Raw genomic sequence first — 56,686 nt, forward strand, 5'->3', positions numbered from 1 at the left:
AAGAGGCCGCCGCCGTCCACTACGCCGCCCGGCTCACCGCCGCCCATCTGCACCACGCCGTCGAACACCACCGGCTGCGCACCACCGCCCTGAACCTGCAACAGGTCCTGCTCACCGAACCCAGCCGCCCCCACCCCAACGTCGAGATGGCCACCCGCTACCTCCCCGCGGGCACCGGCACCCTCGTCGGCGGCGACTGGTTCGAGGCCGTACGACTGCACTACGGCCGCACCCTCCTCGTCATCGGCGACGTCATGGGCCACGGCCTGGACGCGGCCGTCGACATGAACGCCTACCGCTCGATGCTGCGCTACGTCGCCTCCACCGACCTCCCGCCCCACCGCATCCTGCGCCAGATGGACACGGCCATGTCCGAGGAGCACAACCGCCGCCCCGCCACCTGCCTGCTCGCCCTCCTCGACCCGGACCGCGGCACGGCCGCCTTCGCCGGCGCGGGCCATCTGCCACCCGCCGTCTTCCACCGCGACGGCGTCGGCGAACTGATCCCCGTCCCCGTCGGCCCACCCCTCGGCACGGGCCTCGCCGACTACGAGATGACCACGCTCGCCCTCACCCCCGAGGACACCCTGGTCATGTTCACCGACGGGTTGGTCGAGCGTCGCGGCGAGGACATCGACGTCTCCCTCGCCCGCCTGGCCCGACTCCGCCTCCACCCCGGCCAGGGCGTCTCCCGCCTCCTCGACGACATCGTGCTGCGCCTGCACGTCCAGGAGGCGGAGGACGACGTGGCCGCGATCGCCGCCCGGCTGCGCCCGAGAAACCCCGCCTAGGAACTTCGCGAACGGGAAACAGCTACGGCACCGGTGTCCCCGGCCGGGCCGGCTCATGTGTCCGCCAGCCGTCCCCCAAGGTTTGGCAACACCTCGGCAACGCCCGGCTGGTGACGGTCACGGCTTGGCCAACCCCTTTCCGCACGTTGGCCGCAAATTCATCGCACGCCCCTGACACCCCATACCGAGACGGGCGGAGAGTGGTCCGAGGTCTGGTCCACGAGATCCTTCGAAGGTCCTCAAGAAGGGGCAATCATGGCCGAGTTGACACGTCGCAGACTTCTGGGTTCCGCCGCGGGCGCGGTGGGCGGCGCCGCGGCACTCTCCCTCCTCCCGCCGAGCGTCCAGAAAGCCGTCGCCGCCGAACCGCCGAAGAACGGCTCGCTGCGCGACATCGAACACGTCGTCATGCTGATGCAGGAGAACCGGTCGTTCGACCACTACTTCGGCACGCTGTCCGGCGTTCGCGGATTCGCCGATCCGCACGCCAGCAAACTCGACACCGGGCGCAGCGTCTTCTACCAGCCGGACGCGGTGAACCCGAAGGGCTACCTCCTCCCGTTCCACCTCGACACCCACACCTCCAGCGCGCAGGCCATCCCGTCCACCAGTCACGCCTGGTCGGTGCAGCACCAGGCCTGGAACAACGGCAAGATGGACCAGTGGCTGCCGGCCCACCGCGCGGCCGACGGCGTCAACGGCCCCTATGTGATGGGCTATTACACGCGCGAGGACATCCCGTTCCAGTTCGCGCTCGCCGAGACCTTCACCATCTGCGACAACTACTTCTGTTCGGTGTTCGGGCCGACCTGGCCCAACCGGCTGATGTGGATGACCGGTTCGATCGACCCGGGCGGTACGCAGGGTGGCCCGATCATCAGCAACGTCGCGCCGACGCCGTACCGTTGGACGACGTACGCGGAGCGCCTCCAGAACGCCGGTGTCAGCTGGAAGGTGTACCAGGAGGAGGACGACTACGGCACCAACATGCTGGAGCAGTTCGCCTCGTTCAAGAACGCCCAGCCCGGCTCCGACCTGTACGAGCGGGGCGTACGCCCGCAGCCCCACGGCACGTTCGAGGACGACGCCCGCAACGACCGGCTGCCGACGGTGTCGTGGATCTGCCCCACGAGCTACCAGTCGGAGCACCCGGACTACCTCCCGGCCGCCGGTGCCGACTACGTCGCGTCGAAGATCGAGGCGATCGCGTCGAACCCGAAGGTGTGGCGCAAGACCGCGTTCATCCTCAACTACGACGAGAACGACGGCCTGTTCGACCACGTCGTCCCGCCGACCCCGCCCGCGGGTACGGCGAACGAGTTCATCCAAGGCCTGCCCATAGGCGGTGGCTTCCGCGTCCCCGCCATCATCATCTCGCCCTGGACCGTGGGAGGTTGGGTCGCCTCGGAGGCCTTCGACCACACCTCGGCGCTGCAGTTCCTGGAGCGGTTCACCGGCGTCGAGGAACCGAACGTCACCGACTGGCGCCGTGACACCTTCGGCGACTTCACCTCCGCCTTCCGCTTCCGCGACGCCCGCCCGCGCTCACCCCGGCTGCCCGACGACACGGCGGAACAGCTGGAGAAGGCGAAGGAGGAAGTGGCGACACTGCCGAAGCCCACGCTCCCGGGCGCGGACCAGAAGTTCCCCCACCAGGAACGGGGCCGCCGCCCGCACGTCTGACCAGCCTCACGCGGTGAGCGGCCCTGGCCAGTGTCATTCGGTCAGGGCCGCTCGCGTGGCTGAGGTGGTGCGCTCGGCCTGGCTGCGGCGAACAGTACGACGTGCACCAGCAGTGTCCGACCCGGACCCCGTGACGGACGGCCCCGGCCGGTGTCATCCCGCCAGGGCCGCGCGCGCCGCCGACAGCGCCTGCTCGGCGTAGCCGCGGCCGAACAGGACCACGTGGACGAGCAGCGGGAACAGCTGGTGCAGGCCGATGCGGTCGGTCCAGCCGGGGGCGAGGGGTGCTGTTTCCTGGTAGCCGTCGAGCACCTCGGGCAGGTGCGGGCAGCCGAAGAGGTGCAGCATCGCCAGGTCGGTCTCCCGGTGGCCGCCGTGTGCGGCCGGGTCGATCAGCCGGACGTGTCCGTCGGCGCCCCACAGCACGTTCCCGTTCCAGAGGTCGCCGTGGAGTCGCGCGGGCGGCTCGGCGGGACCGGCGAGTCGGGGCAGCCGCTCGCAGACGCGCTCCACGACCGTCGCCTCGGTGTGCCGTAGGGTGCCCGCGTCCACCGCGCGCCGCAGATAGGGCAACACCCGTTGCTCGGCATACCAGTTGGGCCACTCGGCGGCCGGGACGTTGCGCATCGGGGCGAGCCCGATGTACGCGTCCGCGGGGCCGCCGGGCGGTGGCGCGCCGAACGCGGGTGCGCCGGAGGCGTGCAGGGCGGCCAGGTCACGGCCGAACCGGACGGCGGCTCGCGCGCTCGGCGGGCCGGTGCGGACGTGGTCGGTGACCAACCAGTGCTCGTCCACTCCGTGCACGGCGGGCACGCGAACCGTACCGGCGTCCGCCAGCCAGCGCAGCCCCGCCGCCTCGGCCCGCACCGCGCCGGGAGCCGTATCGCCCTTGACGATCACCAACTGCCCACCGTCGAGCGCGACTTCGGCGACAGTCCCGGACAGTGGACGCTCACCGGTCACCGCGACCCCGGTGAGCCGGGCCGCCGCCGTACCTGGAGTCTCGCGATCGATCACGGGGTCGGCGTACGGCGGGCGTCCAACGGGTCCCCGGCCGACAGGCCGGACTCGCGCAGCACCCGGTCGGCCGTCTCCTCCAGCGAGCTCGTCGCCGGGATCACCGTCTCGACGCCGCCCGGCAGTAGATCCAACGGCTGGTACCACTCCCGGAGTTGGTGCTCGGTGACCTCGTCGGCGATGGGCTTCGTAGCGTGCCGGGCCAGGGTCTCCTCGAACGGCACGTCGAGGTAGTAGCAGTGCGTGCGGTCGGGGAAGTCTGCGAGCAGGCCGGCCAGCATCTCGCCGTAATGGGGGAAGTAGAGGATGCCTTCCAGCACCGTGTGGAAGCCGTGTGCCAGAGCGTGCCGGACGGTGAGGTCGATCAGGCCGATGTTCGCGCCGCCGGGGATGTCGCGCTCGCGCAGTACCTCGCGTCGGAGAGTGTCCTGGCGGACCAGGGCGATACCGCGGCCGTACCGCTCGCGCAGACCGGTGGCCACCGAGCTCTTGCCGGAGGCGCTGTTGCCGCGCAGCACGATCAGGTGGGTGGGGGAGGAGGGCGTTGTCACCGGGGCACCCTATCCATCAGGTGGCACTGAGTGATCGGCTGTGCGCAAAGTGCCCCCGGGGGCCCGCCCAGTCTGCTTATATCGTGGGAAAATGGTGTGATAGCGGCGATTGGTGGCAGGGCCATGACGGACGCGGAGATCGACTACGCGGCGGTGTTCAAGGGGCTGCCCGGCATGGTGGCCCTGCTGACACCCGACCTGGTGTACGCGGACGCCAATGAAGAGTTCCTGCGTATGTCCGGCCGCACCCGCGAGCAGGTCGTCGGCCGCTTCCTCTTCGACGTCTTCCCCGACAACCCGAACGACCCGGCTGCCACCGGCATGCGCAACCTGGAGACCTCGCTGCGCCGCGTCACAGCCACCGGCGAACGCGACACCATGGCCCTCCAGCGCTACGACGTCGAGTCGACGACGTGCCCCGGAAAGTGGGAGCAGCGCTACTGGAGCCCGGTCAACGCCCCCGTGCTCGACCCGGACGGCAAGGTCGTCCTCCTCGTCCACCGGGTGGAGGAGGTCACCGAGTTGATCCGGGCCCGCGGCAGCTCCGGCGGCAGCCGTACCCGCGTCCTGGAGGCCGAGCTGTACACCCGCGCCCGCGAACTCCAGGAGGTCAACGAACGCCTGCGCAGCGCCCACGCCCGTGAACGCGAGGTCGCCCTGGCGCTGCAAGAGGCGATGCTGCCCACCCGCCGCCAGGGCGCCGGTCATCAGATCGCCGTGCGCTATCGGCCCGCGGTCGGCTCCCTGAACGTCTGCGGCGACTGGTACGACGTGGTCGACCTGGTCGGCGGCGACCGTATCGGCGTCTCCGTCGGGGACATCGTCGGCCACGGCCTGGCCGCCGCCGGTGTCATGGGCCAGCTGCGCAGCGCCCTGAGCGCCACCTCCCGCGTCGCGGACGGCCCCGCCGAGGCCCTGGACGTCCTGGGGCGCTACGCCAACGTGGTCGACGGCGCCGAGTCCGCCACCGTGGTCACGACCTTCGTCGACTTCGACCGGCACACCATCACCTACAGCAGGGCCGGGCACCCGCCACCCGCGCTGGTCCATCCCGACGGCCGCGTGGAGTTCCTGGACCGGGCCACCGACCCGCCGCTCGACGCCCGTCCCGACCCGATACCCCGACCGCAGGCCAGCACCGCCTTCGTCCGCGGCTCCACCCTGGTCCTCTACACCGACGGCCTGATCGAACGCCGCCACGAGGACATCGACAAGGGCCTGGCCCGCCTCGCCGACTCCCTGGTCCGCCACCGGGACATCGACCCCGAAGCGCTCGCCGACGCCGTACTCCTCGAACTGCTCCCGCACGGCGGCGCCACCGACGACACGGCCCTGATCATCGTGCGGCTCTGACCGGTCGTAGGCCGCTTTGGGTCATACGACGATGCAGGTCAGCGCCGCCCACAGCAGTGGTGAGTGCTCGATACGGCCGTCCGCGCGCCAGCGGTCGAGCTGCTCGCGCTGCCAGCCGCCGAGGCTCCGCACGGGGTCCTCGTCCTCGTGAGCCGTGTCGACGGCGACGATCGCCTCCGACAACGGTCGTACGGAATCCGGCAGTTGGGCCAGTCGGTGGAAGGCGAGGCTGGTCGGCAGCACCCAGCGAGTGGCGGTGACCAGTTCGGCGCCGTTGCACAGCATCGCCGCCGCCAGGCCGAAGGACTCGGCGAACCGCAGATCGCCGCCGCTCTCGCAGCCGATGAGGGCGACCCGGGGCGGCGCCGGCCAGATCCGCGCCCCCGGTTCGCCGTCCGCGCGCAGGGGGAGCGAGCCCAGGAGCAAGTCCTTGGCGGAGAGCGGGCGGTGGGTGCGGAGCGGCTCGGCGAGGCCGGAAGCCCCCGCGTCGCAGCACAGATGCAGGGTGCTGTCCTCGCTCTGTCCGCCCTCGACCGGCGCACCGCTCACATGCCCGACGTACAGCAGCCTGCGGGCGCCCTTGCGGAGTACCTCGCTCAGCCAGTCCCGGTCCAGGTCCGTGCGGCGGAAGGCTTCCGCGGGGGTGGTGACGGACGGTACGACGGCGCCCGCGTCGAGGCGGCGCCGGACCAGGGAGGACAGCTCCGGGTCGGAGCCGGGCGGTCCCAGGACCGAGCCGAGCGGGGAATCGGCGCGGAAGCCGGGGACACGGGGGTCGAGGACGAGAACGACCGGGCCGGTGGCGGTGGCCTGTGCTGTCGCGGGCGCCGGCTTGCGTGGCCGCAGTGATGCCGGTGCCGTGGTCACGACGTCCGCCAGGTCGATGAGCCGTACGTCGGTCCCGTCGTCGACGGCGAGCAGTTCCCAGGGGACTTGGGCGACCCGGGGTGAAGGCTGGATCCGTACGAGGGGACGGCCCGCCTGTTCCGTCACCTGGCGTATCTGCGCTGTCAGTTGCTCCGGCCACAGGGACTCGGCAAGGGTTCGCGCGAGTCGGCGCTCGCGTCCGGGCTCGGCCAGCGCGCCTTCGTCGAACGCTCGCCGCATGCCCTCCGCACCGTCGCCCGCTCCCGGCAGCGCGTCGGCCAACTCCCTTACCGCCTGGTCGACTTCGGCAGCGGGGCCGTGTCCGGTACCGAAGCCCCGGGCCCCGCCCGCCCACGTCCAGGTCATGAACAGGTCGCCGGCGTCGGCCAGTCGGACCTGGACGACCGGGCGGCTCGTCAGGTCGTCGGTGATCCAGAACGGCACCGCTTCCTCGTGCGCGATCCGCCGGTGATAGCGGAACTCGGCCGCCGCGATGTACTCCTGCAGCGCGACGCGGCCCGGCCCCGACTGCGCCGACATCCGCACCTTCGGCGGCGGCGCGACCCGCAGGCCGACCGAGGCGGCGGCCTCCGCCGCGACACTGCCGAGCGCCATCGTGCCCTCGGCGTGCTCGGGGTGCGCGTACGACTTCATGGCCGCACTCGGGAAGACCGACGCGGGGTCTTCGACCGGCTCGGCGGCGGGCGGTGTGCGGTCCAGGGCCAACGAGGCACCCGCGCAACGGTGTTCGGCCAGTTCGAAGAGCAGGCCCTGGTCTTGTCTGCGGATCGCTAGGTGGAACACCAACTGCATTGCCTCGTCGGCGAGTTGGAGCCACTGGCTGCGTGCGTGGGCGGTCGCGAAGTCGTAGCGTGCCGCCTCCAGGGCCAGTGCGGCGGGCAGGGCGAGGGAGAGCGCGGTGTCGATCGACTCCCGCGCGTGATCGCCGTGATCGGTTCGGTTGAGGTTGTCCTCAAGAGTGCGGGCGAGCATGAGATCGACCTGCGCGCACCGCTCGTACACATCCCGCTCCTGGTACACGTCCCGCGCCGTCTGGGCCAGCCGCTTCATCTCGTCGATGTCGCCCTGGTCGTAGGCGTGTTGGGCACCCAGCAGCATGGTGTCGGCGGCGGCGAGCGAGGCACCGAGCCGCTCGAACCGGGCCAGGCTCGCCGCCAGCAGCTCCTCCGCGCCGATGGCGTCGCCACGCCGACCGGCGAGAAAGGCGCGGGCCTGCTCGCAGACCGCCAGGTCACCGAACCACCGCTGCTGCTCGAAGAACGCGGACGCCTCCGCGAACAGCCGCTCCGCGAGGCCGAGTTCACCCCGATGCATCGCCGCGTACGCCCGGTGCGCGAGCAGGGTGTGCTGCCCGCCGGTGTCCCCGATCGCCCGGAAGCGCTCTTCCGCGCGGGCGAAGTGGTCCTCGGCCGGGTCGAACCGCCCGGTCGAGGAGCAGATCAGTCCGAGGGCGACCAGGAGCCGCGGGATCGTCTCCACCGCGGTCGTGGGCGTGGTCGACAGCAGCGCCGTCGCCTGGTCCTCGGCGGCTCCCCACTCGCTTCGGTCCATCAGCAAGTGCACGCGGTTCAGGCCGAGTTCGGAGGCGCGCAGTCCGTCGGGGTCGTCGAACTCGGGCAGCCTGACCGCCGCCTCGTCGAGACAGGCCAGCGCCTCGTCCAGCCGCCCGGTCCTGCGCAGGAGGTCGACTCCGGAGATCAGTGTCCGCAGCAGCATCTCCAGCCACAGTTGACGGCCGCGCGGCCCCATCGGTGCCGACGCGATGTCGTCGAGCAGCGCACGGGACCGCTTGTTGGCGTCCTCCGCCCCGGCCAGGTCCGTGGCGCTGAGCCGGACACTCGCGATGTTCTGGAGCAGATGCGCCCGCAGGAACCGGACGTCGGGCGAGTCGTCGAGGGACTCGGCCAGGGTGAGCAGCTCCTCGTGGACGGCGACCGAGGAGGCGAGATCGGCGGCCAGTTGATGTTCCTCGGCCAGGGCGAGACCGCTGTCGAAGGGCTCTCCGTACAGCGGTGTCACCACGCCGCTCTCATCCGGTATCCGTCCCTCATCCGGCATCCGTCAGTAGTCCTCATCGGTCGTAGCGGCGGCGATCTCGGCGAGGAACGGTCCCGAAGACCCTTCGAGCGCCGCTGTGTTGGACGCGGACGGCTGTGCCGCCGTCGCGAGCCGTCGTCGGGCCAACGCGCGGATCGCGTCGCGGTCGGCGCCACCCTCGGGCCCCGGACCCGGGTCGAACCCGGGCAGCAGCACACCGATCTCGATACGCGGCCGCGTCTCCCCGGCCGACAGATCCAGGTCCGCCCGGCCACTCCACACGTCGTCCCGCCGGGCGAGAGGCACGCGACTCGCACGGACGCCGTCGACCCCGACCTCCGCGACCAGCAGCGGCCCGCTGGTGCCGGGCGCCGCGATGTGCGCGACGACCTCGACCTCGATCTGCCGTCGGGCGCCGAGCGCGCGGGCGGTCCAGGACACGGCGGTCTCGGCGGAGTCGACGAAGCCGGGCGGGTATCGGCGCCAGTCGTTGGTCCCCGCGCCCCGCGCGATCACCCGGCCGCCCGCGACGAGCGGTTCGCCCGCGGCGAGGGCGTAGTCGTCGTGTCGTACGAACAGCGCGACGGGATCGATCGCGATCGGAGCGCTGTCCGGACGGGGCTGGGCCAGGGACGACCGAAGGCGGCGCAGCGCCTCGCCGTCCGACCCGGTGCTGTCCGCCGCGTCGTCGACCGTCCGCAGCACGCTCTCCAGACGGCGTGCCGTGTCCGTCGACGGCGGTGTGGCGTGCCACCACTGGAGCAGTAGGTCGAGGGCGGCTTGGTGATCCCCGATCAACTCGCCCACGCAGTCGTCGGGTTGATCCTCTTCGTCGTCGAACAGCTGCTGGCACTCGTGCGTGAGCGCGGCCAACTCCAGCCCGAGCACGTCCGGTTGGAGCGCGGGGATCCCGTCCAGGTACGACGCCGGCCACCACCGCGCCGCCCAGTGCCCGAAGCCGAGCCGGGCGGCGCCGCCCGCGAGCGGGGTCATGTCCGCGGGCACCCGTACATCGCTCAACTCGCCTGCCGCACAGGCCTGGACGGCGGCGGCGACGCGCTCGCCGTAGACCGCCCACAGCCACTGCTGCGCCCGCGCCACGTCATGTATCTCCGCCGACGGCTGCACCGGGTCCCCGAGGACGGGCCAGGTCAGAACGGCGCCCGCGACGTCGAGAACCGCACGGGTGAAGTCGAGACCGACACCAGGACCGGCGACTCGGACTGTGCCGTCGTCGCCGCGCACGACCTGGACATCCATGGAAGCCCGCGCCATCACGCGCTCCTCGACTCGGCCACTTCGGCTGCTTCGGCTACGACTTCGGGTACGGCAGTCGGTGCCGCCGATGCCGTCAACGTCCGCAGCGCCGACCGGACCCGGGCCCGATGGTCCATCATCACGGAGCGGGCGACGCCGTCGAGCACCGCCCAGGCCGACGCGGCATCCGCGAGCGGCGCGTCCCGCACGTCCCGTCCGTGCAACCGCACCCAGAGCCGCCGCATGTAGGCGGTCCAGGGCGTACGGAGATCCTGGGCGAGGGCGTCCAGCACCCCGCCGTCCGGATCAGGGCGGGGCGAGACGGTCATCCGGCGGGCACGGAGGACCGAAGCCTCCCTGCGCCAACGGCTGTTGACGGCCCGGTGTGCCGCGGTGTGCCCCGGCGCGGGCTCCTCGATGCCCAACGGGTCGAGCCCGACAGCGAGTTGACCGCCGAGCAGGACGGCGACGCGCAGCGTCTCGTCGTACATCCCGAGCGGAGCGCAACTCCGGCCGACCTCCCGCCCGACGAGTTCCGGCACCGTGGGCAGCTCCTCGCGCCGCGCCGAGGACTGGAGCACGACGAAGAGCCGCTCGAAGAGCGTGCGGTCCAGCGGCGCGGGCAGTGTGGCCGTCGAGGCACCCCGGCCGACCTCCGGGCGCGGCGGCAACTGCCGCTCCGTCAGCCCGAGATGGGCGGGCAGATCGCCCCGCCCCCAGACCCCGCTGGCGTGTGCCCACAGGGCTCGGCCGAGCAGCCCGCCGTGTCCCGCCTCGACCATGGACATGTACGACGGTGAGTTCCGCGGCCCCTCCGCCCCACCGCAAGCCTCCAGAACCTCACCCGCCAGCGCGACCGCAGTATCCGTATCGGCGGCCGGAACCGACAGCCGCCCTTCCCACGCGACGGCCAACTCGCCCTCCAGCCGCGCCTGTTGGGCGGCATCGGCCAGATATCGCTTCAGCGCGTCGACCGTACGGCCGCCGTCCGCGTCCGCGACCTCCTCGACGACCGCCCTGGCCAACGCGCCCGCACCGGAAGCGGGTTCGCCATGTTCGGCGGCCAACTCGAAGCACCGCTGGAAGTACAGATCCTGGGGATGGCCCGCCACGACGCCCAGCGCCCGGCGGGTCCGTTTGAGCAGGGTGAACCACTGTGCCGTGGCGACGAGCCGCGTACCGGACTCCCGTATCAGCGCGTCGAGGCGTGCGGCTGCCTCCGGTGAGAGGAAGTCCGCCGCGAGTTCGGGGTGCAGGGCCGGCCTGAGAATCAACGGCAGGACGATCAGCTTGACCGTCCGGGTCAGCGGGGCGCCACCGGGGCCGCTCAGCGATTCCAGGCCCGGCCCGAGGGCACGCCACGCGCCGTCGATGACCAAGGCGCGCGGTCGGCGCGCGTCGGTCGGCTGGCTGGGAAGCGGCATGTCAGGAGCGTACGTCGTCCGAGATCGGGCGGGCGAACCTGGGATCGGTAGGCGACCCGAGCCGCCTAGCGTCCACAGGGACAGCGGGAACCACGGGAATCCACCCCGACCAGAAGGAGCAGCCGTCATGGGAATCTTCGGGCGTCGCAAGAGTCGCGAGGAGCGGGCCGCCGAGATCGCGGGCCAGGTGGCGAGCGGGAAGGGCTTCTACGGCCGAACCACCCGCGCGTTCCTCGGCAACGAGGACTTCGCCAGGGTCCAGCAGTCGATCGGCGCCTACAACTCGGGCCTTGGAGTACAGCAGTTGCTCGCGGCGGGAGCGCCGACCACGACCGCCGTCGTCGTGTCGATCGCCGACACCGGCCAACTGGTCAACCACGACCCGGTAGTCGACCTGGTCGTGCAGCCGACCGGGAGCACCGACCGGATCACCCTCCACACCATCGTCTCCAAGCTGCGGATACCCCGCGCCGGCGACCAGGTCCTGCTGGTGGCCGACCCCGCGCAGCCCGGCGGTTACCTCTACGCGGGCGACGGCGTGACCCCGTGACACGGACACGGTTGGAACGGTCCCGAGGGCGGAGGAGGGGCGATGCGCAGTCGTACGAGCGTCTTCGTGGGCAATCTGCTGTTCATCGGGGTCTGCCTTTCGGCGGCCCCGTTCTTCCTCCTCGTGGGGTACTCCGCCCGGAGCGAGTATCCCGGCTGGGACTGGCCGGCGATGCTGTTCGCCTTCGGGCTGGTCGGCACGGTCATGATCCCCGTCCTGGCGCTCACCACCACACGCCAGGAATTTCCCCGGATCGCGCGCAGGAACCGCGTGAACATGAAGGGGGTGAAGGACGTGAACCTCCGATACCCGGACGACACCTTTGTGATGTGGGCACCCCGGTCCGAACACCGCGCGGCACAGGCGCAGTTGGTACGTGCTGACGTACTGGAGGCGTCATTGACCCGCTACCACCCCGACGGCGAGTCGACCTTCACCACCCACTACGGCAACTACACCCCCGACGAGTTCACACCGCTGGTCCGGCTGAGGCTGCGGGTGCACGACGCCGAAGAGACCGACGGGATCGGGGAGTTCGAGGTGACGGGGGAGTGGCGGGTGCCGTCCCTGTGCCTCTCGGCGATCACGGCGGGACGCCTGGTCGTCCTTGTCGACGAGCCGGCCGCTCCAGGGGATCGGCGAACGGTCACTCCCGACTGGCCGCGCAGCGCTCTGCTCGCGGGCACGCGAACCTGCCGGGTGATCGACCTCGAAGGCCGAACGACCGATGTGACAAGGCGAGTTGGCCGCCAGCTCCAGCAGATGCGGATCTCACGGGAGGTCGGAGGCGTCGTGATGAACGGCGACACGATCGACCTCCGACGCCTGGACCCGCACACGGCCGCACGATATGCGGCCCTGGCCGAACAGGACCGCTCCTTCCCTGAGGAGCGGGCACCGGTGAGCGAGCCGGGCGAGGAAGCCCGCCGGTTCGCGGACCAACTCCCGGGCGAGAGGCCCGCGTTCGGCTCGGTCGGCCGACGGTGGTCGCGCCGCGGTGGGGTACTGGCGCGTGGCCGCTTCCTGGAGATGCGCGGCAGGACCACCTTCCAGGACCACGGTCCCGTCCTCGACACGGTCCTGCGCATCCAACCGGCGGACGGCACACCCCCGTTCGACGCCGCCCGACGACTGACGGTGCCGATGGACTACCTGACGGTCCTCCACCGCACCAAGGAGATCGTCCTCGTGGTCAGCCCGAGCGGTGTCTCGTACGACGTCGACTGGGCCCGCAGCAGCCTCCTCGCGGGTGTCACCGCGGCCACGGTCATCGCCCCGGACGGTGAGGAGATCCCGGTGACGGGACGCCCCGACCTCATCTGGGCGCTGATGAACCTGCTGGCGTCCCAGGGCATTTCGATCACGTCGCCGGTTCTGGACCTGCGTAAGCGGCGGCTGGGCGCGGTGGCCGGTATGGCGATGCGCGTGGTGGGCCGCTAGCGGAGACCACGGGAGCCGACGACGCGGAACGTGGGATGGTCGGCGGGGTCCGGGAGCTGGCGGAAGGTCTCGGCGACGGTGGGGAAGCGGCCGAACTGTTCGAGATAGGCGGCGATCAGCGGCGGACGCTCGTCGGCCCAGATGGGTGTCCACCGCGCGCTCATCGACCTCGTACGACGACGAGTCCTGGCCCACGAGTCGCCCGACCGGCTCGCCGCCGACGTCCGTGTGTACGGGGCGGAGGCCTTCGCTCTGCTCGCGCAGGGCGTCGCCAACTATGGTGTACAGCCGCCGAGTTGACCGTAGCGTCGGTCGATGCTACGGGCAGGACTCCCCGAACTTCACCGCCGAGAACTCCACCGGCTGCCCGGTCAGCTTCGTCCCGGCCGACGGCTTCTGTGAGCACACCTGCCAGTTCGACTCCACCAGGACGTAACGCCCCTTACCGGATGCGTCCTTGACCGTGATCGACGTACCGGAGTCGAGAGCGTCGCGAGCGGTGTTCGCCGACTTTCCCTTGAAGTCCGGCATCGTTCTGCCGGCCTGTGCGGGTGCGGACTGGTCCTTCGCCGGGCAGGTCTCGTCGAGCTTCGCCGCGCCGAAGTCGAGTTGGGTGTCCGTGGACGTGGACGTGCCTGCCTTCACGTTCTGGGAGCAGACCTTCCAGTCCCGGTCGAGGATCTGGTGGCGGTCCCGGCCGAGTGCGTCGTGGGACTTGAGACTGTAGAAGCCCTGCTTCTGGGCGGCGTCCTGCGCGGACTGAAGACCCATGCCGACGAATTCGGGAACGGTCTTGGTGGAGCCCCCGGTCTTGGCGTTGCCGCTCGCGTCGGTGGCCGTGGCGGTCGAACTTCCGTTTCCGCCAGTGGTGTTGGGGTTGCAGGCGGAGGCGAGGCCGCCGATGACGAGAACGCCTGCGGTGACTGTTCCGATGAGCCTCCAGTCGCGCTTCTTCCTCGGCGGTGGTCCGGCGGCCCATGACGGCTGACCTGGTGGCGTAAATACGGAGTTGGACACGGTACGCCCCTGATGTGTGGATGAAGGGCCACTGTGTCAGACACGGAGACCCGGCCGCACACTGAGTGACGAACCGTGACAGGTTTCGGGGCGGTGTTCAACGGCAGACCGGGCGGATGGACGCCGTACTCGACGTGCTGCGCGGATCCTTTACCGGGAAGTCAAGGCCAGCCGGATCGCGGCTCGTGGTGTCGTCGGCAACGCCGCCTGATTCCTGGCTACTTGAGGTGCTGTCCCAGGAAGTCGACGATGTGCCCCATCGTCTCCTGCGTGGACCAGGGCAGGGCGGCCGAGGTGTCGCCGGTGAAGGACAGGTCGCCGTGGCCGGCGCCGGTCAGTACGTAGCGGGTGCTGTCGATTCCCTTGGCGCGCAGCGCGGTGTGCAGGGTGAGGGTCTCGCTGGGGGAGACCAGGTTGTCGGCGCTGCCGTGGAACAGGACGAAGGGTGCCGTCCTGGAGCTGATGTGCGTGCTGGGATCGGCGGCCGCGACCTCGCTGGTGCGGTCCGCGACCGACTTCTTGGTGCCGGGGCCGTAGACCCATTGGGCGGCGCTGTTGCCCGCCGCGTAGTTGGCCTTCTGTGCCGCCGTGTCGTAGTCGGCCGCCAGCTCGGACAGGTCGGCCGGGCCGAACTCGTCGACGACGCCCTGCACTTCACTGCTCTGGGTGAGGTTGTCACCGACGTCGAAGGACTTCTCCCCGTTGGTGGCGCCGGTCATCGCGGCCAGGTAACCGCCCGCGGACTGCCCCCACACGGCGACCTGGTCGGCGTCGATGGAGTACTTGTCGGCGTTGGCGCGGAGGTAGCGGATCGCGGACTTCACATCGGCGACGGCGTCCTTGTACGTGGCGCCGTCCTTGGTGGTGCGGTACTGGACGCCGGCCACGACATAGCCCTGGTCGGCCACGTAGGTGCGCTGACTCAGGTTGGCGGTGCGGTCCGCCATGACGAAGCCGCCGCCGGTCAGATAGATGACCAGTGGCTTCTTGCCCGACGTGGACGTGGGCACCTGGATGTCCAGCTTCAGGTCGCTCTTCCGGCCGTCGGTGGTCGGCGAGGAGTACGTGATGTCGTGCGTGGTGGTGATCCCCGAGGTGGCGCACCGGATCTGCGCACCGGTGGGGTCGATCACGGTGCTGGTGCTGGTGTCCGACTTCTTGATGGTCTTGGCCACGGCGATGCCGCCCGCGTTGCCCGACGGCATCGCGGTGGGTGCGCCGGTGGGTGTTCCGGCACCGGCGGCGGTCGTGCCCGTAGGACAGGCGGCCGTCTTGGCGCTGGGGCTGGATGAGCCGCCGGCCGAGCTGGTGCCGCCCGAGGAGCAGGCGACCAGGGCCAGCCCCGCGGTGAGGGTGACCGTGATGACGGCGCCGCCCCGCCGCCAACCTGTCCGCGCCTTCGTCTGGGGCGTTGCGTTCTCTCCGTGCATGTCCATGTCTTCTTCTCCCGCTGACGCGAAGCAGCAAACGGAGATTGAATCTCCGTTTCGTCCTGCCACCGTAACATCAAACGGAGAAGCTATCTCCGTTTAGGTTTCATGGGCAGCGCACCGGCACCGAAGCTGATCAAGGGGCGCCCAGCTCGCGCCGGTACGATGAGTCGGACGATTCGACGGCATCCGGAAGGCGTGACGACTGGCATGGCGGAGCCCGCTGGACCCGGTAGGCCGCCGCTGCGGCGCGACGCCGAGCTGAACCGCCGTCGTCTGATGGTCGCCGCCCGCGAGGTCTTCCGTGACCGGGGTCTCGCCGCGACCCTCGACAACGTCGCCCGGCACGCGGGGCTCGGTGTGGGGACGGCCTACCGGCACTTCGCCAACAAGGAAGAGCTGGTCGACGCGGTCTTCGAGGACATGATCGACCAGGTCGAGGCGTCCGCGCGGGAGGCCGCCGCCGATCCCGACCCGTGGCACGGGCTGGCGTCCAGCCTGGAGAAGGTGTGCGAACTCCAGGCGCACGACCGGGGGTTGCGCGAGGTCATGCTCGGCACCGGCAAGGCCGCCCAGCGACACGCCCTCGTCGCCCGGCGGATCAAGCCCCTGGTCGATCCGCTGATCGCGCGCGCCAAGGAGCAGGGGGCGCTGCGTCCCGATGTCGAGCAGCTGGATCTCCCGATGATCCAGCTGATGGTGTCCGCGGTCACCGACCGGACCGGCGAGCCCGACCTGTGGCGGCGCTACCTGCGACTGCTGCTGGACGGCATGCGCACCCAGCCGGACGGTACGGAGCCGCTGCCCCCGGGGTTCGAGTTCCGCGGCTTCGGGCCGGGCGCGTAGCGCAACACGCGCTTTTTCCAAGACGTCAGAAATCCGCAATAAATGTGAAGCGTTTCTTACGTCCCCCCGGTAACCGGTGATCTTCCCGTTTTCCGTAGGTAGGTTGTTCTTGCTCGGCGGCCCGTTTCTGTTGCCGCCGATTCCAGTGGAATCAAGAAGAGGAAGAATGGCATGCGGAAAATCGGGTTTGCCGGCGTGGCTCTCATTGCGGTTTCCTTCACGCTCACGGCGTGCGGCGGGTCCGACAGCGGCGACTCCACCCCGAAGGCGGCGGCATCCATGTCGGCCTCACAGCCGGCGATGAAGGCGGCGGACAAGGCGGGCATGTTCGCGGGGCTCAACGGCAAGAAGGTGTCCGGTACCGCGCAGGTCAGCGGATCGGGTGTCATGCTGTCGGGCTTCTCCTCCGACGAGGGCCCGGACCTGCATGTCTACCTCACGAACGGTACGGACGAAGCGGCTGTGTCGGCGGGCAAGCAGCTCGGAGCCGTCAAGTACGACCAGAAGTCACAGACGTTCTCGCTCAACGGCGTCGACACGTCCGCCTACAGCACCGTGGTCATCCACTGCGACAAGGCGAAGGCGGTATTCGGCGCCGCGAAACTGTCATGAGGACGCCCCTCTCGCGCCCGACTCTGATCGCGGCGGCCCTCGCCGGCGCGGTCAGAGTCACCCTCGGAGTGCTGTGGATCCATGAGGGGACGTTGAAATACCGGGCGCACTTCGGTGCGGCGGACATCCTGCTGGTGGCGAACAGCGCGAAGTCGAACAGCAGGGTTCCGGGATTCTTCAAAAGCTTCTCGGATTCCGTCCTCGCGGAATGGCCGCATTTCTTCGGCTTCGCGATGCCTCTTCTGGAGACATCCCTGGGTGTCGTCCTGGTCCTGGGCGTTTTCTCGCTGCCCGCGTCCCTGGCGTCCGTTTTCACCCTGCTGACGTACTGGAGCGCGGACCAGCTCATCACGGAGTATCCGATCATGGTGGCCCTCTCGACGGTCGTCATCGCCTGGCCGCTGCTGGCCTCGCGCTTCTCCGTGACGACCCTCGCGGAGAAGGCCGTGGGGCGAAAACGTCCGAACCTTGTGGTGTTCCAGGAGCCGTTCCGCCGCTGGCTCTGAGGTTCGTCCGACGGTCCGGGATCTCACATGCGGGATCTCAGTACGTCGACCTCGCAGCCCGGCGCGAACGGGTCGAAGCCGTGCTCGCTCAGCCAGCGGACGACCAGCAGGCTGCGCAGTGACCACCATGCGCGGATCACGTCGAGGTCGACGTCGGTGCCATAGCCGGCGACGACGTCGGCGAGGTGCTCCTCGTGTCCGAGCGTGAAGGTGGCGAGGTCGTACAGGGCATCACCCTGGCCCGCCTCGGACCAGTCGATGATGCCCGTGACCTCGTCGCCGTCGACGAAGACGTGCGCGATCTGCAGGTCGCCGTGGGTGAACGCCGGAGTCCATGGCCGGAGCGCGGCCTCGGCGATCTGGCGGTTGCGGGTGACGAGGTCGACGGGCAGGAGGCCGTTCGTCACGAGCAACTCGCACTCGTCGTCGAGTTCCGCCGCCAACTCCCGGAGGCCCCGGCCGCTCTGGCCGGGCCAGGGCGGCAATGGCGCGTCGTGCAGCTTCCGGATGGCGGCGCCCGCCGCGGTCCACGCCGCCGGTGACCCGGTCGACGGCCCGCCGAGGCGCCCGAGCGTCGTCCCCGGGAGTGCGGAGATCGCCAGCACGTGCGGTTTGCGCCACAGGACCTCCGGGGTCGGCACCGGCGCGCGGGACATCGCCTCGATCTCGACGTCGATGCGCGTCTGATCGGCGTCCACCTTCAAGAACATGTCGCCGACGCGCAGGGTCGCGCGCTCGGAATGGGCGACGACGACTTCGACCTCATCCATGGGCGACCAGTATTCCGGGGATGATCGCCGACGTCGCCGGGTTTGTCGCGCGCGACGAGGCGGCTGAGCGCGTCGCCGGCCGGTCAGCGCGTTGGCGTTCGAAGTCGCTGTCCCAGGCGGGGCAGGGCAGCGCTCAGGCCAGCCCGCCGTTGGCGTACAGCACCTGGCCGTTGATCCAGCGTGCCGGGCCCGCGAGGAACGCGACCGACTCGGCGATGTCGTCGGGGGTGCCCAGGCGCTCCAGCGGGGAGGCCATCGCGAGGTTCTGGACCGTGGCCTCGTCCTTGCCGTCGAGGAAGAGGGGCGTGGCGGTGGGGCCGGGGGCGACCGTGTTGACGGTGATGTCCTTGCCGCGCAGCTCGCGGGCCAGCACCAGGGTCATCGCCTCGACCGCGGCCTTGCTCGCCACGTAGCCGCCGTACGTCGGGAACTTGGTGCGGGTGACGGTGGTGGAGAAGTTGATGATCGCGCCGCCCGCGCGTACCCGGCGGGCCGCCTGCTGGGAGACGACGAATGTGCCGCGGATGTTGGTGCGGTGCATCCGGTCGAGGTCGTCGAGGTTCATGGTCGCGATGGGCGAAAGGGCCATGATCCCGGCGGTGTTGACGACTACGTCCAGCCCGCCGAACTCCGCCTCGACCGCGTCGAAGGCCGCCGCCATCTCGTGCTCGTCGGCCACATCCCCGCCGACCGGGATCGCCCGACCGCCGGCCGCGGTGATCGCGGCGACCGTCTCGTCGGCGCGGGACTTGTTGCCGGCGTAGTGCACGCCGACCGCGATGCCGTCCTGGGCGAGGCGTTCCGCGACCGCGCGGCCGATGCCGCCGGAGCCGCCGGTGATCAGGGCGACGCGGGTGGGGGTGTCAGTCATGGTGAGGGCCCTTCCGTGAGGTGGGGTGCTGCGGGGAGACGGGGATCTGCGTGAGCCACTGCCCGAGCAGGGCCGACTCCGCGGGGGTGAACGGTTCGGGGGTGAGATCGCCGAGGGACGAGAGCAGCGTGGTCGCGGCTGCGGCGCGGGTGTCGGCGGCCGTGGTGTCCGCCACGGGATCGAGCAGGATCGCCTGATGGATCGCGTCCCGGACCAGCCTCGACAGGCCGGAGTCCGGATACAGCGTGGGACGGGTGATCAGCGACAGGGACACCCCGGTGTTGGCCGACATGACCATGCGCGCCGCGATCTCCGGTGCGACACGGAGACGGCCCTGCTCGGCGAGCCGCTCAAGGTCCCCGCGGAGGATGCGCATCGCCTCCTCCGCCGCCGCGGGCACGGAACGCAGCGCCGGGGCGAACATCAGCTTATAGGCGTTGGGGTGCGCCAGTGCGAACGCGGTGTGGCTGTCCCAGCCGGCCCGGAGATCCCGCAGCGGGTCATCGGACTTCTCCGCGGCCCGCTTCGTCTCCAGGTACTGGTCCCACACGTGGTCGACCGTCGCCGCCAGGAGTCCTTCCTTGTCGCCGAACAGCCGGTACAGCACGGGCTGTTGGACCCCCGCCGCCTCGCACACCGCGCGCGTCGAGACGTCGCCGCTCGGCGACTGGGCGATCAGCTCGGCCGCCGCCTCGATTATCAGCGATCTCGTGTTCATGTAATCGACGATAACAGGGATCTGTATCACCGACAACAGTCTTCTGTTATCGGCGAAACCAAAGGGGCGCCCCCGCCGCATCGACCCGCGATACGACGGAGGCGCCCCTGGTCGCCGGACAGGCTCAGGACTGCACGGCGAGTTGGAAGGCCTGCGCGGTGGAGCCGTCGCAGGTCCGTTGGGTTAGCTGGACACTGTTCGTCGCCGCCGTGGCGGCCGTCAGGCACTTGCCGCTGTGCCGGGCGATGAAGTGGTAGCGCCCGCTCGTCTCCTTCACGGGCTGCCACTGCTGGTTCGTGCCGCCGGAGTAGGCCCACAGCTGCAACGGCGCGTTGTCCGCCGTCGAGCGGTCGACCACGTCGATGGCCTGCGCCGGGTTGCCCCGCGCGGTGATCTGCATGTACCCGCTGTCGGTGGAGCGGAACTGGTACTGCTGGGCCGTCGTGCCGTTGCAGGCGTACTGCTGGATCGCCGTCCCGTTGGCCGTCGCCGCCGAACGGGCGTCAACGCAGGTGCCGTTGCCGCCGTTCTGCACGGAGTACCAGGACGTCTCGGAGATCGGGGTGTCCGTCGGCGGCGTCGAAGTGTCGCCCCCGCCGAGCCACTTGAGCCCGTTCAGCAGGAACTGGTTCTGGGTGGCGCTCGCGAACGTCGACGACAGGCGCGTGTTGGTCGTGTAGTTCATCGCGTTGTGGCCGAAGTTCGCGTACAGCATCTTGTACTTCGTGTTGGTCCACAGGATCGGGTAATACCCGCTGTACCAGGACTGGTTGGGATCCGTGCCGACCGGGAAGCTGCTCGGGTCGATCGACGCCAGGATCTTGATGTCCGGGTTCTGCCGCAGATCGTTGGACCAGCTGTACCACTCGCTGACCGACGAGGTGAACGTGGCCGGCAGGGCGGCGGTGGGCGGGATCGAGTGGTCCTCCACTTTCAGGGTCACCGCGGTCGGACCCCAGGTGTTGGACACGAAGTTCCCCGAACCGAGGAACGTGTTGTGGTACCAGGACCAGCTTGCCGCGTCCGTCGTGAAGGCGGAGACATGGAAGCCCATGAAGCCGCCGCCACCCCTCATGTACGCCTCGAAACCGGTGCGTTGGGCGGACGTCTGCGGCAAGTCATCGAGGAACAGGACGACTTGGTAGGCGTTGACCCCGCCGTTGGCGAGCAGGTCCCAGTTGGTGCTGGCCGTGTAGGTGTAGCCGTTCGCCGCGGCCTGCTGCGGGAACCAGACGTTGGCCTCCTTGTCGAAGTCGATGTGGGCCGCGTCGTACGTGCCGCTGTAGAGCGCGAGAATCTTGAACGGGGTTGCCGCCGTGCTCGCCTGGGCGGCCGGCGGTACGGCCGCGAGGCCCAGCAGAGTCGCCAGCAGGAGGATGACCCGCAGGAGCGCACGAGTGGGACTGGATCTGACGGTGTTCATCTTCTGATCGATCCTTTCCGTGCGGTCTACGGGTAGTTGGTCAAGTAGGCGACATTGGTGCTGGAGTTGGAGGGTCCGCCGGTGCTGTTGATGATGTGGCTGATCGTGCCGACCCCGCCCAGCGAGACGGTCACCATGTCGTGGAACTTGACCCCGGACACGCTCGGCACCTCGAAGGCGCGATCGGCGACCACGCTGGAGTTGGAGCTGAAGTAGCAGTAGCTGCCAAGTCCCCATGCCTCATGGGTGGTTACGTTGGCGGCGACCTTGTAGGCGGGGTAGCCCTTCCCGGTGCCGTTCATCCAGGAGGCCTGGTTCGGCGGGTCGTAGGGCATCTCGTTCTGGAAGAAGTACGTTCTGCCGCCGTTGCCGTTCCAGACGACCTGGGTCTTCTGGAAGTGCTCGACGAACAGGCCGTACGCCGTGACGTTGGCGGCGTTGACGATCAGTCCGGTGTCCGCCGTGTTGGTGGTCCAGCCGACCGTGCCGCTGTTTCCGTGGTCGGCCCGCCAGATCCAGGTGTGGTCGATGATCGTGTTGGCGCTGTTGATGACAACGGAGTTGGTGGCCTTGCCGACCGTGGCGCCGCCGATGCGGACGAAGACATCGGACAACTGGGTCGGGTCGGACGCGTGCGAGGCGGTCGAACCGGACGGGCCGATCTGGACCAGCGTCGCGGAGTTGGTGGTGCCCGCGTCGATCAGCAGGCCCGCCAGTTCGATGCCGTCCACGTCGGCGGTGGAGATCGCGGTGATCCCGCCGTCCGGCACGAAGGTGGCCAGGCCCATGCCCAGCACGACCGTGTCGGGGCGCGTGATGTTGAGCGTCTGGTTGAGGTGGTAGACGCCCGGGGTGACCAGGAGATTCTTGCCGGCCGCGAGGGCGGTGTTCATGTCGGCCGCGGTGGCGCCGGGCTTGACGATGTAGAACTGGTCGATCGGCAGGGACTTGCCCGCCGGGGTCTTCCCGCTCCACGTCGTGCCGACGGCGTTGGACTGGAGTCCGGGCACGAACACCTGGTAGGTGCCCGAGCTGTCGACGTACAGGAAGGGCTTCTCGCGGATCGTCGGGGAGCTGGCGACGTTGGTGTACGTCGGGAAGGACTGGGCGGGTGCGCCCTGGTCGCCGACGAAGACCATGTTCCAGTTGGAGCCGGACCAACTGCCCATCGTGGAGTTCCTGGTGAGGAACTGCTGCTGCGAGCCGGACTGGATTTGGCCGTCGACCTTGGTGTCGGAGATGAAGCCGCCGCTGGACCAACCACCGTCGTCCAGCGCCAAGTTGCCGCGCACATGCATGCGCCGGTACGGGGCGGCCTGCGAGACGGCCCAACGGTCGGTGCCGCCAGTGGGGTTGACCGACAGGTTCTCGGCGTCGCGCCAGAAGTTCTGCGTCGCGTTGCCCTGGAACCAGTCGGCCTCCGCGTGCACCGCGCCGTTGATCGTCACGTCGTCCGGCGAGAGGCCGAGACCGGCGACCTGCGTGTAGAAACCCACGTTGGCGTTGGCGCTGTACGTGCCCGGCTTGAACAGCAGGGCCTGGCGGGCCGAGCCGAACTGGTTGGTCTGCTGCTGGGTGAAGACCGAGTCCAGCTTGGACTGGATGCTGGACGCCGACATCGACGGGTCGAACACCGTCACGTTGGGGCCGAAGTCCGGGGTGCCCGGCGGGTTCGTCGAGCCGCCGCCGAGCGTGAAGGACTGTGCGGCCGTGCCGTTGCACGTGTACTGCGCGAGCTGCACGCTGTCCGCGGTGGATGCGCTCGGGACGTCCAGGCACTTGCCGCTGTTGCGGTTGACGAAGTGGTAGGCGCCGTCGGCCTCGACGACCGGCAGCCACTGCTGGTTGTTGCCGCCGGAGTAGGTCCACGTCTGGATGAGCGCGGAGTCGGCGGTCGAGACGCCGGTGACGTCCCAGGCCTCGGCCGCGTTCAGGTTGCTGTTCACCCGGTAGTAGCCGCCGTCGGTGGCGACCAACTGCCAGTTCTGCGCGGTGCTTCCGTTGCACGTGTACTGCTGGACGGCGGTGCCGTCGGCACTCGCGGCCGAGCGGGCGTCGACGCACTTGCCGCTGCCTTTGTTGACCACCGTGGTGTACCCGGTGGGGATCGCGGCGGCGGCCGTGCTCGCCGCGCTCGCCGAGGCCTGCGTGGCGAACTCGATTCCGGTCACGGTGGTCGCCACGAGAGCGACCGCCGTGAGCGCTCTCGGTATGGGGTGGCGGCCGGTCAGTCTTTTCCGTCTGAGCACGGATTCTCCTGTGGTGATGGGGGGTTGGGGAGAAAAAGTCGGAGGGGGCGGCGGTCAGCCGGTGTACTGGGCGAAGATGCTGGTGAACTGCCAGTTGCTCTGGCTCACGCCCGAGCACGTGTCGTCGTTCGGGTAGGCGCCCGGGCAGGGACGGTCACGGTTGGCCGACCAGAACGTCAGCCGCGCGAGGTGGTGCGCCTGCGCGTAGCCGAGGATGGTCTGGAAGTCGGCGGTGGTGACGGTCTCACTGTTGTCGGTGATGCCGTTCATGGAGGAGATGCCCATGTCCCGGTAGGCCGCGTCGTCGCTGTAGCCGTACGCGTTCTTCAGCGCGGTCTTGAGACCCTCGGCCGCCCGCTGGGTGAGCGTGCCCATGTTCTGTCCGGCGCCGCCGAAGTCGAACGGCATGATCGTCCAGGCGTCCACGGTCAGCCCGGAGGACGCGGCCCGGTTGATCAGGCTCGTGTCGGGACCGCTCTGCCCGGTGCCGATGGTGACGTACACCTTGATGCCCGGGTTGTTGGCCTTGACGGTCTTGAGCGCGTCCACGGTCCGCTGCTGCACGGTCCCGTTGCTGTACGCGTCGGCCTCGATGTCGATGTCGATGGCCTTGAGCGAGTAGGCGCTGATGACCTTCTGGTAGGCGGCCGCCAGTTCGCTCGCGCTGGAGCAGGAGCTCTCCAGTTTGTTGCCGCTGTAGCCGCCGAAGGACGGGACGACGTCACCGCCGTTGGCCCGCACCGTGTTGATGGTCGACTGGTCGACCCCGCCGGTCAGCGCCCGGCCGCCGTCCCACTGCGGGTTGCAGTAGCCGTTGCTGAGGACGAAGGCCAGCGTGAACCACTTCACGCCGGTCGCGTTCATGACAGTCGTAGGGCTGGGCGGGTTTCCCCAGCCGTTGTACAGGTACGGGGCCACGGCCATCGGGGCGGTCGTGGGCGGGGTCGTGCCCCCGGACGCGGGTGCGGTCCACTTCTGGTTGGCGGCGCCGGAGCAGGTCCAGATCTGGGTGCGGGTGCCGTTGGCCGTGGAACTGCCGGTGACGTCAAGGCACTTGTTGGCGGCCGGGTTCACGATGTCGCGCGCTGCGCTGACCGTCCACTGCTGGTTGGCGCTGCCGCCGCACGTCCACAGCTGGAGCTGGGCGCCGTTGGCCGTCGAATTGCCGGTGATGTCAAGGCACTTGCCGAGGGCTCTGATGGTTCCGTCGGAGCCGACCGTCCACTGCTGGGCGGCGGTGCCGTTGCAGTCGTAGATCTGTACGGCCGTGCCGTCGGCGGAACTCGCGCCGGCGACGTCGAGACACTTGCCGCCGAGGCCGGTGATGGTCCCGGTCGCGGCCGAGGCGGAGGGGGCTGCGAGGGTGCCGACGGCCGTGAGGCCGAGGGAGAGGGCGAGGGCGCAGCGCAGGGCGAGGCGTTGCATGACGAGGGGCCTTTCGTCCTGGGGTGGGGGGTGGACGCCGCCGGCTGGAGGGCGGTGAGAGGTGAACACGCGTGTTCACATATGTGAGCGGGGAATGCATTCATGGGAGGTCTGTTGGCTGGTGAACCTAAAGGTCTGCACCAAAGCCGTCAAGAGGTGCGACCGGAGAAGTCCCGCACGTCATGGCTGAGTTGAGAAGTTGTAGGCGAAGGAAAAGAAATCACCAGGACCATTGAGTGGCCGGTTCTCACAGGTCACACTGTGCGGGATTCGTGATGATCGTCGGGGCGGCGTGTCGGAGGAACCATGAGCACAGCGGGGACCGCGGAGGTCGATGTCCGGCACGTACTCAGTGACAAGGTCACGGGCGGAATCCTCAAACCGAAGACGCGCACGATCACCTGGACCTCCGCCCACTACACCGTCAAGCGGCCCCCGTCGGGCAAGCACACCGTGGAGCTGACCTGCACCGAGTGCTCGGCATCCCTGCTGGCGGAGGTCCGCGACCAGGCCACCACCCGCACGCTCGCGGCCGTCATGCGTGTCATCGGGATCGTGTGCGCGGTCGTGTTCTTCGCCGCCCTCGCCTACGCGATCCACGAAGGCGGCAAGACCCTTCCCGAGGGTCAGTCGCTCCCGGCCCTGTTCCCGATCAGCGTCGTCGCCGTCTTCGTCACCTTCGTCGCCGGGCCCACGTTCTACGTGAACGGCCGCAACTACAACGGCGTCAGCATGCTGGACGCCCCCAAGCCGCGCCGCAGGCACCAGATCAGGCCCGTGCGGGCGGGACGGTCGCGCGTACGAACTCGCCGATGAGCCGGGCGAGTTCGGCGAGCCGGTCCAGCGGGAGCGGCGTGCAGCCGTCGGCCACCTCCACCGGCCGTCCCTGCGGCGGGAGTTCGGCCGGTCGGCGTCGCGTTACTCGTGGACCCGGGCGTTCGCCGCGGGACGCGCGCCACCGCTGTCCGCGCCCAGACCCGCGAGGAGGCGGAGCCCGTCCTCGGCGGGGCTGCCGGGGGTCGCGGAGAGCACCAGCAGCTCCATGCTCGGTTCGTCCGGCAGCGCGAAGTTCTCCTGGTGCAGTTCCAGCAGTCCGACCAGCGGGTGCAGGTACGCCTTGCGTCCGTGGGTGCGGGCGCGGACGTCCGCGCGGGCCCAGAGACGACGGAAGCGCTCGCTGCCCATCGCCAACTCGCCGATGAGCGAGGCCAGTCGGGGGTCCTGGGGGTACTTGCCGGCGGCCAGGCGCAGATGTCCGACCACGTCGAGGGTGCACTTCTCCCAGTCCGCGTAAAGACCGCGCTCGGCCTCCTCGAGGAAGATGTGCCGGGCGGTGTTCAGGCCCGCCATCGGCCGGCTGTGGAGCAGCCCGGCGAGCCGGTTCCCGGCGAGCACGTCCAGGCGATGGTCCATGATCAGCGCGGGTGCGTCGGCGACCAGGTCGAGGACGCGCAGCAGTTCCGGCCGGACCCTCCCCCAGCCTCCGGCCGGGGGGACCCCCATGCCCGGCGCCTTCGCGCGGCGGCGGCGCTGCCGGGCGAGCCGGTGGAGGTGCTCGCGTTCGGTCTCGTCGAGCCCGAGCACACGGGCGAGCGCGTCGAGGATCTGCTCGGAGGGCTGGGTCGCGCGGCCCTGCTCCAGGCGTACGTAGTAGTCGACGCTGACTCCGGACAGGTGCGCGACCTCTTCGCGGCGCAGCCCTTCGACCCGGCGGCGGCTGTCGGCGGAGACGCCGACGGACGCGGGGTCGACCCGGGAACGCCGGGTCCGCAGGAAGCCCGCAAGATCGTCCATGTCCCCAGTATCGCCTCGGTGGTTGACCGTGAAGGTGGTCCTGCCGATACCAGGAAGTCCCGTCCGATGGACGAGGCGCCCCTGAATGCCGCACGCCACGGCGCCCAGTATCGGAGGCACCCGATCCGAAGGAGCCGGAGTCCCCATGAAGACGCTGATCGTCTACGCCCACCCGGAACCGAAGTCGCTCAACAACTCGCTGAAGGACCTCGCGGTGTCCACCTTGGAAACCGCGGGGCACGAGGTCCGGGTGAGCGATCTGTACGCGATGAACTGGAAGGCGGTCGTGGACGCGGCGGACTACGGCCCCGAGGCCTCACATCCGCTGAAGGTCGCCCTGAACTCGGGCCGGGCCTTCGACGCCGGCACGCTCACCCCCGACGTCCGCGCCGAGCAGGAGAAGCTGCTGTGGGCCGACACGATCATCTTCCAGTTCCCGCTGTGGTGGTACACGATGCCCGCGATCCTCAAAGGCTGGGTGGACCGGGTGTTCACCTTCCACTTCGCGTACGGCGTCGGCGAGCACAGCGACACCAAGTACGGCGAGCGCTTCGGCGAAGGCACCCTCGCGGGCAGGAAGGCTCTGCTGTCGGTGACCGCCGGCGGTCCGGAGTCGCACTACGCCGCTCGCGGGATCAACGGCCCCATCGACGATCTGCTGTTCCCGATCCACCACGGCGTCCTCTACTACCCGGGCATCGCGGTGCTGCCGCCGTTCGTGCTGTACGGCACCGACCGGATGACCGCCGAGGACTATCCGGACGTCGCCAAGGCCTGGGAGCAGCGCCTGCTCACCCTGGAGTCGACCGAGCCGATCGCGTTCCGCCGACAGAACTTCGGCGACTACGAGATCCCCTCGCTGCACCTGAAGGAGGGACTGGAACCCGCGGGCCGCACGGGTTTCGGGTTGCACGTGCGCGGCTGACCGCGGTCCCGGCCGGTTCGGTCCTGGTCATGAACGCCTCCCGTGGGTGTCTGCACTCAAGAGGGCGGCAAAGGACCGAAGTGTGACACCCGCACGGAAGTCGGCGGTGAGTGGGACAATCGGCGGCGTGGATCAGGGGATCCTGGAGCGTGAGCCCGAACTGGCGCGACTGGCTTCGGCCGTACGTGAGGCGGCGGACGGGGCCGGTTCCGTGGCGCTCGTCTTCGGCGAGGCGGGCATCGGCAAGTCGAGCCTGGTGAAGGCCATGCCGGACCGGCTGCCGCACGGCGCACGCATCCTCCTGGGCCAGTGCGACGACCTCGCCACCCGCCGCCCGCTCGGCCCGTTCCGCGACCTCGTCGGCAGCGTCGGCACCGAACTCGCCCGGGCCGTCACGGAGGGCGGCGACCGCCACCGCGTGTACGAGGCCCTGCAAGGTGAGTTGGCCGGTGTACCGCATCCGGCGGTGCTTGTCGTGGAGGACGTCCACTGGGCCGACGAGGCCTCGCTGGACGCCCTGCGCTTCCTGGTCCGGCGGATGGATCGGCTGCCCGCCGTACTCGTCCTGACCTACCGCGACGACGAGTTGAGCCGCGAGCATCCGCTGCGCGACCTCCTCGGCCAGGTGTCCCGCACGGACCGCGTGCACCGGCTGCCGCTGGCCCGCCTCTCCAAGTCGGCGGTACGCGCGCTCAGTTCGGCCAGCCGCCTCGACCCGGCGCAGGTCTACGAGGTGACATCGGGCAACCCCTTCTTCGTCACCGAGGTCCTCGCGGCCGGCGGCACCGGGGGAGTGCCCCCGACGGTCGTCGACGCGGTGCTCGCCAGGCTGCGCGGACTCGACGGCCGTACCGTCGACGCGCTGGAGCAACTCGCCGTCGTGCCCTCGGCCGTCGAACGGCCCCTCGTCGACGCGCTGTTGACGGGCGGCGTCGCCGTACTGGCCGCTGCCGAACAGCGCGGGCTCCTCGTGGTGACCCCCGAACGGGTCGCGTTCCGGCACGAGTTGATCCGCCGCGCTGTCGCCGACTCCCTGCCCGCGGCCCGGCGCATCGACCTCAACCGCGATGTGCTCACCGCGCTCATGCTCCGGCCCGGCTCCGACCCGGCCCGCGTCGTCCACCACGCCGCGCAGGCCGGTGACCAGGACGCCATCGCCCGCTACGGCCCCCGCGCGGCCCGGGACGCCACCGAGGCCGGCGCCCACCGCGAGGCCGCCGCCCAGCTACGGCTCGTGCTGCGGCAACGGCACCGCTACACCCCCGCCGAACTCGCCGACCTGCTCGAACGCTACGCGGTGGAGTGCTACACCGTCGCCGACTCCGTCGAGGCAGTCGCCGCCCAGCGGGACGCCGTAGCATTGCGCCGCTCCCTGGGCGACACCCTCACGCTCGGCGCCGATCTGCGCTGGCTGTCCCGCATCCACTGGTGGGCGGGCCACGCGGAGGAGGCCCAGGACGCGGCCCGGGAGGCCATCGCCGTCCTCGAACACGCCGGAGACGACCGGCTGTTGGCCCTCGCGCTCAGCAACACCGCCCAACTGCGCATGCTCTCCGACCGGTACACCGAGGCCATCGCGCACGGCGAGCGCGCCATCGCCCTGGCCCGCCGCGCGGACGACCCCGCGATCCTCGCCCACGCCCTCAACAACGTGGGCACCGCCCGCTGGCGCAGCGGGGATCCGGACGGGCGACGGCAGGTCGAGGAGAGCCTCGCGGTGGCGCTGGCCGCGGGCGAGGTCGAACACGCCTGCCGGTCCTACGCCAACATCATCTGGTCCCTCCTCGACGACCTCCGTTACGCCGAGGCCGACCGCTTCCTGCCCCCGGCCCTGGAACTCGCCGACCGCGCAGAGCACTTGGGGTTCCTCAACTACCTCCACGTCGAGCAGGCCATGCGCAGGCTCGCGGCGGCGGACTGGGACGACGCCGAGCGAGAGGCCGAGTACGGGATGCGCGACTTCGTACCGGCCCGCTGCCCGGCGCTGACCGTCCTGGCCCGGGTGCGCGTCCGGTGCGGCAGGCCGGGCGCCGGCGAACTCCTCACCCAGGCCCAGGAGATCGCCGTACGGGCCGGGGAGTTGCAGCGCATGGGCCCGGTGGCGGCGGCACGGGCGGAGGCGGCCTGGCTGCGGGGCGACCATGCGGCAGTGATCGAGGCGGCGGAGCCGGCCCATGCGCAGGCGGCCCACCTCGACCACGGGCCGTACCGGGCCGAACTCGGCTACTGGCTCAGGAAAGTCGGGCACCCCGTGGCCGCCGACGACAGCGACCACCCGTACGCGTTGCAGGGCGCCGGGGAGTGGAAGCGGGCCGCGGATCTGTGGCAACAGGCAGGCTGCCCCTACGAACACGCCGCCGCGCTCGCCGAGAGCCCCGACCCGGCCGACAGACTCACCGCGCTCGCCGAACTCGACGCGCTCGGCGCCGAACCCCTCGCCCGCCTCGTCCGCACCGAACTGCGCGCCCTCGGCGTCCGCCACATCCCGCGCGGCCCGCACGCCGCGACCCGGGGCAACCCGGGCGGCCTCACGGAACGCCAACTCCAGGTCGTACGCCTGCTGGTGGACGGCCTGACGAACCCGGAGATCGCCGACCGGCTCGTCGTGTCCGTCCGTACCGTCGACAACCACGTGCGGGCCGTACTGGAGAAGCTCGACGCACCCACCAGAGGGCAGGCCGCCGTCCGTGCCACGGAACTCGGGCTGCTGCCGTCCGGCGAAACGTAGGTACCCGACGGCGCCGAGCTGGGTGACGCGCACGGATGACCGCACAGTTCCGGGCGACATAGAACGAGCAGGTCATGCAGAGCACCACGAAACGGGGGACCGCATGTCCAGCACGCCCGCACAGACCGCTCGCCGTGAACTGACCGACTTCACGGGGGAGTTGATCGGCCCGGACGACGCCGCCTACCCGGAGGCCCGCGCCGTCTACAACGCGATGATCGACAAAAGGCCTGCCCTGATTGCCCGTTGCGCCGACGCGGACGCCGTGGCCCGTGTGATCGGATTCGCCCGCGCCCACGAACTGCCCCTCGCGATACGCGGCGGCGGCCACCACGGAGCCGGACTCGGCACCGTCGACGGGGGAGTGGTCGCCGACCTGTCACCGCTGAAGGACATCCACGTGGACCCCGAGGCCCGCACGGTCCGGGTCGGTGGCGGCTGTGTCTGGGGCGAGGTGGACCGCGCCACCAACGCACACGGCCTCGCCACCCCCAGCGGCATCATCTCCACCACCGGCGTCGGCGGCATCGCCACCGGCGGCGGGCTCGGCCACCTCACCCGCAAATGCGGGCTGACCATCGACAACCTGCTGGAGGCCGACCTCGTACTGGCCGACGGCAGCCGGGTGCGGGCGAGTTCGGACGAGAACACCGACCTGTTCTGGGCGGTCCGTGGCGGTGGCGGCAACTTCGGCGTCGTCACCTCGTTCCTGTTCCGGCTGCACGAGGTGAGCACGGTCGTCGCGGGCCCGACCTTCTGGCCGGTCGAGATCAGCGCCGAAGTCCTCACCGCCTACCGTGACTTCCTCCCGAACGCGCCCCGCGAGCTGAACGCCTTCTTCCTCTACGGCAGCGTCCCGCCCGCCCCGCCGTTCCCCGACGAGCTCCAACTGCGCAAGACGGCCGGCGTCGTGTGGTGCTACACCGGCGGCGACACCGAGGCCGCCGCACGCGAGATGGCCCCCCTGCTCGACGCACTGCCCGCACCCCTCCTGCACGCGGCCGGACCGATGCAACACCCGGACATGCAGGGCATGTTCGACGGCCTTTACCCGCCCGGCGACCAGTGGTACTGGCGCGCCGACTTCGTCAACGACATCCCCGACGACGCCGTCGAACTCCACGCCAAGTTCGGCGCCGAGGTGCCCACCCCGCAGTCCACGATGCACCTCTACCCGATCGACGGCGCCGCCCACGACGTCGGCAACGACGAGACCCCGTGGGCATATCGCGACGCGCGCTGGGCGTCCGTCTTCGCCGGTGTCGACCGGGACCCCGCCAACGCCGGCCTCATCAAGAGGTGGGCCACCGACTACCAGGAGGCCCTGCACCCGTACTCGGCGGGCGGCGCCTACGTGAACATGATGATGGACGAGGGACAGGAACGTGTCCGGGCCAGCTACCGGGGCAACTACCAGCGCCTGGCCCGCATCAAGGCCGACCGCGACCCGGACAACGTCTTCCGCCTCAACCAGAACATCCACCCGGCCCCGAAACCGCGCTACGAGACCCGCCCGTAGGACCAGCTCCGGGGCCGGGCCGGCATCACGCGTTCGGGTCGAACGAGATGCCGGACGGCTCCGCGATGGACAGCGCGTAGTTGAAGTCGCTGTCCCTGATCTTCAGCGTGGCCGAGCCGAAGTCGGCGCCCAGGAGCTTGTCCTTGAGACCGGCCGGGTAGCCGTTCCAGCCCACCAGACGCGGGTAGAACCAGTTGCCGGTGGCGTTCTCCGCGGGCTCGTCGTTCGTGTTGGCGAAGCGGAAGTCGTGCGAGCCGATGCCGTCCTTGTGGTAGACGATCTTGGGGTGTGTGCCGTCGAAGCGCACCCCCGAGGCCGCCGACACCTGGTACGCGGAGTGCTGCGACACCGACACGTACTGGGCCGTGTTGTCCTTGATCCACACCACGACGTGCTCCCAGTCGTGGGTGTGACCGATGGCCGCCGGGCCCAGGGTGACCTGGTCCTTCTCGAAGTAACTGGCGTACATCACCGCGCACCAGTCGTTGTTGCACTTGGTCCGGGAGTACGTGTTGGAGTTGTTCAGCTGGGCGAGGTCGTGGCAGTGCCCGTTGACGTCGCCGCCGAGCTTCAGCCCGGGGTTGAGGGTGCCGTCGGTGCCGATCGCGGCCGTGGCATAGCAGCCGTCGCCGTCGTAGTCGTAGGCCGGGGAGAAGGTCTGCTCCAGGCCGTCCGCGTTCTGCGGGAGCGCCGTCAGCACGGAGGCCTGGGCGGCCGTCGCCTGACCGACCACGAGAGCCAGCGCACCGAGGACGGTGACGACGGCGGAGCGGCGAAGGCGCCGGGTGCGAGGCTTCGCGGCTCTTGCGGGGTTTGTGGTGGGGGGTGTCGAATGAGGCACGCCAACTCCAGGTTCTTGGCTGTGGGGGCGCTACTGGCTGCGCCAGGTCCAGACCTTCGCAGGCCGGTGTGTGCACGTCAACACCCTTGCGGTGTACGGGCTTTGGCAGCTCGCTGAACTTTCCCGCCTGTGCTTTTCCTGTGTTCCCGCGGCTCTCGGCGCGACCATGGCTCTCGGCGAACAAGTGCGCTAATTTGAGGTCCAGGGCACAGGTGAATGGGCACCCACGGCGAGTGCGGGAGGTTCTGGTTGACCCCGGCGCAACTACGGGCCTTCGCGGCGACCGTACGCCTTGGTTCCGTGAAGGCCGCCGCGGCCGATCTCGCCGTCACCGAGTCCGCCGTCTCCATCCACATCGCGCATCTGCGCAGGGAACTCGGCGACAAGCTCTTCGCCCGCACGGCCAACGGGCTCGCGTTCACCCCCGGCGGGCTGCGGCTGGCCAGCCGCGCCGCGGAGATGCTGGGGCTGCAGGATCGGACGATCCTCGAAGTGAAACAGGCCGGCTCCGGCCGACGGCTGCTGCGCGTCGCCGCGTCGAGCCTGTTCGCCGAACATGCCGCCCCCGGACTGATCGAGCTGTTCGCGGGGCGCGCCGACGACCTCGACGTCGAACTGAGCGTGCACGGCCCGCAGGAGTTCGCCTCCCTGCTGCTGACCCGCGCCGTGGACGTGGCCATCGGGCCCCGCCCCGCCACCCTCGACGACTCCACGACCTGCACGCACTTTCTCAACTACCAGGTGATCGCCGTCGTGGGACCGGACCATCCGCTCGCGGCCGCGGCGAGTGCCGGTGCGACCGAACTGCGCGGGCAGACCTGGTTGTTGGGTCCCTCGGCGGTCGGGCGGACGGGGATGGTGCCGTCGGTGCTGCGGCGGCTGGGCATTCCCGAACACAACCAGCGGATCTTCCAGAGTCATGCCGCGTCCGTCGATGAGGCCAAGCGGGGCAAAGGAGTCGCTCTCGCGGTCGCCTTCGCCGTGACGAAGGATCTTGCCGAGGGTGACCTTCGTCAGCTTGCCGGTCCTCAACTTCCCGCGCGCGGCTCCTGGAACCTGCTCGCTCTGCCCGACCGTGAAGCGCCGGCCGCTGCCGCGGAGTTGCGGCGCTTTGTCACCACGCCGCGGGCCACGCAGGCGATGCTTCGTGGTGCGGGGGTTACGGCAGGGCGGTTCCGGCCGGCGATTCATGTGACCTTGTGGAGTTGAGGGTTCCGCTGGGGGCGTAGTCGTTTTTCTGCGGGCCGGTGGGGGCTGGTCGCGCAGTTCCCCGCGCCCCTTTAGGGCGCCTTACCGCAACGGAATTTGAAGTCCCCGTCGCCTTCCGAGCCGCGCCACCTCCCCCGGCACCCGTAGCAGCGCGCCGAAGCTGTCCGCCGGCAGTAGTAGGTCGACGTACGGCAGGGCCGCCGCCATCGTCGTCGTGCGGGGGGCGAAACCGGGGGCGGCGGCACGGGGGTTGAGCCAGATCACCGTGTGGGCGCGGCGGCGTAGTCGGGCCATGGCGGTGGCGAGCCGGTCGGGTGGGTCGCCGTCCCAGCCGTCCGAGGCGATCAGTACGACCGCGCCGCGCAGGGTGCCGCCGTGGTGTGAGGCCAGGAGTGTGCTCAGGCAGTGGGCGATGCGGGTGCCGCCGAACCGGTCGGCAACCCGTTCCGTCGCCTCGTCGTAGGCATCCTGGGCCGAGTGGTGCGCCAGGACTGTGGTGAGCCGGGTCAAGGACGTGGCGAACGCGAAGACCTCGGCGTGTGTCGTCAGCGTGAGGGCCCGCATCAGATGCAGACAGGCCATCGCCTGCGCCTGCATCGACCGGCTCACGTCGCACAGCACGACGACCCGGCGCGGCCGGTCCACCGGACCGGCCTTGACCAGCCGGACCGGTTCCCAACCGGTCCGCCGGGCCCGGGCCATGGTCTCCCGGATCGCCACCCGGTGGCCGCTCGCGCGCACGGCGTAGCGCCGGGTGCGGCGCACGGGCCACTCCCGCAGCCGTGCCTCCAGCAGGTGGCCGAGCAACTCGGCCTGTCCCGCGTCCAGTTCACCGAACGGCGTGTCGACCGCGGCCGCCAGCTCGCTGGGCAGGCGCTCCGGCATCGTCAGGGCGCGGTCCGTACGGTGTTCGGCGCCGTCGACGGCGGGCGGCAGGGTGACCCACGGCAGCCCGGAACCGCCGACGGGGTCACCGGCGCGAGAATCGGCGCCCGCAGAGTCCTGGCCGTCGGCCCCCGCACTGTGCCCGTTGCGGCGCGCGTTCGGGTCGAGGGCGAGTACGGACTGACCGAAGACCGCGTCGAAGACCCGGTCGAAGAGGGCGAGTTCGGGATGGTCGCGTACGAGGGTGACGCGGGCCGTCCAGTACAGGGAGGTTCGCGTCCTGGGCGGGGCGGCCGCGAGCGCGTTCACGAAGTCCCGGGTGGCGGTCAGACCCACCGGTACGCCGTGCTCTCTGAGCCGCGCGGCCAGCGCGGTGGCGAACGCGGCCCGGTCGACGGCCGGCAGCAGCGGACCGCTCGGTGTCATCGGACCAGGAGATAGATCACCACGGCGATGACGACGGCCGCACCGACGGCGGGGAGCAGTCGCTTGTACACCGACGCGCCGGCCACTTGCATCAGGTCCAACGGCACGTTCGGCGCCGGCTGCGACACGGGTATCACCGGGACTGCCGCAGGGACTTCCTCCGGTTCCGCCTCCGGTTCGGCCTCGGGTTCCTGCGTTGCCAGCAACTGCGTCTCCACGTTCGCCACGAACTGCGCGAACAGCTTCTCCGAGATCTCCTTGATCATGCCGCTGCCGAACTGGGCCAGCCTGCCGCTGATGTTGAGGTCCGTCACGACCGTCACGACCGTGCCCGCGCCCTCGCCGCGCAGCCGCGCGTCGACCGTCGCCGACGCGTTGCCGCCGCCGCGCATGTCCTTGCCGGCCGCGCTGATCACGGCGTGGTGGGCGCTCTCGTCCCGTTCCAGAAAGCGTGCCGTACCCGCGAACTGGCTGACCATCGGCCCGACTTTGACCCTGACCTTGCCCCGGTGGATGTCGCCGTCCACGCCGGTGAGTTCGGCACCGGGCATGCACGGGGCGAGGGCCTCCAGATCAGTGAGCGCCTGCCACGCCCGCTCGACCGGCACACCGACGCTGAACTCGTTCTCGATCTTCATGGTGTCCTCGCTTCTTCGGGGTAGCCGAGTGCGTCGAGGGCGCCGACGACGGCGGTGCGGTCGTCGGGGCTCTTGACGACCGTGCTGAGCGTGCGGACGATGTCGTCGCGGGCCAGTCGCGCGACCCGCAACGCGGCCAGGGCGGAGACCCAGTCGATGGCCTCCGCCATGCCGGGCGCCTTGTCGAGGTCCAACTCGCGTACCCGGCCGATGAATTCGGTCGTGGACGCGATCAGCGGCTCGTTCGCGGCCGGTACCGTACGGCGCAGGATCTCCGCCGCGCGTTCGGGCGTCGGGAAGTCGATCCAGTGGTAGAGGCAGCGCCTGCGCAGCGCGTCGTGGAGTTCCCGGCTGCGGTTGGAGGTCAGCACCACGACGGGCGGGCGTACGGCGGTGAAGGTGCCCAACTCCGGGATGCTGATGGCGGATTCGCCCAGGAACTCGAAGAGCAGCGCCTCGAACTCGTCGTCGGCCCGGTCGATCTCGTCGATCAACAGCACGGGCGGCACCGGGCCTTGATGACGTACCGCCCGCAGCAGGGGCCGGTCGAGCAGAAAGTCCTCGGTGAACAGGTCGGCGTCGGACAGCTCCCGTCCGTGCGCCTCGGTGAGCCGGACGGCGAGCAGTTGGCGCTGGTAGTTCCACTCGTACAGCGCCTCGCCCGCCGTCAGCCCCTCGTAGCACTGGAGCCGGATCAGCGGAGTGTCCAGCGCCTTGGCGAGCGCCTTCGCGGCACTGGTCTTGCCCACGCCGGGCTCGCCCTCCAGCAGCAGCGGCCGGTCGAGCAGCGTGGCCAGGAGGAGGGCGGTCGCCGTGCCGTCGTCGACGAGGTGGCCGACCTCGTCGAGCCGCCGCCGTACGTCGTCGGCGTCCGTGAAGAGTTCGCTCACCCGGTGGCCCGCCCACCCGCGGACCAGCGGTCCCGGCAGCCCGGACCGCAGAACCAGAACTCGCCCTCCCCGGTGGTGAGATGGGGTGTGTCGGGGCCTACGGTCACGGTCATCCCGCACACCGGGTCCACGGCCTGGGCAGGGCGCTCGGACACGGGGGCCTTCGATGCGTGGACGACTCGCACCACGTCCGCCAGGATCGACAGCGCGATCTCCGGTGGCGTACGGGCGCCGATGTCCAGCCCGGCCGGAGCCTGGACGCGGGCCCGTTCCGACTCGTTCAGGCCGAGTTCGTCGAGGAGGGCGGCGGCACGGCGGTGGCTGGCGACCAGCGCGATGTGACCGACGCCCGCGTCGAGGGCGGCGCGCAGGGACTCCGCGTCTCCGCGACCCTGCCCGGCCACGATCACCGCCGACGTGTGGGCGGTGGGCGGGAGTTCGGGCAGGGAGCGGGCCGTGGCGTAACCGAGCAGGGCGGCGAACGCGACGCAGGCCTCCGCGACGGGTGTGGTCCCGACGACCTCGATCAGCGGCGGCGGCAGCACCGGCTCCAGGAAGATCTCCAACGCACCTCCGGACAGGCAGGGGTTGACCACGACCCGCGCCCCCGGCGTCTCGGGGAACTCGGCGTCCCCCTGCGGCAGGACGCGCAGCAGCAACGGTCCGCCGTCGTGCAGGGCGCCGAGCGCGGCCGTACGCACCGAACCCTCGGCGCACTGGCCGCCGACGAAGCCGTCGATGGTGCCGTCGCCGTGCACGATGGCCTCGTCGCCCGGGTGCGCCGAGGCGGGCGCCTGGGCCCGCACCACGCGCGCGTGGACGAACGGCACGCGCCGCTCGGTGAGTTCGAGCGCGCGGGCACTCAACTTGCCGGTCATCACAGCCACCTTCAGATCGGCGGAGTCGGTCGGCCCTGCATCGCCTCCCACACCCGCGAGGGCGTGAGCGGCATGTCCGCGTGCCGGATGCCGTACGGCTTCAGCGCGTCGACCACCGCGTTGACGATCGCGGGCGGCGAGCCGACCGTCGCGGACTCGCCGACACCCTTCGCACCGATGGGGTGATGCGGGGAGGGCGTGACGGTGAACCCGGTCTCCCAGTCGGGGACTTCGAGCGCGGTCGGGATCAGATAGTCCATCAGCGAGCCGCTGAGGCAGTTGCCGTCCTCGTCGAAGGAGATCATCTCCATCAGCGCCATGCCGACGCCGTCGGTGAGCCCGCCGTGCACCTGCCCCTCGATGATCATCGGGTTGATACGGGTGCCGCAGTCGTCGACCGCGACGAAGCGGCGGACGGTCACCTTGGCCGTACCCGGGTCGATGTCGACGACGCAGATGTAGGCGCCGTGCGGATAGGTGAGGTTCTCCGGGTTGTAGCAGATCTGCGCCTCCAGACCACCCTCCACACCCTCGGGCAGATCGCCCGCGCCGTGCGCCCGCATCGCGATGGCCTGGATGGTGACCGAGGCCTCGGGGTCGCCCGCGACATGGAAGGAGCCCTTCTCCCACTCCAGGTCGGCTACCGACACCTCCAGCATCCCGGAGGCGATCAACCGTGCCTTGTCCCGGACCTTGCGGGCGACCAGCGCCGCCGCGGCGCCCGAGACGGGCGTGGACCGGCTGCCGTAGGTGCCCAGGCCGAACGGTGTCTGGTCGGTGTCGCCGTGCACCACGTCGATGTCCTGCGGCGGGATGCCGAGTTCCTCGGCGACGATCTGCGCGAACGTCGTCTCGTGCCCCTGCCCCTGCGACTGCACCGACAGCCGTACGACCGCCTTACCGGTGGGATGCACCCGCAGTTCGCAGCCGTCGGCCATGCCGAGGCCGAGGATGTCCATGTCCTTGCGGGGACCCGCGCCGACCGCCTCGGTGAAGAACGAGACACCGATGCCCATGAGTTCACCTCGGGCCCGCTTCTCGGCCTGCTCGACGCGCAGCGCGTCGTAGCCGGCGAGTTCCTTCGCCAGCTCCATGGTGGGCGCGTAGTTCCCCGAGTCGTAGACCCAGCCCGTCTTGGTGCGGAAGGGGAACTGTTCGGGCCGGATGAAGTTCTTCATCCGCAACTCGACCGGATCCATGGCCAGTTCGTACGCGAGGCAGTCCACGATCCGCTCGATCAGGTACACGGCCTCGGTGATGCGGAACGAGCAGGCGTACGCGACCCCGCCGGGTGCCTTGTTGGTGTAGACGGCGGTCATCTTGCAGTGGGCGGCCTCGATGTCGTAACTGCCGGTGAAGACACCGAAGAAGCCGGCCGGGTACTTCACCGGTGCGGCCGTGCCGTTGAACGCGCCGTGGTCGGCGAGGACTTGGGTGCGGACGGCGAGGATCCTGCCGTCGCGGGTGGCCGCGATCTCGCCGCGCATCACGTAGTCGCGGGCGAAGCCGGTGCTGATGAGGTTCTCGGCGCGGTCCTCCATCCACTTCACCGGCTTGCCGATGAGGATTGAGCCGACGATCGCGCACACGTAACCGGGGTAGATCGGCACCTTGTTGCCGAATCCGCCGCCGATGTCCGGGGAGACGACGCGGATCTTGTGCTCCGGCAGCCCGGCGACGATCGCGTAGAGCGTGCGGTGGGCGTGCGGGGCCTGGGTGGTGGACCAGAGGGTGAGGCGGCCGTCGACCTGGTCGTAGTCCGCGACCGCGCCGCACGTCTCCATCGGCGCCGGGTGCACGCGCGGGTAGACGATGTCCTCGGTGACCACGACGTCCGCGCGGGCGAAGACGGCCTCGGTCTCGGCCTCGTCGCCGGTCTCCCAGTCGAAGCAGTGGTTGTCGGCCTTGCCCTCCAGGTCGTCGCGGATGACGGGCGCGTCGGGGGAGAGGGCGGTACGGACGTCGATCACCGGGTCGAGGGGCTCGTACTCGACGTCGATCAACTCCAGCGCGTCCCGGGCCGCGTAGCGATCTTCTGCTACGACGAAGGCGACCTCCTGGCCCTGGAAGCGGACCTTGTCGGTGGCCAGGACCGCCTGCACGTCGTTCGAGAGGGTCGGCATCCACGCCAGGCCCTTCTCGGCGAGCATCGCGCCGGTGACCACCAGCCGGACCTTCGGGTGGGCCTCGGCGAGCGTGGTGTCGACCGAGAGGACGCGGGCGTGCGCGAACGGTGAGCGCAGGATGGCCAGATGGAGCATGCCGGGCAGGTCGAGGTCGTCGACGTAGCGGCCCTTGCCGCGGACGAAGCGCGGGTCCTCCTTGCGGAGCATCCGGCCGTGGCCGCAGGGCTTCTTGTCGTTGTCGACGAACGCGGTGCGGTGGCCGTTCTCGGAGACGGCGGTCATGACGCGCTCCCCGAAGCCGAAGCCGAAGCCGAAGCCGAAGCCGAAGTGGCCTGTGTTTCCAGGGACGTTCGGGTCCCGGCCTCCTCGGCCGCCGCCCACCGGACGGAGCGGACGATGGTCGCGTAACCGGTACAGCGGCAGATCTGCCCGGAGATCGCCTCGCGGATCTCCGTGTCGGAGGGGTCGGGGTTGCGGTCCAGCAGCGCACGCGCGGTCATCATCATGCCGGGGGTGCAGAAGCCGCACTGGAGACCGTGGCACTCGACGAACCCGCGCTGTACCGGGTCGAGTTCACCGTTCTGTTCGAGCCCCTCGACCGTGCGCACCTCGTGTCCGCCCGCCATCGCGGCAAGGACGGTGCAGGACTTGACCGGCTCGCCGTCCAACCACACCACGCACGTACCGCAGTTGCTGGTGTCGCACCCCCAGTGGGTGCCGGTCAGCCGCAGGTGGTCGCGCAGGAAGTGGACGAGCAGCAGCCGCCCCTCGATCTCCCGGGTGACCTCTTCGCCGTTGACGACCATGCTGACCTGCACGATCACACCTCCTGTCCGTCGATGCGGGCCACGGCCCGGCGCAGCACGCGCAGGGTCAACTCCCGCGCGAGATGCCGTTTGTACTCGGCGCTGCCGCGCCGGTCGGTCACCGGCGAACAGGCCTCGGCCGCGATGTCCCCGGCCTGTCCGTACAGTTCCTCGGTCGGCCGCCGGCCGCGCAGGGCGTCGGCGATGCCGGGGATGCCCGCCGTGTTCGGTCCTACGGCGGCGAGTCCCACCCGGGCGTCGGCGATGAGTCCGTCGCCGTCCAGCCACACCGCGGCGCCGGCCGACACGACCGCCCAGTCACCGGCCCGCCGTTCGACCTTCTCGTAGGCGCTGGATCCGTTCGGGCGGACCGGGAAGCGGACCTCGGTGAGGATCTCCGCGTCGCCCACGGCGGTCTCGTACGGTCCGCGGTGGAAGTCCTCCATGGACACCACCCGTTCGCCGTGCCTGCCCTGGATCACGCAGCTGGCGTCGAGCGTCGTGCAGACGGCGGAGAGGTCCTCGGACGGGTCGGCCTGGCACAGGGAGCCGCCGAGCGTGCCCCGGTTGCGCACCACGGGGTCGGCGATGACGCGTTCGGCGTCACGGAACACCGGGAAGGCGGCGGCGAGTTCGTCCGACTCCAGCAGCTCGCGGTGGCGGGTCATCGCGCCGATGCGGATCAGTCCGGGTTCGACGCGGACGTAACCCAACTCGTCGTGCAGGTCGTTGATGTCGATCAGGTACTCGAAGTTGGCCAGCCGCAACTTCATCATCGGGATCAGACTGTGCCCGCCGGCCACCAGTCGTGCCGTGTCGCCCAGGCGGTCGAGCAGCGCGACCGCCTCACCGACGCTGCCGACCCGCTGGTACTCGAACGGAGCGGGAACCTGCATACCGCAATCCCCCTGTCCTGCACGGCTGTTGGCCGGTCGGCCGGGTGCCGCGTCCGGGCCCAATTGGGCGCCCGGAGGACAGGGGTGTCAACGGCTGGTTAACCGTTCACTTAGGTCACTCGCCCGGGGAGGCCGGCAGGTCGTCCAGGAAGTCCGCCGAGGGGACGTAGAAAAGGTTTCCGGTGACGGCCGTGGAGAAGTCCAGGATGCGGTCGTGGGACGCGGAGTCGGTGCCCAGAAACATGTTGCGCAGCATCTGCTCGGTCACCGAGGGCGTGCGGGCGTACCCGATGAAGTAGGTGCCGAACTCGCCCTGGCCCGCGCTGCCGAACGGCATGTTGTCGCGCAGGATCTTCCGCTCCGTGCCGTCCGGGCCGGTGATGACGTTGAGGGCGATGTGCGAGTCGGCCGGCTTGACGGCGTCGTCCATCTCCATGTTGGTCAACTTGCTGCGCCCGATGGCCCGTTCCTGCTGCTCCACCGGCAGCGCGTTCCAGGCCGCCATGTCGTGGACGTACTTCTGCACGATCACATAGCTGCCGCCCGCGAACTCCGGGTCCTCGCCGCCGATCACCACCGCCTCTCGGGCCGCTTGGCCGACCGGGTTCTCCGTGCCGTCGACGAAGCCCAGCAGATCGCGCACGTCGAAGTACTGGAACCCGGACACCTCGTCGGCCACGGCGACCGCGCCGCTCAGCCGCCCCATGATCTCGGCGGCCAACTCGAAGCACAGGTCGGCCCGTACGGCCTTGATGTGGAAGAGCAGGTCGCCCGGGGTGGAGACGGCCGTGTGACGGTCGCCGGTGAGTTCGCGGAACGGATGCAGCTCGGCGGGGCGCGGGCCGTCGAACAGCCGGTCCCACACCTGCGACCCGATGCCGGTCACACAGCTGAGCCGCCCGTCCGGCGCGCGGAACCCGATGGACCGGATCAACCCGCCCAGATCTTCGAGGAGTTGACGCACCGTCTCCTCGCCGCCCGGCTCCACGGTGACGACGAGGAAGGTCGCGCTCGGGGTCAGCGACTCCAGCACCGCCTGTGTGGTCGGGACGCTCTCGCCGCCGGTGCTGCCGTCCGTGTGCTCGACCGAGCTGTCGACTGTCATGTACGTCATGCCTCCGCGCTGTCCTGGGAAGCGCCGGCCATGACGGCCGGCACTCTGCGACTCAGCCGAGTTTCCCAGTCCGCGCGTCCTGCCACAGGTCGACGCCACCGTCCACGGCGTACGAGTCGATCTCGGCCAGCTCCTCGGCGCTGAAGGCGAGGTTGTCCAGCGCGGCCACGTTCTGTTCGAGCTGCTCCGTGCGGGACGCGCCGATGACGAGCGAGGTGACCCGCTCATCGCGCAGCGCCCACGCCAGCGCCATCTGCGCCAGGGTCTGCCCGCGCCGCCCCGCGATGTCGTTCAGCGCGCGCAGCCGGCGCACCATGTCCTCGGTCAGCCAGCCCGCGTCGAACGACGTGCCCTGCGCGGCCCGCGACCCCTCCGGGATCCCGTCCAGGTACCGCCCGGTCAGCAGCCCCTGCGACAGCGCTGTGAAACCGATGACCCCGAAGCCCTCGTCCTGCGCGGCATCGAGCAGCCCGTCGTCCTCGATCCAGCGGTTGAGCATGTTGTACGACGGCTGGTGGATGAGGAGCGGTGTGCCCAGCTCGCGCAGGATCGCGGCGGCCTCGCGGGAGCGCTCGGCGTCGTAGGAGGAGATGCCGACGTAGAGCGCCTTGCCCTGGCGGACGGCGGTGTCCAGCGCGCCCATGGTTTCTTCGAGGGGGGTGCCGGCGTCGAGGCGGTGGGAGTAGAAGATGTCCACGTAGTCGAGGCCGGTGCGCTTCAGCGACTGGTCGAGCGAGGCGAGGACGTATTTGCGGGAGCCGCCGCCCTGGCCGTAGGGCCCCGGCCACATGTCCCAGCCGGCCTTCGTGGAGACGACCAGCTCGTCCCGGTACGGCGCGAGGTCCTGCTTCAGCAGTCGGCCGAAGTTGGACTCGGCGGCGCCGTAGGGCGGGCCGTAGTTGTTCGCCAGGTCGTGGTGGGTGATGCCGAGGTCGAAGGCGCGCAGCGCGATCTCGCGCTGGGTCTCGAAGGGGCGGTCGTCACCGAAGTTGTGCCAGTAGCCCAGCGAGAGCAGGGGCAGGTCGAGCCCCGAGCGGCCGGTGCGGCGGTAGCGCATCGTGCTGTCGTAGCGCCCCGGATCTGCGATGTGGTTCACGACGCCCACTGTGCCCGCGCCCGCCGTGCGCGTCCAACCGATCCCCTTCATCGGATTCAGCAGTGCCGGCACTGAATACGGGAGCGGCTCGCTGAGCGGACCGACGCTGTTCGACGGTCTCTCGTTCGTCCTTAGGGTCCTCTCCATGAACAGCGACATTTCGGTGAGCCGCGAGGAGGGCCCGCTGCGGATCGGCGTGCGTATCCCGCCCTGCGACCGGGCGGACCGGGTGGCGCGGGCCGTACGCCGGGCCGAGGAGCTCGGCTTCGACCAAGTGTGGTTCCCCGACTCGCAGTTGCTGTGGCGGGACGTGTTCACCACGCTCACCGCGGCCGCCTTCGCCACCGAGCGGATCGGCCTCGGCACCGCCGTCACCAACCTCGCCACCCGGCACCCGTCCGTCGTCGCGTCGGCCGCGCGCAGCGTCGCCGAACTCGCGCCCGGCCGGTTCACCCTCGGCCTCGGCGTCGGCAACAGCTCCGTCGCACCCGTCGGCCTGCGGCAGACCGGCTCGGCGGAACTGCGCGAGGGACTGAGCATGCTGCGCGCCCTGCTGGACGGGCACGAGTGGGACTTCGAGGGCAAGGTCCGCTCGCGGCTGCGCGACCCCCAGCCGTCCGTGCCGCTGCATCTCGCGGCGAGCGGGCCGCGCAACCTGCGCCTCGCCGGTGAGATCGCCGACGGCGTCATCCTGCTCAGCGGAGTCTCGCCGCGCACCCTGGCCGCCGCCACCGCCCGGGTGCGGGAGGGCGCGGAATCGGCCGGCCGGAACGCCGAGACGCTCCCGGTGACCGTCTCCGCGTTCTGCGCGGTGACCGACGACATCGAGGCCGAGGCCCGCCGGATCAAACCGATCTGCGCCTCGATCGCCCAGAACGGCGGCCAGTCCTTCCTCGCCCTCGCCGGCATCGACGTGGACGTCCCGGCCACGGTGGAGGGCGTCTACCCGGACCTCGTGCACGCCGAGGACTGGGACGAGGCCGTCAGGATCTGCTCGGCCTGGATCAGCGACGAGGCGGCCGTCCGGTTCGCCGAGGAGTTCTGCCTGATCGGCACGGCCGCCCAGATCACCCAACGCCTGCGCACCCTGCGCGAGTTGGGCGTGACCGACGTCTTCCTCCAGCACGTCGGCTCCTACGACCTGCCCACCGACCTGATCGAGACCGTCGGCGCCTCGGTCCTGCCGGCCCTCCGCTCAGGTGCTCTCCGGGGATGAGACCGTCAGCGGGTTCCCGCCGCGGGCAGCAGATCCTTGCGTACGACGCCGTCCTGGACGACACACACGATGTTGCCGGGATCGCCGAGCACGCCGATGTCCGCGAGCGGGTCCCCGTCGCACAGGATCAGGTCGGCGGTCTTGCCCACGGTCAGGGTGCCCAACCGGTCGGACAGGCCCAGGAGTTCGGCGGAGACGCTGGTACCGGCGACGATCGCGGTCATCGGGTCCATGCCGAGGTCCACGAGGAAGCGCAGCTCCAGCAGGTTCTGGCCGTGCGGGCAGACCGCCGCGTCGGTGCCGAGCGCGATACGGGCGCCCCGGTCGATGGCGCGGGCGATGTTCTCCTTGGTGATGCCCGACCAGCGGACCTTCTTCTGGTAGTGGTGCTCCGGCATCAGATTCTTGTCGATGCCCGCGAACACCGTGGACAGGGTCGGCACGACGAACGTGCCCCGCTCGCCCGCCAGGTCCAGCGCCCGCTCGTCCAGGCCGTACCCGTGCTCGATGCTGGTGACCCCGCCACGGATGGCGTTGAGGATGCCCGCCGTGCCCTGTGCGTGGGCGGCGACCGGCTTGCCACCGTGCCGCCGGCACTCGTCCACCACGGCCCGGATCTCCTCCTCCATCAGCCCCTCGTCCTCGGGCTGGTCGTAGGGGCTGGCCATACCGCCGGACGCGCAGATCTTGACCACGTCGGCACCCGCGCGGATCACCTTGCGCACGGCGAGCCGGGACTCGTCCACGGTGTCGGCCAGTTCGGCCATCTCGCCGCCACTGAGGTCGGTGCCGTCCAGCATGCGGAAGTCGGCGTGCCCGCCGGTGTGGCTGATGATCCGTACGGCGGTGTGCAGGCGGGGGCCCACGATCCGGCCGGTCTCCACGGCGGTACGGAACCCGGTGGACAGTCCGCCCAGGTCACGGGCCGTGGTGATGCCCGCGTCCAGGGTCTGCCGCAGCCGCGTCGCGGTGTCGTACGTCACCAGGACCGGATCGAGCTCGCCGCGCCGCCCGGGCGGCGAGCCCTGCGCGTACGCGAGGTGGGTGTGGCAGTCGAAGAACCCGGGGAGCACGGTCCGGCCGCCGGCGTCGATGATCCGGACCGGGGAGCCGTCACCGGGCACGGGCGGGGCCGTAGCCGCTGGTCCGGCGTAGGCGATCGTTCCCTCCGCGTCCGCGACGACGACGGCGTCGGGCACTGGCAGCGCACCGGTACCGTCGACGAGGCGGGCGTTCTCGACGCGCAAAATGGTCCGAAAGGTCTCTTGCGTCATGGCATCCGTCATGGTGGGGCCGAATCACTCCTCGGTATCAGGAACCTCGGTGTCGGGGAACCTCGCTATCAGGAACAGGCGAAAGGGAGTCTGCAATGGACGAGATAACCCCGCGCTACGGTGCAGCTTCCGATCCCGATTTCAGTCGGGCGCGCAGGAATACGCCGTCCCAGGAGGCGCAGGATTTCGCTGCCGCGGATCTCGACGAACTGGACCGCGGAGTCGTGCACGCGCTGCAGATCCACCCCCGGGCCCCGTGGACCCTGGTCGGCGATGTGCTCGGCGTGAACCCGGTGACGGTCGCCCGGCGCTGGCAGCGGCTTGAGGAGGCCGGGCTCGCGTGGGTGACCGCCTACCCGAGGCTGTCGGACTCCCGGATCGTGGTGACCGGCATCGTCGAGGTCGACACCGAGCCCGGTGTCGCCGAGGACGTGGCCCGCGCCCTCGCCGCCGAGCACGCCGTGGCCAACGTCAAGATCACGGCCGGCGGCCGCGATGTCGTCACCGCCGTCCAGACCCGGGACCTCGACGAACTCGCCCACCTCACCACCCGGCTCTTCCAGCAGACACCGGGCGTCCGCGCGACCCGCACCCACGTCTCCACCGGCGTCCCCACCGAGGGCAGCCGCTGGCGGCTGCGCAGCCTGGACGCGGCCCAGTGCGCCCGCATCGAGGCGAGCCACGCCTCGGACGTCCCGCCCGACTCCGGCACGGGGTCCACCGCGCCCTGGGACTCCCTGGACGCGCAGATCCTCGAACTCCTCAGCTCCGACGGCCGGATGTCCATCCGCGCCCTGGCGACCGCGACCGGCGTCGGTGTCACCACCGTCCGCCGCAGACTCCAGTCGCTGCTGGCCTCCCGCGTGAGCCTGCGCTGCGACCTCGCCCGGCGCCTGTCCGGCTGGCCGCTGGCGGCGGTGTACTTCGCGTCCGTGCCCGCCCTGCACCTGGAGGAGACCAGCCGCGTCCTGTCGGGCATACGGGAGGTCCGCTCGTGCGCGATCACCGCGGGCCCGCACAACCTCGTGATCGACGTCTGGCTGCGCGCCCTGGCCGACGTCCACACCTTCGAGGCGCACCTGTCGCGCCGGCTCCCGCGCCTGGTGATCGACGACCGCTCGGTGGTCCTGCGCACGGTGAAGCACATGGGCCGGATCCTGGACCGCGACGGCCGCTGCGTCGGCGTCGTCCCGCTGCGCGAACCCCAGGGATCCCACCTCCCCACCGACAGCCTCCTCGCCGTACCGGACGACAAGCGACTCTGGCGCTGACACCCCGAACTGCCCTTGCTGTGAAGATTGTTGAGGAGCACCGATGCGGTCCACGTACCTCCCCGGCGCCGACGGCCACCTGCGCTGGCTCGACCTCCCGGGCGACGGCCCCGCCCGCGTGTACCTCCACGGACTGGGTTGCGCGGGCTCGGCCGACTTCACGGGGATCGCAGCTCGCTACGGTGGACGCGCGATCGTCGTCGACCTCCTCGGCCACGGCTACAGCGACCGCCCGAAGGACTTCCCCGGCACGCTGGAGGCGCACGCCGAGACGGTCGCCGCCGTCCTCGACGACGAAGGGATCAAGGACGCCGTCCTCGTCGGACACTCGATGGGCGGGGCCATCGCGATCGTCCTCGCCGCGGCCCGCCCGGACCTGGTCTCCCGACTCGTCCTGGCCGAGCCCAACTTGCGCACGGGCGGGGGACTTTACAGCGGAGCCATCGCCGCCTACCCGGAGGACGACTTCGTCAGCCACGGGTTCCGTACGGTCCTGTCGACACTGGACCCCGAGTACGCGGCCCGCGTCCGCACGTCAGACCCCGCGATCCTCCACCGCAGCGCCGTGAGCCTGGTACGCGGGACGACTCCGGGCACGGCGGAACTCTTCTACGGCCTTCCCCGGCCCCGGGTGATGCTGATCGGCACCCGCAGCCGCCCCTACGCGGACGAGCCCGCCGTACGGCAGGCCGGCATCCCGGTCGTCGAGGTCCCCGACGCGGGCCACCACATGATGCGCGACAACCCCGAGGCGTTCGTGGCTGCCTTGGTCGAGAGCGGTGCCGGGCCCGTCGCTAGAGGGGAGCGCGGAGGGAGTCGTAGCGAGCGAGTCGGGTCGTGATGACGCTCGATGCCTGGGTGAGGGCGGTGAGCAGGCGGGTGATCCTGCTGCCCGCCGTGGGGGCGATGACCGACAGCGCGGCCAGGTAGGCGCCGCCCGCGCCGCGTACGGGAACCGCGACGGCGAGATAGCCGAGGCGCCGCTCCTCCACCTCGACGGCGTAGCCCTGCTCCCGAACTCGCTTGAGTTCGCCGGGCAGTTGGGCGGGGCCGAGCGTGTGCGGGGTGCAGCGGACCATCTGGGGGACGACGCTCGCGAGTGGGTACTGCTCGGGGAGCAGAGCCAGGGTGAGCTTGCCCGCGGCGGTGCTGTGCAGTTGCAGGCGTCGGCCGTCGGCCGTGGACCGGGCGTTGTTGCGGTGCGTGCCGAGGTTCTCGACGCAGAGCAGCTCGGAGTCGTGCGGGATCGCCAGGATGACGGCGTTGTCCAGGGTCTGGGCGAGGCCCTCGATCACCGGCCTGGCCGCCTCGCGCAGGGTGCGCTGTTGGGGCGAGCGCAGGCCCATCGTGTAAAGCCGTACGCCCAGGCGGTAGTTGCAGCCGTCCCGCTCCAGGAAGTCGGTGGCGACGAGTTCTTGGCACAGTCGGTGCACGGTGGCCTTCGCGATGCCGGTACGCGACCTCAGCTCGGCGAGGCCGAGGGAGTAGTCGTCGTCGCCGAAGGCCGACAGGATCAGACTCACCTTGCCGAGCACCGAGTTGGGCCGCTCGCCGGACTCCCGGACCGCGCCGGCGGTGGTCATCCCGCCGCCACCCAGTCGAGGATGTGCCGCGAGAACTCCTCGGGGAGTTGCTCGGGCACGGGGACGTGTCCACCGGCGATGACCCGTGTCTCGCAGCCGGCGTCCGCGAACCTCTCCAGGCCCGGCATCGAGAAGTGGTCGCCGGACGCGCAGACGGCGAGGGTGCGGGCGGTGACCAGGGGCAGCCGCTGGTCCATCATCGAGCCGCGTACGGCGACGTGCCCTTCCTCGACCCGGTCCAGCACGGTCAGCGCGTCGATCATGAAGCGGTTGAGGGCGGCCTCCTCGCCGAGCTCGTAGAACTCCCGCCTGTGGTTCCACAGTTCGATCAGGTGCGAGCCGTCGGGCTGCGGGACGACGTGGTCGACGGCCTTGCGCCGGCCGGCCGAGCGGCGCTTCTCCTCGTCGATGAAGGGGGTCGCGGAGAGGAACAGGCTCGCCACCCGCTTCTGGTGGCGGGCGGCGAGTTCCACCGCGATCACCCCGCCGGTGTGGTGGCCCACGAGATGGAAGCGCTCCAGGCCGAGTTCTTCGATCAACGCGTCGGCGGCGTCGGCCCACCGGTCGATCGTGTGGGGTTCGTCAGGTTTCGCCGACGCCCCGAAACCCAGGGTGTCCATGGCGATGGCCCGGTGTGTGGCCCCGACGAGGGGGAGCACGTCCAGGTACTCGGTCCAGGAGCGCGGTGTCTGATGGAGCATCAGAACCGGTTCGCCCGTGCCGCATTCGACATAGTGCAGCTGACCGAACGGGCTGGATACATAGCCGCGGTGCAGTGTGTCCGTCATGAGTGACCCCCTGGTTTGTGGCATGCGGTCAGATGGCCGGGTGTCTGTTCGGTGAGAGCGGGGCGTTCGCTGCGGCAGTGGTCGTCGGCCAGCCAGCAGCGCGAGGAGAAGGGGCAGCCGGTCGGAATGTCGGTCGGCGAAGGCAACTCGCCCTTGAGGACGATCTGTTCGCCCGGACCGGTGTCGTCGCCGGGTTCGAGGACGGACGAGAGCAGTGCCATCGAGTACGGGTGCTGCGGAGCCTCGAACAGCTGCTGGGCCGGGGCGATCTCGACGATCGACCCGAGGTACATCACGGCGACCCGTTGGCTCAGGTGGCGGACCACGCCGAGGTTGTGCGAGATGAACAAGTAGGCGATGCGGTCCCGCTGTTGGATCTCCTGGAGCAGATTGAGGATCTGCGCCTGGATGGAGACGTCCAGTGCCGAGGTCGGTTCGTCGAGGACGATCACCGATGGCTGCGGGGCCAACGCCCGGGCGAGCGCGAGGCGTTGACGCTGACCGCCGGAGAACTCGTGCGGATAGCGGACGGCGGCAGCAGCGTCGAGGCCGACCTCCTCCAGTACCTCCGCGAGCCGCTCGCGCCGCTCGGTGCGCGGCACCCCGCGAGCACGCAGTGGCTCCTCGATGCTGGCGCCCACCGGCAGCCGGGGGTTCAGCGAGCCGTTGGGATCCTGGAACACCATCTGCACCGCACGCCGGAACGCCTTCAGGTCGGCGCTCTTCGGCTTGTGCGTCATGTCCTTGCCCTCGAAGCGCACGGCGCCCCGCGTGGGCCGGTACAGCCTGGTGGCGATCCGGCCCAGCGTGCTCTTGCCGCACCCGGACTCGCCGACCAGGCCGACCGTCTCACCGGGGTTCAGGACCAGCGAGATGTCGTCCACGGCCCGGACACCGGAACGGCCCGGGCGGCGGCCGAACTCGTGGCCGATACCGGCGAGTTCGAGCAGCGGCACCCCGGTGTCCGCCACAGGGGGCGGAGCCGTCGGTTCGGCCACTGTCAGATCCAGTCGCGATTCACTCATCGTTTCCTCCGGCTGCGGTCGGGGCGTCCTCGATGTCACGCCAGCAGCGCGACACCCGCCCTTCGCCGACGGGCCGCAACGGCTGGGGCTCGGCGCAGGCGTCGGCGGCCAGCGGACAGCGCGGCGCGAAGCGGCACCCGGGCAACCGGCGGGCGTCGTCGGTGAGTTGGCCGCGGATCGCGGTCAGCGGGGTGCCGTCGCCCTCCCGCATCCGGGGCACCGCCGCGAGCAGCGCCCGGGTGTAGGGGTGCCGGGGCGCGTTCAGCACCTGCTCGACCGTGCCGGACTCCACCGCCTGACCGGCGTACATCACCTGCACCCGGCTGCACATGGCGGTGATGACACCGAGGTCGTGCGAGATGAGCAGCATCCCCATGCCGTGCTCCTTCTGGAGCGAGCGCAGCAGTCGGAGGATCTCGGCCTGCACGGTGACGTCGAGGGCGGTCGTCGGTTCGTCGGCCAGCAGCAGGCGCGGGTTGCCCGCCATCGCGATGGCGATGACGACGCGCTGGCGCATGCCGCCGGACAGTTCGTGCGGGAATTGCTTGGCCCGGCGCTCGGGGGAGGGGATCTCCACCAGGCGCAGCAGGTCCACCGCCCGCTCCTGCGCCTCCTTCCGGCCGGCCTTGCCGTGGATCCGCAGTACCTCGGCGACCTGCGCGCCGACCCGCATGCACGGGTTGAGCGAGGTCATGGGCTCCTGGAAGACCATGGCCACGCGGTCGCCGCGCAGGTTCTCCAATTCTTTGGGCGCGCTGCCCAGCAGATCCGTACCGCACGCCTCCAGCCGGTCGGCGCGGACATCGGCGCCGGAGCCCAGCAGCCCCATGGCGGCGAGCGCGACGCTGGACTTGCCGCAGCCGCTCTCGCCGATCAGGCCCACCACTTCGCCCTGTTCGACGCGGAGATCCACACCGGAGACGACGTCCGAGCCGCCGAACCCGATGTGCAGTCCGGAGACGTCGAGGACCGGGCCCGTGCCACCGGGCTCGGCGGTGGCACGGGCGGGCGTCAAGGTGTCGGCCTTCACTGGGACAGCCAGGCGTTTTTGAGGTTGAGGCGGGTCGCCGTGGCGTCCGGCTGGTAGCCGTGCAGCTTGTCGCTCCACGCCTCGCCCCGCACGGCCTTGGCGTACGGCACCAGGAGGTAGGCCTCGTCGGCGATGTACTGGGCGAGCTGGTGGTAGAGCGTGACCCGCTTGGCGTTGTTCTGCTCGCTCTTCGCGGCGGCCATCAGGTCCCACAGGTGCTGGTCCTTGACCTTGGTCGCCGGGCTGCCCTTGGCGAACCACAGGTCCAGGTACTGGCTCGGGTCGGCGTTGAGCACGCTCGTCATCATCACCATGTCGGTGTACTCGCCGGCCAGCACCTTCGGCACGACACTCGCGAACGGCACGAGCTTGAGGTTGAGCGTGATGCCCACCTTGGAGAGCTGCGCCTTCATCAGCTCCATGGCGGAGATGTCCGGGCCGTAGGCCGGGTCGCTGGGGGCGAGCAGTTCGATGGTGACCTTGCTCTTGCCCGCTTCCTTGAGGAGCGCGACGGCCTTGCTCTGGTTCTGCTTGTACATCGGGTCGGCGGTGGTGGGCGTGATGCCGTACGGGTCCTGCGGCGGGATGACGTAGCCGAAGGTGGCGGAGCCGCTGCCCAGCGTCTTGATCAGGGTCTCGCGGTCGATGGCGAGGTTGAACGCCTCCCGGACCCGCTTGTCGGCGAGCGGCCCGCTCAGGGTGTTCATGTTGAGCCAGATGCTGGAGACGATCGGCCCGTTCGCCTCGGTGACACCGCTGGTGGTCTTGACGTCGCTCACCATGCGCAGGTCGCGGAAGGACAGCAGCTGCACCGAGTTGGAGCGCAGCGACGCGACGCGCGAGGTCTCGTCCGGGATGAGCCGGTAGATCACCGTGTCGAGATACGGCTTCGGCTTGTCCCAGTAGCCCTTGTAACCGGAGAGCTCGATGGAGATGCCCTTCGACCACTTCTTCAGGGCGAACGGTCCGGTGCCGTTCTCCGTCTGCTTGAGCTGGTTCCCGGTGCGGGACGTCGTCCACTTCTTGCTCATGATGGCGCCGCTCCACGGGCGGGCCAGGAAGTTGTAGAGCGACGGCTGCGGGGTGCTGAGCTTGATCTCGATCGTGCTCGCGTCCGGCGCGGTCACCGTCTTGATCTTGTACTGCTGGGTGTACGGCGACTTGATCGCGGGATCCATCAGCCGCTCCAGGCTGAAGATGACGTCGTCGGTGGTGAGCTTGGTGCCGTCGTGGAAGGTGATCCCGTCGCGGAGCGTGAAGCGGTAGGTGGTGGAGTCCACCTGCTGGTAGCTCTTGGCGAGCCCGGGCTTGATCTGGCCCTTGCTGTCCAGGCTCAGCAGGCCCTCGTAGAACTGGGCGACGATCTGCTGGTCGAAGTACGCCTGCGCCACCTGCGGGTCGAAGCCGACCGTGGGCTCCCCGTCGAGCCCGATCGTGAGGGTGCCGCCGCTGACCGGCTTCCCGGAGGTCTTGGTGGCCGTCGTGGCCGTACCGCCGCAGGCCGCCAGCATCAGGCCGGCGAGTGTGCTGCCGCCGAGGGCCAGCGCGTTTCTGCGGGAGAGGGTGTGGTTCGTCATCATGACCGCCTGTTTCTCAAGAACGTGAGGGTGAGGTGACGTGGTGCGGCGCCTGTTCAGGGCGTGCGGCGCTTGCCGCGCGGGTTCAGCTGTTCCTGCAGGCCGTCGGAGATGAGGCCGAAGGCCGCCGTGGCGATGGCCAGGGTGATGCCGGGGACGATCACCAGCAGCGGGTCGTCCTTCATATAGCGCTGACCCTCGAAGATCATCCGGCCCCAACTGGGCGTCGGCGGCTGGATACCGAGGCCCAGATAGCTCAGGGACGCCTCGACCAGGACGCAGGTCGCGGCCGTGTTGGCGTACTGGACGAGCGCGGAGGACAGCACGTTCGGCAGCACATGGCGGCCGATGATCACCGGGGTCCGTACGCCGGCGATGCGTGCCGCCGACACGAAGTCCCGCTCGCGCACGGTGAGCGCCGGAGCCCGCACGATCCGCGCGAAGTACGGCACGAAGATCAGGCCCATGCCCCCGATGAGGACCCACATGCCCGGGCTGAAGACCGACACCAGCACAAGTGCCAGCAGCACGGAGGGAATTGACATCGCGGTGTCCATCGCGGCCATCAGCACCGCGTCCAGGCGCCGGGCGTTGTAGCCGGCGACGAGACCGATCGGGATGCCGATCAGCGCGGCGAGCGTGGTCGCCCCGAAGGCCACCATGAGGGACTGCCGGGCCGCCCCCAAGGTCCGGGTGAACAGGTCGCGGCCGAGGTTGTCGGTGCCCAGCCAGTGGCTCCCCGAGGGGCCGGTGAGCAGCGAGTCGCCGACGTCCGTCGTCGAGTAGCGGCCGAAGAGGCCGATGAGCAGGGACAGCAGCACGATCGCGCCGAGGATGCACACCCCCGTGGTGAGTGTCGCGTTCCAGCCGAGGCGGGGCCGCAGTCGCCGTCGCGCCGGGGCCACGGTGACGGCGGGCGCGGTGGATTCAACCGTCACGGCGAGCTCCAGTCGTCCGGATGCGGGGGTCGATGAGGGGGTAGACCAGGTCGGTCACCAGGTTGATCAGCACATAGGAGGCGCCCAGCGCGAGGATCGCGCCCTGGATCACCGTGAAGTCGTGCTGGGTGATGGAGTTGACGATCAGCGAGCCGAGCCCGGGGAGGGCGAAGACCTGCTCGACGATGACGGTGCCGCCGACCAGCACCCCGAGCTGGAGACCGCCGGCGGTGACCACCGGCACGAGCGCGTTGCGCAGCGCGTGCCGCAGCATCAGCCGTCGTCGCCCCGCGCCCTTCGCCGCCGCCGTCCGCATGAAGTCCTGGCCCTCTACGTCGAGGATGGCGGCCCGCATGTAGCGGCAGAGCGTCGCACCGAACGGGATGCCCAGCGCGACGGCGGGCAGCAGCAGCACCTGGAGGTTGAGCAGCGGGTCCTGCGAGAACGGCACGAACGAGAACAGCGGCCAGGCCGGTGCCAGGGTGCTGACCAGGAGAACCATCACCGTGCCGACCACGAACGGCGGGACGGCCAGCCCCATGAACGCCGCGCTGTTGACCACCCGGTCCTTCGCGCGCCCCTGGTGCATCGCCGACCAGATGCCCGCCGGGATGCCCCACAGGACCGCGATCACCGCCGCGTAGACGGCGAGTTCGAGGCTCACCGGGAGGCGGGCGGCGACCTGCGTCCCGACGCTCTGCCCGTCCAGCAGGGACGAGCCCAGATCGCCCCGCACGGCGTGCCCGATCCACGTGAGGTACTGCGACCACACGGGCTGGTCGAGACCCAGCTGCTGGGTGATCTGGGCGCGCAGCTGAGGCGTCGAGTTCTCGCCCGCGATCAGGGCCGCCGGATCACCGGGGACCAGATGCGCCAGGGCGAACACGATGGCGCTGAGGCAGAGGACCACCGCGAGCGAGCGGACCACACGGATCGACAGATAACGCAGCACTGGATCTCTCCCCTTAAATCGCGGCGGCCGGCGCCGAGGCCCGGGGCGTCGTACGGGTCGGTTCGGAGGGACGGAGTCGCGCGGCCAGCTTGCCGGGGACGGAATCGGCCGCGTTCGGGTCGAAGACCCGGCCCTCGCGGAACACCGCACGCAGCCGCCGCCGGTCGGTGAGCACGCCCAGATCGGCGAGCGGGTCGCCGTCCACCAGCAGCAGGTCGGCCCACCTGCCCGGGGCGACCGTCCCCGTCCTGGACCCGAGACCGAGGGCCTCGGCGGCGGCGGAGGTCGACGCGACCAGGACCTCGGCCGGCGTCATCCCGATCTGCTCGTGCAGCAGCACCAGTTCGCGGGCGTGATTGCCGAAACGCATCGTGTTGGAGGAGTCGCTGCCCGTGATGATTCGCACTCCGGCCCGATGGGCCCGACGTACGGACATGAGGCGGCGCTCGCGGAGCAGCTCCGCCTTGTCCAACTGCTCGGTCACCAGGCCGCGTTGGCGCCCGTGCTCCGTCATGTACTCGCTGATCGAGAGGGTCGGGCAGAGGAACGTGCCCTGTTCCAGCATCAGCTCGACGAGGTCCTCGTCGAGGTCGGAGCCGTGCTCCAGCGTGTCCACCCCGGCGACCAGCGCGGCCGTGATCCCGGCCCGGGTGTGCGCGTGGGCCGCGACCCGCAGGTCCAGGGCGTGCGCCTCGTCGACGATCGCGTCGATCTCGGCATCCGTGTAGTTGCGCCACGAGGTCTTGTCGCCGACGGAGAGCGTGCCGCCGCTCGTGCAGATCTTGATCAGGTCCACGCCCATGCGGGCGTACTCCCGGACCCGCTTGCGGCACTCGTCGGCGCCGTCGGCCGGCGGCCACATCCGCTTCTCGTCCAGCGTCGCCGGGCAGAACATGTCGCCGTGCCCCGCCGTCATACCGACAAGTCCTGACGCGACGACCCGCGCCCCGTCGAGGACGTGCTCGTCCATCACGTGCTTGACCGCCACCTCGGGCAGCGAACCGGCCGTGTCCCGGACCGTGGTGAAACCGGACCGCAGCGCCTCACGGGCGTTGGCCGCGGCATGCAGGGTCTGCTCCTCGGTCGACGTCAGCATGTTCCACAGCTGCACGTCCTGCGGGCGGGCGCCCGCGTTGGACCGCAGGTGCACATGGCAGTCGATGAGACCGGGCAGCAGGGTCGTCCCCCGCAGGTCGTACACCGTGTCCGACGGGGTCGTCGCCACGGTGTCCGCGTCACCGACCTCGGTGATCACGGCGCCGTCGATCACCACGGTCGCGTTCGTCCGTGCGGCACCTCCGGTGCCGTCGATCAACGTCATTCCGGCCAGGACTGTTCGCTCCGTCATAGGACCGTGTTCACTCCTCTCCGTGGGAACTGGTAAGCAGGAGTGTGGGCGGGCG

At 70.3% G+C, this 56,686-nt stretch carries 50 protein-coding genes (1 of these 50 running past the window's edge); 16 read left to right on the forward strand and 34 right to left on the reverse strand.

Annotation, left to right across the window (positions count from 1 at the left end):
* On the forward strand, window positions 1-791 hold the 3' portion of the coding sequence (locus OG588_RS46720; RefSeq protein ID WP_405952603.1) for a PP2C family protein-serine/threonine phosphatase. The gene continues 433 nt to the left of window position 1, outside the view; the window shows 791 of its 1,224 coding nt (coding positions 434-1,224); its start codon lies beyond the left edge, outside the window; its stop codon occupies window positions 789-791.
* A gap of 255 nt (window positions 792-1,046) precedes the next feature.
* Complete coding sequence (locus tag OG588_RS46725; RefSeq protein WP_405952604.1) at window positions 1,047-2,474, forward strand: alkaline phosphatase family protein; 1,428 nt, start codon at window positions 1,047-1,049, stop codon at window positions 2,472-2,474.
* Between the two features lie 153 nt (window positions 2,475-2,627).
* Here OG588_RS46725 and OG588_RS46730 read toward each other — a convergent pair whose 3' ends face one another.
* Both OG588_RS46730 and OG588_RS46735 read right to left on the reverse strand, forming a co-directional pair.
* Complete coding sequence (locus OG588_RS46730; protein WP_405952605.1) at window positions 2,628-3,491, reverse strand: fructosamine kinase family protein; 864 nt, start codon at window positions 3,489-3,491, stop codon at window positions 2,628-2,630.
* Window positions 3,488-4,042, reverse strand: coding sequence for an AAA family ATPase (locus tag OG588_RS46735; protein ID WP_405952606.1), 555 nt, complete (start codon window positions 4,040-4,042; stop codon window positions 3,488-3,490). The genes OG588_RS46730 and OG588_RS46735 overlap by 4 nt, the downstream gene beginning before the upstream one ends.
* Window positions 4,043-4,165: 123 nt before the next feature.
* Between OG588_RS46735 and OG588_RS46740 the strand changes: the two genes are divergently transcribed.
* On the forward strand, window positions 4,166-5,395 hold the full coding sequence (locus tag OG588_RS46740; RefSeq protein WP_405952607.1) for a PP2C family protein-serine/threonine phosphatase: 1,230 nt from the start codon (window positions 4,166-4,168) through the stop codon (window positions 5,393-5,395).
* A 21-nt stretch (window positions 5,396-5,416) separates the two neighbouring features.
* On the opposite strand, the gene OG588_RS46745 is transcribed toward OG588_RS46740, so the two are convergent.
* From OG588_RS46745 to OG588_RS46755, 3 genes are read right to left on the reverse strand one after another with little or no spacing between them, the layout of a single operon-like run.
* Window positions 5,417-8,341, reverse strand: a complete 2,925-nt coding sequence (locus tag OG588_RS46745; protein WP_405952608.1) for a hypothetical protein — start codon at window positions 8,339-8,341, stop codon at window positions 5,417-5,419.
* A gap of 3 nt (window positions 8,342-8,344) precedes the next feature.
* Complete coding sequence (locus tag OG588_RS46750) at window positions 8,345-9,595, reverse strand: hypothetical protein (protein ID WP_405952609.1); 1,251 nt, start codon at window positions 9,593-9,595, stop codon at window positions 8,345-8,347.
* Window positions 9,595-11,001, reverse strand: a complete 1,407-nt coding sequence (locus OG588_RS46755) for a hypothetical protein (protein ID WP_405952610.1) — start codon at window positions 10,999-11,001, stop codon at window positions 9,595-9,597. Before OG588_RS46755 ends, OG588_RS46750 begins: the two co-directional genes overlap by 1 nt.
* A 127-nt stretch (window positions 11,002-11,128) precedes the next feature.
* On the opposite strand from OG588_RS46755, the gene OG588_RS46760 reads away from it, so the two are divergent.
* The gene (locus OG588_RS46760; protein WP_405952611.1) at window positions 11,129-11,551 is read left to right on the forward strand and encodes a hypothetical protein; all 423 of its coding nucleotides are present in this window, start codon (window positions 11,129-11,131) and stop codon (window positions 11,549-11,551) included.
* Window positions 11,552-11,593: 42 nt separating this feature from the next.
* Complete coding sequence (locus tag OG588_RS46765) at window positions 11,594-12,991, forward strand: hypothetical protein (protein ID WP_405952612.1); 1,398 nt, start codon at window positions 11,594-11,596, stop codon at window positions 12,989-12,991.
* On the opposite strand, the gene OG588_RS46770 is transcribed toward OG588_RS46765, so the two are convergent.
* From OG588_RS46770 to OG588_RS46780, 3 genes are all read right to left on the reverse strand, one after another.
* Window positions 12,988-13,155 (reverse strand): hypothetical protein, encoded by a 168-nt coding sequence (locus OG588_RS46770; protein ID WP_405952613.1) that lies wholly within the window; start codon window positions 13,153-13,155, stop codon window positions 12,988-12,990. The two genes, OG588_RS46765 and OG588_RS46770, sit on opposite strands and share 4 nt — an antisense overlap.
* A gap of 154 nt (window positions 13,156-13,309) precedes the next feature.
* Window positions 13,310-14,008 carry a PASTA domain-containing protein gene (locus OG588_RS46775; RefSeq protein WP_405952614.1) on the reverse strand — a complete coding sequence of 233 codons (699 nt, stop codon included), beginning with the start codon at window positions 14,006-14,008 and terminating at the stop codon, window positions 13,310-13,312.
* 218 nt (window positions 14,009-14,226) lie between these two features.
* Window positions 14,227-15,444 (reverse strand): prolyl oligopeptidase family serine peptidase, encoded by a 1,218-nt coding sequence (locus OG588_RS46780; protein WP_405952615.1) that lies wholly within the window; start codon window positions 15,442-15,444, stop codon window positions 14,227-14,229.
* Window positions 15,445-15,648: 204 nt separating this feature from the next.
* Between OG588_RS46780 and OG588_RS46785 the strand changes: the two genes are divergently transcribed.
* From OG588_RS46785 to OG588_RS46795, 3 genes are all read left to right on the forward strand, one after another.
* Window positions 15,649-16,284, forward strand: a complete 636-nt coding sequence (locus OG588_RS46785) for a TetR/AcrR family transcriptional regulator (RefSeq protein WP_405952616.1) — start codon at window positions 15,649-15,651, stop codon at window positions 16,282-16,284.
* A 195-nt stretch (window positions 16,285-16,479) separates the two neighbouring features.
* Window positions 16,480-16,896 carry a DM13 domain-containing protein gene (locus tag OG588_RS46790; protein WP_405952617.1) on the forward strand — a complete coding sequence of 139 codons (417 nt, stop codon included), beginning with the start codon at window positions 16,480-16,482 and terminating at the stop codon, window positions 16,894-16,896.
* Window positions 16,893-17,402 carry a hypothetical protein gene (locus tag OG588_RS46795; RefSeq protein WP_405952618.1) on the forward strand — a complete coding sequence of 170 codons (510 nt, stop codon included), beginning with the start codon at window positions 16,893-16,895 and terminating at the stop codon, window positions 17,400-17,402. Before OG588_RS46790 ends, OG588_RS46795 begins: the two co-directional genes overlap by 4 nt.
* Window positions 17,403-17,425: 23 nt before the next feature.
* On the opposite strand, the gene OG588_RS46800 is transcribed toward OG588_RS46795, so the two are convergent.
* The 6 genes from OG588_RS46800 to OG588_RS46825 all read right to left on the reverse strand — a co-directional run bounded on the left by OG588_RS46800 (window position 17,426) and on the right by OG588_RS46825 (window position 24,858).
* Window positions 17,426-18,172, reverse strand: a complete 747-nt coding sequence (locus tag OG588_RS46800) for a phosphotransferase family protein (protein WP_405952619.1) — start codon at window positions 18,170-18,172, stop codon at window positions 17,426-17,428.
* Window positions 18,173-18,305: 133 nt separating this feature from the next.
* Window positions 18,306-19,043: an SDR family oxidoreductase gene (locus OG588_RS46805; RefSeq protein ID WP_405952620.1), complete on the reverse strand. Its 738-nt coding sequence runs from the start codon at window positions 19,041-19,043 to the stop codon at window positions 18,306-18,308.
* On the reverse strand, window positions 19,036-19,761 hold the full coding sequence (locus OG588_RS46810) for a TetR/AcrR family transcriptional regulator (protein ID WP_405952621.1): 726 nt from the start codon (window positions 19,759-19,761) through the stop codon (window positions 19,036-19,038). Before OG588_RS46810 ends, OG588_RS46805 begins: the two co-directional genes overlap by 8 nt.
* Window positions 19,762-19,885: 124 nt before the next feature.
* Window positions 19,886-21,184 (reverse strand): ThuA domain-containing protein, encoded by a 1,299-nt coding sequence (locus tag OG588_RS46815; protein ID WP_405952622.1) that lies wholly within the window; start codon window positions 21,182-21,184, stop codon window positions 19,886-19,888.
* A gap of 26 nt (window positions 21,185-21,210) precedes the next feature.
* Window positions 21,211-23,433 carry an RICIN domain-containing protein gene (locus OG588_RS46820; protein ID WP_405952623.1) on the reverse strand — a complete coding sequence of 741 codons (2,223 nt, stop codon included), beginning with the start codon at window positions 23,431-23,433 and terminating at the stop codon, window positions 21,211-21,213.
* Window positions 23,434-23,487: 54 nt separating this feature from the next.
* A complete protein-coding gene (locus OG588_RS46825; RefSeq protein ID WP_405952624.1) occupies window positions 23,488-24,858 on the reverse strand; it encodes a ricin-type beta-trefoil lectin domain protein in 1,371 nt (456 codons plus the stop codon).
* A gap of 306 nt (window positions 24,859-25,164) precedes the next feature.
* On the opposite strand from OG588_RS46825, the gene OG588_RS46830 reads away from it, so the two are divergent.
* Window positions 25,165-25,674 carry a hypothetical protein gene (locus OG588_RS46830; protein WP_405952625.1) on the forward strand — a complete coding sequence of 170 codons (510 nt, stop codon included), beginning with the start codon at window positions 25,165-25,167 and terminating at the stop codon, window positions 25,672-25,674.
* Between the two features lie 102 nt (window positions 25,675-25,776).
* Here the strand turns inward: OG588_RS46830 and OG588_RS46835 are convergent, their stop codons facing one another.
* A complete protein-coding gene (locus OG588_RS46835; protein ID WP_405952626.1) occupies window positions 25,777-26,652 on the reverse strand; it encodes a helix-turn-helix transcriptional regulator in 876 nt (291 codons plus the stop codon).
* A 145-nt stretch (window positions 26,653-26,797) separates the two neighbouring features.
* Here OG588_RS46835 and OG588_RS46840 point away from each other — a divergent pair, with 145 nt between their 5' ends.
* The 3 genes from OG588_RS46840 (at window position 26,798) to OG588_RS46850 (ending at window position 31,824) form a co-directional block, all read left to right on the forward strand.
* Window positions 26,798-27,577, forward strand: a complete 780-nt coding sequence (locus OG588_RS46840) for an NAD(P)H-dependent oxidoreductase (RefSeq protein WP_405952627.1) — start codon at window positions 26,798-26,800, stop codon at window positions 27,575-27,577.
* A 127-nt stretch (window positions 27,578-27,704) separates the two neighbouring features.
* Entirely contained in the window at window positions 27,705-30,305 is a 2,601-nt protein-coding gene (locus OG588_RS46845) for a helix-turn-helix transcriptional regulator (protein WP_405952628.1), read from the forward strand.
* Between the two features lie 103 nt (window positions 30,306-30,408).
* A complete protein-coding gene (locus OG588_RS46850) occupies window positions 30,409-31,824 on the forward strand; it encodes an FAD-binding oxidoreductase (protein WP_405952629.1) in 1,416 nt (471 codons plus the stop codon).
* A gap of 25 nt (window positions 31,825-31,849) precedes the next feature.
* Here OG588_RS46850 and OG588_RS46855 read toward each other — a convergent pair whose 3' ends face one another.
* Window positions 31,850-32,557: an NPP1 family protein gene (locus tag OG588_RS46855; protein WP_019056027.1), complete on the reverse strand. Its 708-nt coding sequence runs from the start codon at window positions 32,555-32,557 to the stop codon at window positions 31,850-31,852.
* A 357-nt stretch (window positions 32,558-32,914) separates the two neighbouring features.
* Here OG588_RS46855 and OG588_RS46860 point away from each other — a divergent pair, with 357 nt between their 5' ends.
* Entirely contained in the window at window positions 32,915-33,874 is a 960-nt protein-coding gene (locus OG588_RS46860) for a LysR family transcriptional regulator (protein ID WP_405952630.1), read from the forward strand.
* An 81-nt stretch (window positions 33,875-33,955) separates the two neighbouring features.
* On the opposite strand, the gene OG588_RS46865 is transcribed toward OG588_RS46860, so the two are convergent.
* The 9 genes from OG588_RS46865 to mgrA all read right to left on the reverse strand — a co-directional run bounded on the left by OG588_RS46865 (window position 33,956) and on the right by mgrA (window position 43,629).
* Window positions 33,956-35,185, reverse strand: a complete 1,230-nt coding sequence (locus OG588_RS46865) for a vWA domain-containing protein (protein ID WP_405952631.1) — start codon at window positions 35,183-35,185, stop codon at window positions 33,956-33,958.
* Complete coding sequence (locus tag OG588_RS46870; protein WP_405952632.1) at window positions 35,182-35,823, reverse strand: SRPBCC family protein; 642 nt, start codon at window positions 35,821-35,823, stop codon at window positions 35,182-35,184. The genes OG588_RS46865 and OG588_RS46870 overlap by 4 nt, the downstream gene beginning before the upstream one ends.
* Window positions 35,820-36,713, reverse strand: a complete 894-nt coding sequence (locus tag OG588_RS46875) for an AAA family ATPase (RefSeq protein WP_405952633.1) — start codon at window positions 36,711-36,713, stop codon at window positions 35,820-35,822. Before OG588_RS46875 ends, OG588_RS46870 begins: the two co-directional genes overlap by 4 nt.
* Window positions 36,710-37,591: an XdhC family protein gene (locus OG588_RS46880; RefSeq protein ID WP_405952634.1), complete on the reverse strand. Its 882-nt coding sequence runs from the start codon at window positions 37,589-37,591 to the stop codon at window positions 36,710-36,712. The genes OG588_RS46875 and OG588_RS46880 overlap by 4 nt, the downstream gene beginning before the upstream one ends.
* A gap of 11 nt (window positions 37,592-37,602) precedes the next feature.
* Window positions 37,603-39,999, reverse strand: a complete 2,397-nt coding sequence (locus OG588_RS46885) for an aerobic carbon-monoxide dehydrogenase large subunit (protein ID WP_405952635.1) — start codon at window positions 39,997-39,999, stop codon at window positions 37,603-37,605.
* On the reverse strand, window positions 39,996-40,535 hold the full coding sequence (locus OG588_RS46890) for a (2Fe-2S)-binding protein (protein ID WP_405952636.1): 540 nt from the start codon (window positions 40,533-40,535) through the stop codon (window positions 39,996-39,998). Before OG588_RS46890 ends, OG588_RS46885 begins: the two co-directional genes overlap by 4 nt.
* A gap of 2 nt (window positions 40,536-40,537) precedes the next feature.
* A complete protein-coding gene (locus OG588_RS46895; RefSeq protein WP_405952637.1) occupies window positions 40,538-41,419 on the reverse strand; it encodes an FAD binding domain-containing protein in 882 nt (293 codons plus the stop codon).
* A gap of 115 nt (window positions 41,420-41,534) precedes the next feature.
* Window positions 41,535-42,524 (reverse strand): Dyp-type peroxidase, encoded by a 990-nt coding sequence (locus tag OG588_RS46900; RefSeq protein ID WP_405953394.1) that lies wholly within the window; start codon window positions 42,522-42,524, stop codon window positions 41,535-41,537.
* Window positions 42,525-42,585: 61 nt separating this feature from the next.
* Window positions 42,586-43,629 (reverse strand): L-glyceraldehyde 3-phosphate reductase, encoded by a 1,044-nt coding sequence (gene mgrA, locus OG588_RS46905; protein ID WP_026150271.1) that lies wholly within the window; start codon window positions 43,627-43,629, stop codon window positions 42,586-42,588.
* 145 nt (window positions 43,630-43,774) lie between these two features.
* On the opposite strand from mgrA, the gene OG588_RS46910 reads away from it, so the two are divergent.
* Window positions 43,775-44,845 carry an LLM class flavin-dependent oxidoreductase gene (locus OG588_RS46910; protein ID WP_405952638.1) on the forward strand — a complete coding sequence of 357 codons (1,071 nt, stop codon included), beginning with the start codon at window positions 43,775-43,777 and terminating at the stop codon, window positions 44,843-44,845.
* Window positions 44,846-44,850: 5 nt separating this feature from the next.
* On the opposite strand, the gene OG588_RS46915 is transcribed toward OG588_RS46910, so the two are convergent.
* Window positions 44,851-46,131 carry an amidohydrolase family protein gene (locus OG588_RS46915; protein ID WP_405952639.1) on the reverse strand — a complete coding sequence of 427 codons (1,281 nt, stop codon included), beginning with the start codon at window positions 46,129-46,131 and terminating at the stop codon, window positions 44,851-44,853.
* An 83-nt stretch (window positions 46,132-46,214) separates the two neighbouring features.
* Here OG588_RS46915 and OG588_RS46920 point away from each other — a divergent pair, with 83 nt between their 5' ends.
* On the forward strand, window positions 46,215-47,390 hold the full coding sequence (locus OG588_RS46920) for an Lrp/AsnC family transcriptional regulator (RefSeq protein WP_405952640.1): 1,176 nt from the start codon (window positions 46,215-46,217) through the stop codon (window positions 47,388-47,390).
* A 43-nt stretch (window positions 47,391-47,433) separates the two neighbouring features.
* Window positions 47,434-48,231, forward strand: coding sequence for an alpha/beta fold hydrolase (locus tag OG588_RS46925; RefSeq protein ID WP_405952641.1), 798 nt, complete (start codon window positions 47,434-47,436; stop codon window positions 48,229-48,231).
* Here OG588_RS46925 and OG588_RS46930 read toward each other — a convergent pair.
* Genes OG588_RS46930 through OG588_RS46965 form a run of 8 tightly spaced genes read right to left on the reverse strand, consistent with a single transcriptional unit; the run spans window position 48,185 to window position 56,631 of the window.
* Complete coding sequence (locus tag OG588_RS46930; RefSeq protein WP_405952642.1) at window positions 48,185-48,973, reverse strand: IclR family transcriptional regulator; 789 nt, start codon at window positions 48,971-48,973, stop codon at window positions 48,185-48,187. The genes OG588_RS46925 and OG588_RS46930 overlap by 47 nt on opposite strands.
* Window positions 48,970-49,761, reverse strand: coding sequence for an alpha/beta fold hydrolase (locus tag OG588_RS46935; RefSeq protein WP_405952643.1), 792 nt, complete (start codon window positions 49,759-49,761; stop codon window positions 48,970-48,972). The genes OG588_RS46930 and OG588_RS46935 overlap by 4 nt, the downstream gene beginning before the upstream one ends.
* On the reverse strand, window positions 49,758-50,786 hold the full coding sequence (locus tag OG588_RS46940) for an ABC transporter ATP-binding protein (RefSeq protein ID WP_405952644.1): 1,029 nt from the start codon (window positions 50,784-50,786) through the stop codon (window positions 49,758-49,760). The genes OG588_RS46935 and OG588_RS46940 overlap by 4 nt, the downstream gene beginning before the upstream one ends.
* Window positions 50,779-51,816, reverse strand: a complete 1,038-nt coding sequence (locus tag OG588_RS46945; protein WP_405952645.1) for an ABC transporter ATP-binding protein — start codon at window positions 51,814-51,816, stop codon at window positions 50,779-50,781. Before OG588_RS46945 ends, OG588_RS46940 begins: the two co-directional genes overlap by 8 nt.
* Entirely contained in the window at window positions 51,813-53,396 is a 1,584-nt protein-coding gene (locus OG588_RS46950; RefSeq protein ID WP_405952646.1) for an ABC transporter substrate-binding protein, read from the reverse strand. Before OG588_RS46950 ends, OG588_RS46945 begins: the two co-directional genes overlap by 4 nt.
* A 53-nt stretch (window positions 53,397-53,449) precedes the next feature.
* Window positions 53,450-54,331 (reverse strand): ABC transporter permease, encoded by an 882-nt coding sequence (locus OG588_RS46955; RefSeq protein WP_405952647.1) that lies wholly within the window; start codon window positions 54,329-54,331, stop codon window positions 53,450-53,452.
* Window positions 54,321-55,283, reverse strand: coding sequence for an ABC transporter permease (locus OG588_RS46960; RefSeq protein WP_405952648.1), 963 nt, complete (start codon window positions 55,281-55,283; stop codon window positions 54,321-54,323). Before OG588_RS46960 ends, OG588_RS46955 begins: the two co-directional genes overlap by 11 nt.
* Window positions 55,284-55,296: 13 nt before the next feature.
* Window positions 55,297-56,631 carry an amidohydrolase family protein gene (locus OG588_RS46965; protein ID WP_405952649.1) on the reverse strand — a complete coding sequence of 445 codons (1,335 nt, stop codon included), beginning with the start codon at window positions 56,629-56,631 and terminating at the stop codon, window positions 55,297-55,299.
* Window positions 56,632-56,686: the final 55 nt, after the last annotated feature.

The organism is Streptomyces prunicolor (assembly GCF_045162825.1).
GTDB lineage: Bacteria > Actinomycetota > Actinomycetes > Streptomycetales > Streptomycetaceae > Streptomyces > Streptomyces prunicolor.

Bases quoted from the DNA above. Each gene is read 5' to 3' on its own strand.
- OG588_RS46940 (WP_405952644.1), bottom strand. From the start codon at position 50,786: ATGAGTGAATCGCGACTGGATCTGACAGTGGCCGAACCGACGGCTCCG.
- OG588_RS46780 (WP_405952615.1), bottom strand. From the start codon at position 15,444: ATGGACATGCACGGAGAGAACGCAACGCCCCAGACGAAGGCGCGGACA.
- OG588_RS46910 (WP_405952638.1), top strand. From the start codon at position 43,775: ATGAACAGCGACATTTCGGTGAGCCGCGAGGAGGGCCCGCTGCGGATC.
- OG588_RS46850 (WP_405952629.1), top strand. From the start codon at position 30,409: ATGTCCAGCACGCCCGCACAGACCGCTCGCCGTGAACTGACCGACTTC.
- OG588_RS46760 (WP_405952611.1), top strand. From the start codon at position 11,129: ATGGGAATCTTCGGGCGTCGCAAGAGTCGCGAGGAGCGGGCCGCCGAG.
- OG588_RS46935 (WP_405952643.1), bottom strand. From the start codon at position 49,761: ATGACGGACACACTGCACCGCGGCTATGTATCCAGCCCGTTCGGTCAG.
- OG588_RS46885 (WP_405952635.1), bottom strand. From the start codon at position 39,999: ATGACCGCCGTCTCCGAGAACGGCCACCGCACCGCGTTCGTCGACAAC.
- OG588_RS46830 (WP_405952625.1), top strand. From the start codon at position 25,165: ATGAGCACAGCGGGGACCGCGGAGGTCGATGTCCGGCACGTACTCAGT.
- OG588_RS46815 (WP_405952622.1), bottom strand. From the start codon at position 21,184: ATGAACACCGTCAGATCCAGTCCCACTCGTGCGCTCCTGCGGGTCATC.
- OG588_RS46895 (WP_405952637.1), bottom strand. From the start codon at position 41,419: ATGCAGGTTCCCGCTCCGTTCGAGTACCAGCGGGTCGGCAGCGTCGGT.
- OG588_RS46825 (WP_405952624.1), bottom strand. From the start codon at position 24,858: ATGCAACGCCTCGCCCTGCGCTGCGCCCTCGCCCTCTCCCTCGGCCTC.
- OG588_RS46840 (WP_405952627.1), top strand. From the start codon at position 26,798: ATGAAGACGCTGATCGTCTACGCCCACCCGGAACCGAAGTCGCTCAAC.
- OG588_RS46880 (WP_405952634.1), bottom strand. From the start codon at position 37,591: ATGACCGGCAAGTTGAGTGCCCGCGCGCTCGAACTCACCGAGCGGCGC.
- OG588_RS46965 (WP_405952649.1), bottom strand. From the start codon at position 56,631: ATGACGGAGCGAACAGTCCTGGCCGGAATGACGTTGATCGACGGCACC.
- OG588_RS46930 (WP_405952642.1), bottom strand. From the start codon at position 48,973: ATGACCACCGCCGGCGCGGTCCGGGAGTCCGGCGAGCGGCCCAACTCG.
- OG588_RS46755 (WP_405952610.1), bottom strand. From the start codon at position 11,001: ATGCCGCTTCCCAGCCAGCCGACCGACGCGCGCCGACCGCGCGCCTTG.
- OG588_RS46870 (WP_405952632.1), bottom strand. From the start codon at position 35,823: ATGAAGATCGAGAACGAGTTCAGCGTCGGTGTGCCGGTCGAGCGGGCG.
- OG588_RS46915 (WP_405952639.1), bottom strand. From the start codon at position 46,131: ATGACGGATGCCATGACGCAAGAGACCTTTCGGACCATTTTGCGCGTC.
- OG588_RS46800 (WP_405952619.1), bottom strand. From the start codon at position 18,172: ATGGATGAGGTCGAAGTCGTCGTCGCCCATTCCGAGCGCGCGACCCTG.
- OG588_RS46835 (WP_405952626.1), bottom strand. From the start codon at position 26,652: ATGGACGATCTTGCGGGCTTCCTGCGGACCCGGCGTTCCCGGGTCGAC.
- OG588_RS46805 (WP_405952620.1), bottom strand. From the start codon at position 19,043: ATGACTGACACCCCCACCCGCGTCGCCCTGATCACCGGCGGCTCCGGC.
- OG588_RS46810 (WP_405952621.1), bottom strand. From the start codon at position 19,761: ATGAACACGAGATCGCTGATAATCGAGGCGGCGGCCGAGCTGATCGCC.
- OG588_RS46865 (WP_405952631.1), bottom strand. From the start codon at position 35,185: ATGACACCGAGCGGTCCGCTGCTGCCGGCCGTCGACCGGGCCGCGTTC.
- OG588_RS46740 (WP_405952607.1), top strand. From the start codon at position 4,166: ATGACGGACGCGGAGATCGACTACGCGGCGGTGTTCAAGGGGCTGCCC.
- OG588_RS46750 (WP_405952609.1), bottom strand. From the start codon at position 9,595: ATGGCGCGGGCTTCCATGGATGTCCAGGTCGTGCGCGGCGACGACGGC.
- OG588_RS46950 (WP_405952646.1), bottom strand. From the start codon at position 53,396: ATGATGACGAACCACACCCTCTCCCGCAGAAACGCGCTGGCCCTCGGC.
- OG588_RS46925 (WP_405952641.1), top strand. From the start codon at position 47,434: ATGCGGTCCACGTACCTCCCCGGCGCCGACGGCCACCTGCGCTGGCTC.
- OG588_RS46765 (WP_405952612.1), top strand. From the start codon at position 11,594: ATGCGCAGTCGTACGAGCGTCTTCGTGGGCAATCTGCTGTTCATCGGG.
- OG588_RS46770 (WP_405952613.1), bottom strand. From the start codon at position 13,155: ATGAGCGCGCGGTGGACACCCATCTGGGCCGACGAGCGTCCGCCGCTG.
- OG588_RS46725 (WP_405952604.1), top strand. From the start codon at position 1,047: ATGGCCGAGTTGACACGTCGCAGACTTCTGGGTTCCGCCGCGGGCGCG.
- OG588_RS46795 (WP_405952618.1), top strand. From the start codon at position 16,893: ATGAGGACGCCCCTCTCGCGCCCGACTCTGATCGCGGCGGCCCTCGCC.
- OG588_RS46745 (WP_405952608.1), bottom strand. From the start codon at position 8,341: ATGCCGGATGAGGGACGGATACCGGATGAGAGCGGCGTGGTGACACCG.
- OG588_RS46785 (WP_405952616.1), top strand. From the start codon at position 15,649: ATGGCGGAGCCCGCTGGACCCGGTAGGCCGCCGCTGCGGCGCGACGCC.
- OG588_RS46900 (WP_405953394.1), bottom strand. From the start codon at position 42,524: ATGACAGTCGACAGCTCGGTCGAGCACACGGACGGCAGCACCGGCGGC.
- OG588_RS46920 (WP_405952640.1), top strand. From the start codon at position 46,215: ATGGACGAGATAACCCCGCGCTACGGTGCAGCTTCCGATCCCGATTTC.